50 protein-coding genes (2 of these 50 only partly in view) are annotated in these 56,631 nt (G+C 66.4%); 27 read left to right on the forward strand and 23 right to left on the reverse strand.

What is annotated here, in order from left to right; genetic code table 11:
- From OSH10_RS09870 to OSH10_RS09885, 4 genes are all read left to right on the forward strand, one after another.
- Nucleotides 1–771 carry the 3' portion of an ABC transporter substrate-binding protein gene (locus tag OSH10_RS09870; RefSeq protein ID WP_266331498.1) on the forward strand. Its footprint begins 543 nt before the window's first position, so only the last 771 of its 1,314 coding nucleotides appear in the window; the start codon falls outside the window, past its left edge; it ends in the stop codon at nucleotides 769–771.
- Between the two features lie 75 nt (nucleotides 772–846).
- Nucleotides 847–1,812 carry a carbohydrate ABC transporter permease gene (locus tag OSH10_RS09875; protein ID WP_266331499.1) on the forward strand — a complete coding sequence of 322 codons (966 nt, stop codon included), beginning with the start codon at nucleotides 847–849 and terminating at the stop codon, nucleotides 1,810–1,812.
- The gene (locus OSH10_RS09880; RefSeq protein ID WP_266331500.1) at nucleotides 1,809–2,672 is read left to right on the forward strand and encodes a carbohydrate ABC transporter permease; all 864 of its coding nucleotides are present in this window, start codon (nucleotides 1,809–1,811) and stop codon (nucleotides 2,670–2,672) included. Before OSH10_RS09875 ends, OSH10_RS09880 begins: the two co-directional genes overlap by 4 nt.
- On the forward strand, nucleotides 2,669–3,025 hold the full coding sequence (locus OSH10_RS09885; RefSeq protein ID WP_266331502.1) for an L-rhamnose mutarotase: 357 nt from the start codon (nucleotides 2,669–2,671) through the stop codon (nucleotides 3,023–3,025). The genes OSH10_RS09880 and OSH10_RS09885 overlap by 4 nt, the downstream gene beginning before the upstream one ends.
- Before the next feature lie 4 nt (nucleotides 3,026–3,029).
- Here the strand turns inward: OSH10_RS09885 and OSH10_RS09890 are convergent, their stop codons facing one another.
- The gene (locus OSH10_RS09890) at nucleotides 3,030–4,007 is read right to left on the reverse strand and encodes an IclR family transcriptional regulator (RefSeq protein ID WP_266331503.1); all 978 of its coding nucleotides are present in this window, start codon (nucleotides 4,005–4,007) and stop codon (nucleotides 3,030–3,032) included.
- 199 nt (nucleotides 4,008–4,206) lie between these two features.
- Here OSH10_RS09890 and OSH10_RS09895 point away from each other — a divergent pair, with 199 nt between their 5' ends.
- From OSH10_RS09895 to OSH10_RS09925, 7 genes are all read left to right on the forward strand, one after another.
- Entirely contained in the window at nucleotides 4,207–5,229 is a 1,023-nt protein-coding gene (locus tag OSH10_RS09895) for a succinylglutamate desuccinylase/aspartoacylase family protein (RefSeq protein WP_266331504.1), read from the forward strand.
- Entirely contained in the window at nucleotides 5,226–6,164 is a 939-nt protein-coding gene (locus OSH10_RS09900; protein ID WP_266331506.1) for a threonine ammonia-lyase, read from the forward strand. The genes OSH10_RS09895 and OSH10_RS09900 overlap by 4 nt, the downstream gene beginning before the upstream one ends.
- Before the next feature lie 178 nt (nucleotides 6,165–6,342).
- Nucleotides 6,343–7,266 carry an AraC family transcriptional regulator gene (locus tag OSH10_RS09905; protein ID WP_266331507.1) on the forward strand — a complete coding sequence of 308 codons (924 nt, stop codon included), beginning with the start codon at nucleotides 6,343–6,345 and terminating at the stop codon, nucleotides 7,264–7,266.
- Nucleotides 7,267–7,606: 340 nt separating this feature from the next.
- The gene (locus tag OSH10_RS09910) at nucleotides 7,607–8,992 is read left to right on the forward strand and encodes an extracellular solute-binding protein (protein ID WP_407660703.1); all 1,386 of its coding nucleotides are present in this window, start codon (nucleotides 7,607–7,609) and stop codon (nucleotides 8,990–8,992) included.
- Between the two features lie 133 nt (nucleotides 8,993–9,125).
- Nucleotides 9,126–10,007, forward strand: a complete 882-nt coding sequence (locus tag OSH10_RS09915; RefSeq protein WP_266331510.1) for a carbohydrate ABC transporter permease — start codon at nucleotides 9,126–9,128, stop codon at nucleotides 10,005–10,007.
- Entirely contained in the window at nucleotides 10,004–10,840 is an 837-nt protein-coding gene (locus OSH10_RS09920) for a carbohydrate ABC transporter permease (RefSeq protein ID WP_266331511.1), read from the forward strand. The genes OSH10_RS09915 and OSH10_RS09920 overlap by 4 nt, the downstream gene beginning before the upstream one ends.
- A gap of 4 nt (nucleotides 10,841–10,844) precedes the next feature.
- A complete protein-coding gene (locus tag OSH10_RS09925) occupies nucleotides 10,845–11,051 on the forward strand; it encodes a DUF2160 family membrane protein (RefSeq protein ID WP_266331512.1) in 207 nt (68 codons plus the stop codon).
- Between the two features lie 89 nt (nucleotides 11,052–11,140).
- Here OSH10_RS09925 and OSH10_RS09930 read toward each other — a convergent pair whose 3' ends face one another.
- The 4 genes from OSH10_RS09930 to OSH10_RS09945 form a co-directional block, all read right to left on the reverse strand.
- Nucleotides 11,141–12,424: a TRAP transporter large permease gene (locus OSH10_RS09930; RefSeq protein ID WP_266331513.1), complete on the reverse strand. Its 1,284-nt coding sequence runs from the start codon at nucleotides 12,422–12,424 to the stop codon at nucleotides 11,141–11,143.
- The gene (locus OSH10_RS09935) at nucleotides 12,421–12,987 is read right to left on the reverse strand and encodes a TRAP transporter small permease (protein WP_266331514.1); all 567 of its coding nucleotides are present in this window, start codon (nucleotides 12,985–12,987) and stop codon (nucleotides 12,421–12,423) included. Before OSH10_RS09935 ends, OSH10_RS09930 begins: the two co-directional genes overlap by 4 nt.
- A 72-nt stretch (nucleotides 12,988–13,059) precedes the next feature.
- On the reverse strand, nucleotides 13,060–14,016 hold the full coding sequence (locus tag OSH10_RS09940; protein ID WP_266331515.1) for a TRAP transporter substrate-binding protein: 957 nt from the start codon (nucleotides 14,014–14,016) through the stop codon (nucleotides 13,060–13,062).
- Between the two features lie 242 nt (nucleotides 14,017–14,258).
- Entirely contained in the window at nucleotides 14,259–15,578 is a 1,320-nt protein-coding gene (locus OSH10_RS09945) for an aminotransferase family protein (protein WP_266331516.1), read from the reverse strand.
- A 443-nt stretch (nucleotides 15,579–16,021) separates the two neighbouring features.
- Here OSH10_RS09945 and OSH10_RS09950 point away from each other — a divergent pair, with 443 nt between their 5' ends.
- The 8 genes from OSH10_RS09950 (at nucleotide 16,022) to OSH10_RS09985 (ending at nucleotide 24,201) form a co-directional block, all read left to right on the forward strand.
- A complete protein-coding gene (locus OSH10_RS09950) occupies nucleotides 16,022–16,696 on the forward strand; it encodes a GntR family transcriptional regulator (protein ID WP_266331517.1) in 675 nt (224 codons plus the stop codon).
- Nucleotides 16,697–16,825: 129 nt separating this feature from the next.
- Complete coding sequence (locus OSH10_RS09955; protein ID WP_266331518.1) at nucleotides 16,826–17,839, forward strand: ABC transporter substrate-binding protein; 1,014 nt, start codon at nucleotides 16,826–16,828, stop codon at nucleotides 17,837–17,839.
- Between the two features lie 45 nt (nucleotides 17,840–17,884).
- The gene (locus OSH10_RS09960) at nucleotides 17,885–19,375 is read left to right on the forward strand and encodes a sugar ABC transporter ATP-binding protein (RefSeq protein WP_266331519.1); all 1,491 of its coding nucleotides are present in this window, start codon (nucleotides 17,885–17,887) and stop codon (nucleotides 19,373–19,375) included.
- 92 nt (nucleotides 19,376–19,467) lie between these two features.
- Nucleotides 19,468–20,355 carry an ABC transporter permease gene (locus tag OSH10_RS09965; protein WP_266331781.1) on the forward strand — a complete coding sequence of 296 codons (888 nt, stop codon included), beginning with the start codon at nucleotides 19,468–19,470 and terminating at the stop codon, nucleotides 20,353–20,355.
- Nucleotides 20,352–21,299 (forward strand): ABC transporter permease, encoded by a 948-nt coding sequence (locus OSH10_RS09970; RefSeq protein WP_266331520.1) that lies wholly within the window; start codon nucleotides 20,352–20,354, stop codon nucleotides 21,297–21,299. The genes OSH10_RS09965 and OSH10_RS09970 overlap by 4 nt, the downstream gene beginning before the upstream one ends.
- Nucleotides 21,300–21,424: 125 nt before the next feature.
- Nucleotides 21,425–22,378 carry an ABC transporter substrate-binding protein gene (locus tag OSH10_RS09975; protein ID WP_266331521.1) on the forward strand — a complete coding sequence of 318 codons (954 nt, stop codon included), beginning with the start codon at nucleotides 21,425–21,427 and terminating at the stop codon, nucleotides 22,376–22,378.
- A gap of 147 nt (nucleotides 22,379–22,525) precedes the next feature.
- Complete coding sequence (locus tag OSH10_RS09980; protein ID WP_266331522.1) at nucleotides 22,526–23,407, forward strand: ABC transporter permease; 882 nt, start codon at nucleotides 22,526–22,528, stop codon at nucleotides 23,405–23,407.
- Complete coding sequence (locus OSH10_RS09985; RefSeq protein ID WP_266331523.1) at nucleotides 23,404–24,201, forward strand: ABC transporter ATP-binding protein; 798 nt, start codon at nucleotides 23,404–23,406, stop codon at nucleotides 24,199–24,201. Before OSH10_RS09980 ends, OSH10_RS09985 begins: the two co-directional genes overlap by 4 nt.
- A gap of 289 nt (nucleotides 24,202–24,490) precedes the next feature.
- Here the strand turns inward: OSH10_RS09985 and OSH10_RS09990 are convergent, their stop codons facing one another.
- From OSH10_RS09990 to OSH10_RS10000, 3 genes are all read right to left on the reverse strand, one after another.
- Nucleotides 24,491–24,637, reverse strand: a complete 147-nt coding sequence (locus OSH10_RS09990; RefSeq protein ID WP_266331524.1) for a hypothetical protein — start codon at nucleotides 24,635–24,637, stop codon at nucleotides 24,491–24,493.
- A gap of 124 nt (nucleotides 24,638–24,761) precedes the next feature.
- Nucleotides 24,762–25,808 (reverse strand): Gfo/Idh/MocA family protein, encoded by a 1,047-nt coding sequence (locus tag OSH10_RS09995; RefSeq protein WP_266331525.1) that lies wholly within the window; start codon nucleotides 25,806–25,808, stop codon nucleotides 24,762–24,764.
- 166 nt (nucleotides 25,809–25,974) lie between these two features.
- Nucleotides 25,975–26,778, reverse strand: a complete 804-nt coding sequence (locus OSH10_RS10000; protein WP_266331526.1) for a MipA/OmpV family protein — start codon at nucleotides 26,776–26,778, stop codon at nucleotides 25,975–25,977.
- A gap of 307 nt (nucleotides 26,779–27,085) precedes the next feature.
- Here OSH10_RS10000 and OSH10_RS10005 point away from each other — a divergent pair, with 307 nt between their 5' ends.
- The gene (locus OSH10_RS10005; RefSeq protein ID WP_266331527.1) at nucleotides 27,086–28,465 is read left to right on the forward strand and encodes a DUF3300 domain-containing protein; all 1,380 of its coding nucleotides are present in this window, start codon (nucleotides 27,086–27,088) and stop codon (nucleotides 28,463–28,465) included.
- A gap of 11 nt (nucleotides 28,466–28,476) precedes the next feature.
- Nucleotides 28,477–29,385 (forward strand): DUF2950 domain-containing protein, encoded by a 909-nt coding sequence (locus OSH10_RS10010; RefSeq protein ID WP_266331528.1) that lies wholly within the window; start codon nucleotides 28,477–28,479, stop codon nucleotides 29,383–29,385.
- A gap of 70 nt (nucleotides 29,386–29,455) precedes the next feature.
- On the opposite strand, the gene OSH10_RS10015 is transcribed toward OSH10_RS10010, so the two are convergent.
- The 10 genes from OSH10_RS10015 to OSH10_RS10060 all read right to left on the reverse strand — a co-directional run bounded on the left by OSH10_RS10015 (nucleotide 29,456) and on the right by OSH10_RS10060 (nucleotide 42,985).
- The gene (locus OSH10_RS10015; protein WP_266331529.1) at nucleotides 29,456–32,590 is read right to left on the reverse strand and encodes an efflux RND transporter permease subunit; all 3,135 of its coding nucleotides are present in this window, start codon (nucleotides 32,588–32,590) and stop codon (nucleotides 29,456–29,458) included.
- Nucleotides 32,591–32,594: 4 nt separating this feature from the next.
- On the reverse strand, nucleotides 32,595–33,824 hold the full coding sequence (locus OSH10_RS10020; protein ID WP_266331530.1) for an efflux RND transporter periplasmic adaptor subunit: 1,230 nt from the start codon (nucleotides 33,822–33,824) through the stop codon (nucleotides 32,595–32,597).
- Nucleotides 33,825–34,030: 206 nt separating this feature from the next.
- Nucleotides 34,031–34,462: an RbsD/FucU family protein gene (locus OSH10_RS10025; RefSeq protein ID WP_266331531.1), complete on the reverse strand. Its 432-nt coding sequence runs from the start codon at nucleotides 34,460–34,462 to the stop codon at nucleotides 34,031–34,033.
- 200 nt (nucleotides 34,463–34,662) lie between these two features.
- Entirely contained in the window at nucleotides 34,663–36,216 is a 1,554-nt protein-coding gene (locus tag OSH10_RS10030) for a UxaA family hydrolase (RefSeq protein ID WP_266331532.1), read from the reverse strand.
- A gap of 48 nt (nucleotides 36,217–36,264) precedes the next feature.
- Complete coding sequence (locus tag OSH10_RS10035) at nucleotides 36,265–37,113, reverse strand: sugar phosphate isomerase/epimerase family protein (protein WP_266331533.1); 849 nt, start codon at nucleotides 37,111–37,113, stop codon at nucleotides 36,265–36,267.
- 94 nt (nucleotides 37,114–37,207) lie between these two features.
- Entirely contained in the window at nucleotides 37,208–38,218 is a 1,011-nt protein-coding gene (locus tag OSH10_RS10040; protein WP_266331534.1) for a sugar ABC transporter substrate-binding protein, read from the reverse strand.
- A 43-nt stretch (nucleotides 38,219–38,261) separates the two neighbouring features.
- Nucleotides 38,262–39,233 (reverse strand): ABC transporter permease, encoded by a 972-nt coding sequence (locus tag OSH10_RS10045; RefSeq protein ID WP_266331535.1) that lies wholly within the window; start codon nucleotides 39,231–39,233, stop codon nucleotides 38,262–38,264.
- Complete coding sequence (locus OSH10_RS10050; protein ID WP_266331536.1) at nucleotides 39,233–40,753, reverse strand: sugar ABC transporter ATP-binding protein; 1,521 nt, start codon at nucleotides 40,751–40,753, stop codon at nucleotides 39,233–39,235. Before OSH10_RS10050 ends, OSH10_RS10045 begins: the two co-directional genes overlap by 1 nt.
- A gap of 14 nt (nucleotides 40,754–40,767) precedes the next feature.
- Entirely contained in the window at nucleotides 40,768–41,910 is a 1,143-nt protein-coding gene (locus OSH10_RS10055) for a Gfo/Idh/MocA family protein (RefSeq protein WP_266331537.1), read from the reverse strand.
- Nucleotides 41,911–41,932: 22 nt separating this feature from the next.
- Nucleotides 41,933–42,985, reverse strand: coding sequence for a TIM barrel protein (locus OSH10_RS10060; protein ID WP_266331538.1), 1,053 nt, complete (start codon nucleotides 42,983–42,985; stop codon nucleotides 41,933–41,935).
- A 537-nt stretch (nucleotides 42,986–43,522) separates the two neighbouring features.
- Between OSH10_RS10060 and OSH10_RS10065 the strand changes: the two genes are divergently transcribed.
- Nucleotides 43,523–44,209, forward strand: coding sequence for a GntR family transcriptional regulator (locus tag OSH10_RS10065; protein ID WP_407660704.1), 687 nt, complete (start codon nucleotides 43,523–43,525; stop codon nucleotides 44,207–44,209).
- Between the two features lie 51 nt (nucleotides 44,210–44,260).
- Here OSH10_RS10065 and OSH10_RS10070 read toward each other — a convergent pair whose 3' ends face one another.
- Genes OSH10_RS10070 through dsbD form a run of 3 tightly spaced genes read right to left on the reverse strand, consistent with a single transcriptional unit; the run spans nucleotide 44,261 to nucleotide 47,438 of the window.
- The gene (locus OSH10_RS10070) at nucleotides 44,261–44,923 is read right to left on the reverse strand and encodes a L,D-transpeptidase (protein WP_266331541.1); all 663 of its coding nucleotides are present in this window, start codon (nucleotides 44,921–44,923) and stop codon (nucleotides 44,261–44,263) included.
- A gap of 50 nt (nucleotides 44,924–44,973) precedes the next feature.
- Complete coding sequence (locus OSH10_RS10075; protein ID WP_266331542.1) at nucleotides 44,974–45,600, reverse strand: DsbA family protein; 627 nt, start codon at nucleotides 45,598–45,600, stop codon at nucleotides 44,974–44,976.
- Nucleotides 45,597–47,438, reverse strand: coding sequence for a protein-disulfide reductase DsbD (dsbD, locus tag OSH10_RS10080; protein ID WP_266331543.1), 1,842 nt, complete (start codon nucleotides 47,436–47,438; stop codon nucleotides 45,597–45,599). Before dsbD ends, OSH10_RS10075 begins: the two co-directional genes overlap by 4 nt.
- Before the next feature lie 99 nt (nucleotides 47,439–47,537).
- On the opposite strand from dsbD, the gene OSH10_RS10085 reads away from it, so the two are divergent.
- From OSH10_RS10085 to OSH10_RS10100, 4 genes are all read left to right on the forward strand, one after another.
- Nucleotides 47,538–48,200 carry a response regulator gene (locus tag OSH10_RS10085; RefSeq protein ID WP_266331544.1) on the forward strand — a complete coding sequence of 221 codons (663 nt, stop codon included), beginning with the start codon at nucleotides 47,538–47,540 and terminating at the stop codon, nucleotides 48,198–48,200.
- Nucleotides 48,197–49,531 (forward strand): sensor histidine kinase N-terminal domain-containing protein, encoded by a 1,335-nt coding sequence (locus tag OSH10_RS10090; RefSeq protein WP_266331546.1) that lies wholly within the window; start codon nucleotides 48,197–48,199, stop codon nucleotides 49,529–49,531. The genes OSH10_RS10085 and OSH10_RS10090 overlap by 4 nt, the downstream gene beginning before the upstream one ends.
- 103 nt (nucleotides 49,532–49,634) lie before the next feature.
- Entirely contained in the window at nucleotides 49,635–50,222 is a 588-nt protein-coding gene (locus OSH10_RS10095) for an IMPACT family protein (protein WP_266331547.1), read from the forward strand.
- 200 nt (nucleotides 50,223–50,422) lie between these two features.
- Nucleotides 50,423–51,391, forward strand: a complete 969-nt coding sequence (locus OSH10_RS10100; protein WP_266331548.1) for a crotonase/enoyl-CoA hydratase family protein — start codon at nucleotides 50,423–50,425, stop codon at nucleotides 51,389–51,391.
- A gap of 47 nt (nucleotides 51,392–51,438) precedes the next feature.
- Here OSH10_RS10100 and OSH10_RS10105 read toward each other — a convergent pair whose 3' ends face one another.
- Both OSH10_RS10105 and OSH10_RS10110 read right to left on the reverse strand, forming a co-directional pair.
- Complete coding sequence (locus OSH10_RS10105; protein WP_266331549.1) at nucleotides 51,439–53,847, reverse strand: sensor histidine kinase; 2,409 nt, start codon at nucleotides 53,845–53,847, stop codon at nucleotides 51,439–51,441.
- A gap of 76 nt (nucleotides 53,848–53,923) precedes the next feature.
- Nucleotides 53,924–56,095 carry a GGDEF/EAL domain-containing response regulator gene (locus OSH10_RS10110; RefSeq protein ID WP_266331550.1) on the reverse strand — a complete coding sequence of 724 codons (2,172 nt, stop codon included), beginning with the start codon at nucleotides 56,093–56,095 and terminating at the stop codon, nucleotides 53,924–53,926.
- 340 nt (nucleotides 56,096–56,435) lie between these two features.
- Between OSH10_RS10110 and OSH10_RS10115 the strand changes: the two genes are divergently transcribed.
- A protein-coding gene (locus OSH10_RS10115) for a DsbA family protein (RefSeq protein ID WP_266331551.1) crosses the window boundary here: on the forward strand, nucleotides 56,436–56,631 show its beginning. The gene runs 365 nt beyond the window's last position; 196 of the gene's 561 nt are visible here — the first part of the coding sequence; the start codon lies at nucleotides 56,436–56,438; its stop codon lies beyond the right edge, outside the window.

Below are 56,631 nucleotides of genomic sequence, written 5' to 3' on the forward strand. Positions count from 1 at the left end.
GCGGCGTGCGAGAAGGTGAAGGCGGTCGGCAAGACCTGCCTCGCCATCGGCCTTTCCGGCATCTTCCCGGCCTATTGGGACTTCCCGGAAATCGCGCGCAACTACCTGACCGAAGACGACATGCGCGCCATGCTCGCCGGCAAGATGCCCTGGACCGACCCGAAGATGGTCAACATCCTCAAGGGCCTGGCCTCGATCACCGAGAAGGGCTGGACCAATTCCAGCGCCCCCTCGATCACCATGCTGCCGGACGGCGCCGACATCTTCCAGAGCGGCAATGCCGCCTTTGCCGGCACCATCATCTCCGACGCCGTCAACTGGGCCGCCTTCGGCAAGGTGCTGGGCGACGAAAACCTCGGCGCCATGCGCTGGCCGACCCTTGTCGCCGACGCGCCACTGGCCAACAGCTTCTCCGGCATCGAAAGCTCGGTCTTCGGCGTCACCTCCTGGAGCGACAAGAAGGACGCCGCCTTCAAGTTCGTGAAGTTTATCGCCGGCAAGGAGAATGCCGAACTGCTGACCAAGATCGCCGGCGGCATATCGCTCAACAAGAACGTCGATCCGTCGGTCATGCCGAAGTCGCAGGCGCTCTCCCAGATCCTCGAGATCATCAAGACGCCGACGCTGCATGCCGGCGTGCTGCTCTCCGGACAGGAAGCCGACGCGCTCGCCCGCGGCTGGCAGGAGGTCGCGCTCGGCCGTCTGTCGGTCGAGGATTGGACCGGCCGCATGCAGAAGGCGCTCGAGCAGAGCCCGAGCAAGCGCCAGTAACGCTTGGCGCCCGCAACAAGGGAGGACGGTCCAGGCCGCCCTCCCCGTCTCCCCCAGCAACAGGCAGGAATTTCGATGGCTGAAACGGCCAATCTGGCGACCGCGCCGAACCGGATGGCGAAACGCGACCCACGCCGCGAAGGCGCGACGGGATCGCGGCGGGTGTTCATCCGCAAGGAGACGCTGATCGCGCTTCTGTTCGTGCTGCCCGGCCTGGCGCTGGCGATCCTGTTCAAGCTGGTGCCGCTGCTGCGCGGCATCTGGCTGAGCTTCCTGGAGACGCGCGGCTTCGAGGACCCGACCTTTGCCGGCCTCGCCAATTACCGCACCATGCTGGCCGACCCGTCGGTGCATGACTCGTTCCGCAACGCGCTGATCGCCTTCGCGACGCTGCCGGTCTGGATCGTGCTGCCGCTGGTGCTGGCCTTCCTGCTGTTCCAGAAGACGCCGGGCTGGAAGTTCTTCCGCGCCGCGTTTTTCCTCCCCTACATGATCGCGCCGATCGTCGTCGGCATCATGTTTCGCCAGATCCTGGCGCCGGATGGCCCGCTCAATGCGGTGCTGCGCGCCATCGGCCTGGCGCCACTCGCCATCGAATGGCTGAACGGCCCGACCAGCGCGCTGCTGGCGCTCACCGCCGTCGCGCTTTGGAGCTTCTTCGGCCTCGGCGTGCTCACCTATCTCTCGGGGCTATCGACCGTGTCGGAAGAGGTCGTCGAAGCCGCCAAGCTCGACGGCGCCGGCTTCTGGCGGCTGCTCTTCCACATCATCATGCCGCTGCTGAAATCGGTGATCGGCTACTGGGCGGTGCTCTGCACCTCCGGCATCCTGATCTGGATGTTCCCGCTGATCTACGCGCTGACCAAGGGCGGGCCGGGAACGGCGACCGTGCTGCCGGAATTCCTCGTTTTCACCACGACGTTCCAGTTCCTCGATCGCGGCCTCGGCGCGGCCATCGGCATGGCGCTGTTCGTGTTCGTCGCCATCGTCTCGGCCTTTGTGGTCCGCCGCATGTATGTCGAAGGAGCGCAGAAGAAATGACCGCGACCGCCGCCTCCGACAAGATGACGGTATCCTCGATGCGCATCGTTCTGACACGCTGGCTGGTCACGGCGGTGCTCGTCGTGCTCGCCGTGGTCACGCTCTACCCGCTGATCTTCACGGTGATCAATTCGCTGAAGACGCGGGCCGCCTATTCGGCCGATCCGCTCGGCTTCCTCACCGACATCACCTTCGAGAACTACCTCGAGACCTTCGAGCGCATGAAGGTCTGGCGGCTGCTTCTGAACAGCATCATCACCACGGCGGGCGGGCTGGTCCTCTCCACCGTCGCGGCGCTGTTCATCGCCTATGCCGTCACCAAGCTGAAGATGCGCGGCGGCAACTACATCTTCCTGTTCGTCATCGCCATGCTGGTGATCCCGAGCCAGGTGATCATCTATCCGCTCTACGAGACCATCCTCGATCTCGGCTTCGGCGGCACCTATCAGGGCCTGATCCTCGCCTATGCCGCCTTCGGCCTGCCGCTCGGCACCTATCTGCTATCGGCCTATTTCCGCGCCATTCCCGACGAGCTGATCGAGGCGGCGCGGCTCGACGGCGCCGGCGACATCCGCATCCTGTTCTCCATCCTGCTGCCGATCTCGACGCCGGCGATCGCCGCCCTCTCGATCCTCAACTTCGTCTGGATGTGGAACGACCTGCTGCTGCCGCTAGTGATCATGGGCGGCTCCGAAAAGAAGACGCTGATGGTCGGCGTGGCGCTGCTTTCCGGCCAGTACGACGTCTCCATCCCCCTGATCAGCGCCGGGCTGATCGTGGCGCTGGCCCCGGTCATCGTCGTCTACATGCTGTTCCAGCGCCAGATCCTGTCCGGCGCCATCGCGGGAGCCGTCCGATGAAGCGCGATCCGAAGCCGGGCGAGCCGGTGCTGTTCCTCTATCGCCTGAAGCCCGGCGCCGGCCCGGAATATGACCGCTGGCACGCCGCCGTCTGGCCGGAACTGCTGGCCGAGATCGAGGCGGCCGGCTTCGAGGACTACCAGATCTGGCGGCACGAGGAGATCGTCGTGTCGCGCCTGCGCGGCCGCGAGGGATACCGCGCGGCGGAAGCGATCATGCAGGCGAGCGCGATCCAGAAGCGCTGGACCGCGACGCTGTCGCATCTGTTCGAAAGCTACGAGACGCCAGACGGCGAGCCGCTCTGGCTCGACGAAGTGTTCCGCCTTGCCGTCCGGCCCGACCGTGACGGCTGAGCCCCTAGCCGCCGACCGGGCCGCCCGTATTGGCGAGCGGGAAGCGCGGCTCGGCCAGATGACCGCCGAACAGGGTGGTGATGCTGGCGGCCGCCTCGTACAGGATCCGCGTCGCATCCTCCATCGGCACCTTCTCGGTCGCCGAGGCGAGGAACGGCATGGTGATCACCGCCGGCGCGTGGCCCTCGGCATCGAGGATCGGGAAGCTGATGTCGGTGATCCCCTTCAGCGCCTCGCCGACGATCATCTCGTAGCCGACCGAACGCACCACCTCGACCCGCTTCCTGAGCCAGTCCATCTCGCTTTTCGGCGCGGTCTGGCCGATCGCCTCGAACAGCCATTCCTGCATCGATGGCGACTGGTAGGCGATCAGCAGGCGGCCGGACGCGGTGCGGATCGCCGGGTTCTGCGTGCCGACGCGCAGGCGGAAGCCGAGCGGCGCCGGGCTGTCGACCTGGGCGACGACGCGGATCGACAGGCCGTCGAGCACGGCCAGGTGAAAGGCCTGGTAGGCCTCGATCGAGGCGCGGTTGATCACCGGCCGCGCCACGTCGATCAGCCGGCGCATCGGCGGATAGCGGTAGGACAGGTCGTGCAGCTTGGTCGAGAGCACCAGGCTTTCCTCGCCCGGCGGGCGCTGGATGTAGCCGCGCCGCTCCAGCGCCACGACGACCCGGTACACCTCCTGCAGCGAACGGCCGAGCTGCTGCGCGATCTGGCTCGGCGTGACGCCCTCGGAAAGGCTGGCGAGCAGTTCGAGCACGTCGAGGCCCTTTTCCAGCGCCGGCGCGCTATAAGCCGGCTTCACCACCTTGCCGGCGGCCGCGGTCTTGGCGGCGCGCTTGGGCGCCGGCTTCTCGGCCTTTGCCGCCTTGGACTTGGCGGCCTTGGCGACGGGCTCGTCCGCCAGCGCGGCCGCCTGCTGTCCCGCCCCGGCTTCGCCCGCACCCTTCCCGCCGGATGGCCGCTTCGCAGTGGTCATAGCGTTTCTCCTTTGGTTCAGGTCATCGCCGGGCTGGCGCCGGCGCGCAAGATGGCATTTGCGCCAGCATGCCCTCGCCTTGTATCAAATATCAACTCTTGATATCATCAGTGATAGAAAATAGGGTTACACCATCCGCCGACCCGATCGGTTTTCCTCTCGATCTCACCCCTTTGGTCGTCCCCGCACAGAGCAGAAAATGGGCCTGAACGCTAAACAACTGGCACAATGCACCGTCGACTTCGACAAGGACGGCAAGCAGAGCGGCTATTTCAACTTGCCGCTTTCCGTTCATGACGACGCCTGGGGCGTGATCCGCGTACCGCTCGCCGTCATCAAGAACGGCGTCGGCCCGACCGTCATTCTCGAAGGCGGCAATCATGGCGACGAATATGAAGGCCCGATCGCGCTCGGCGAACTGATCCGCGATCTCGACCCCGGCAAGGTCGCCGGCCGGCTCATCTTCGTGCCCGCGATCAACCTGCCGGCCGTGCTTGCGGCCCGCCGCACCTCGCCGATCGACGATCTCAACATGAACCGGACCTTTCCGGGCGACGCTAACGGCACCGCGACGCAGCAGATCTCGGCCTTCGTCAACGACGCCCTGTTCCCGATGGGCGACGCGTTCCTGGATCTGCATTCCGGCGGCTCCTCGCTCGATTTGATGCCGAGTTCGGTGATCGAGCCGGTCGCCGATCCCGTCCAGCACGCCAAGAACGTCGCCGCCGTCACCGCCTTCGACGCGCCGCTGATCGTCGTCATCGACAATCGCGGCGACCACCGCACGGCGACCGCTTCGGCGGCCCGCGCAGGCCTTACCGTGGTCGGCACCGAGATGGCCGGCGGCGGCACCGTCTCACTCGATGCGCTCGACATCTGCCGCCGCGGCGTGCGCAACGTGCTGTCGCATCTCGGCGTGCTGCCGCCGGAAATGGCGGCGGCGCCGCGCCACGAACAGCGCCTGTTCGAACTGCCGGGCTCCGACGCCTTCGTGCTGGCCGACGATGACGGCGTGTTCGAGCCCTTCCACAGAAACGGAACGATGGTGTCGCGCGGCCAGCCGGCCGGCCGCATCCACTTCCTGTCGCATCCCGACCGCAAGCCGGCCGAACTCGCTTACGCCGCCGACGGCATCCAGTATGGTCGCCGCCAGCCCGGCCGGGTCCGTCCCGGCAATTGCTGCCTCGTCGTCGCCTCGCCCTATGGGGGTTCGCTGAAATGATTAATCTCGCCGATATCCAGGCCGCGGCCACGCGGATCGCGCCGCATATCCGCCGCACGCCGAACATCCGCGCCGATGCGCTGGCAGAGCCCGTCACCGAGGCGAACCTGTCGCTGAAGCTCGAATGCCTGCAGCCGACCGGCTCGTTCAAGGCGCGCGGCGCCACCAACAAGCTGCTGACGACGCCGAAGGAAGAACTGGCCGGTGGCGTCGTTACGGCGTCCGGCGGCAATCATGGCCTCGCCACGGCGCGCGCCGCCAAGCTCGCCGGCGTGCCGGCCACCATCTTCGTGCCCAAAAGCATCACGCCGGCCAAGGTCGACAAGCTGAAGCGCTGGGGCGCCACGGTCGAGATCATCGGCGACATCTGGAACGAGACCAACCTGCACGCGCTGGCCTTCGCCAAGGCGAACGGGGCCGCCTATTTCCATCCCTTCGCCGACCCGGCCGTCATCGCCGGCCAGGGCACCACGGCGCTGGAACTGCTGGACGAACTCCCCGACGTCGACACCGTGCTGGTGGCGATCGGCGGCGGCGGCCTGATCTCCGGCATGGGCGTCGCCATCAAGGCGCTGAAACCATCGGTCCGGATCATCGGCATCGAGCCCGTGGGCTCGCCGACGCTGAAGGCCTCGCTCGACGCCGGCCATGTCGTCCGCCTGCCGACGATCACCAGCCGCGTCGCCACCATGTCCTGCGCCGAGACGGATCCCGGCGTGTTCGAGCTGGTGCGCGACCATGTCGACGAGATCGTGCTGGTCTCCGACGAGGACATGCTCGAGGCGAGCCGCTGGCTGTGGTTCGAGATGGGGATCGCCGCCGATCTTTCCGGCGCGGCCGCCATCGCCGCGCTGCGTGCGAAGGTGCTGACCTTCCCCGCCGGCCACACGGTTGGCGCGCTGGTCTGCGGCGCCGGTCCCGACGCGCTGGTCTGAACCGACCGCCGCACGAAGACCGCTGTCGCGCAGCCCGCGATGGCGGCTTTGGCGCGGCCAATTATTTTGAGTCGAAGATTCCGTCCAATCCGGTACCATGCTCCGCGAGGAACAGGGACCGAACGGCTCAGGCGTGGCAACAACGCCGCCGCAGGTCCCCCGAGAAGGAGGGGCCGCCATGGGGTTCGAGCGCCGGTTTGCGCCCGATTTCGAGGTCATTGTCTGCGCGCCGTCGGAATCGTTCCGATGGAACGTGCACGACTATCCGCATCATCTGGCGAAGTGGCACCACCATCCCGAATATGAACTGCACCTGATCCAGGCCAGTTCGGGCAAGATGATGATCGGCGACCATGTCGGCGACTTTCAGGCGGGCTGCCTGGTTCTGACGGGCCCCGACCTGCCGCATAACTGGGTCAGCGCCAGCCAGCCCGGCGAGCGCATTCCCGATCGCGACATGCTGATCCAGTTCAGCCCGGCCTTCGCGGAGAAGGTCTCCGACCTCTGCCCGGAATTCGGCGATGTCGCGACCCTGTTCGCCGACGCGGCGCGCGGTGTCGAATTCAGCGGCGAGACGGCGGAGGCAGGTCGCCGCCTGCTGCGCGAGATCGGCGGCACGCACGGGCCGCAGCGGCTGGTGCTCTTCCTGGAACTGATGACCGTGCTGGCGCAGACCCCGCGCGAGCGCCGCATTCTTTCGCGCGCCGCGCCCAGCTTCGTCGCCCAGACGCGCTCGTCGGAGAAGCTCGAGATCGCGATCAGCCACATCCTGAAGAATTTCGCCAGCGAGATCCGCCTGTCCAAGGTCGCCGCGCTGTGCGGCATGGAATCGAGCGCCTTCTCGCGCTTCTTCAAGAAGCAGACCGGCCATACCTTCGCCCGCTACGTGAACTGTTCGCGCGTCCACGCGGCCTGCAACCTGCTGAGCCAGACCGAGAAGCCGATCACCGACATCTGCTTCGAGGTCGGCTTCAACAATGTCGCCAATTTCAACCGCCAGTTCGTCAAGATCTGCGGTCAGTCGCCCTCCACCTATCGGCGCGATTCCCGCCGCATCGGCACCATCACGCGCTTCGATCACCGGGTCGGCGCAACCGTTTGAGAGGGTTCGGCGGACCGCACAACGCCGCCCGTCCCTCCGACAAAAATGTACAGAAGCGACGGCAATCGCGCGTGGTGACGTCGTTCTCGCTCTTCTAGAGTTTGGTCCTGAAGCATGCGGTTCATCGGCAAGTCCGAGGTTTTGAGGAAAGCCCCGCCAGCTTCTTGAGGCCACACATACGGCGCGCGCCGTGCAGACCATGGCGCGCTTGAGGTCCGGTCCACGCGAATGGGCGCGAATGTCCATGCCTGTTTCACCGGGTCGCCGTCGACAATCCGAGGGAGGACGAGGAATGTCTGGTTTGAAACGTATGATGCTCGGCGCGATCGCGGCGGGCCTGATGGCCGGCGTGGCGCCGGCAAAGGCGGACTTCTGGTCCGACGCCGGCAAGGAACTGACCGGCACGACCATCCGTGGCGTCTCCGAGAGCACGCCGCCTTCCAACTACGTCAAGAACGTGCTGGCCCCTGCCTTCACCAAGGCGACCGGCATCAATGTCGAGTTCGAGGCGACGTCCTGGGACCAGATGTACGACAAGGCGATCAAGGACATGGAGGCCAATACAGGCATCTATGACTTCGTCTATATCGAGCAGGACGCCGTCTATGGCTATCTCGCCCGCGACTTCCTTGTCGACATCACCAAGTTCATCGCGGACAATCCGAAGCTGAAGGCGCCCGATTACGATCCGGCCAACTTCACCACCTTCGCCAACTACTTCAAGGGCAAGGACGGCGACCTGTTCGGCGTGCCGATGGAGGCCTTCATCAAGGTCTACCTCTACCGCAAGGACCTGTTCGAGGATCCGGCGGTCAAGGAAGCCTTCAAGGCGAAGTACAATCGCGACCTGGCGCCGGCCAAGAACCACGCCGAATATGTCGAGATCGCCGACTTCTTCACCCAGTGGGGCAAGGACAAGGGCATCGAGCTCTGGGGTTCGACGGTCCAGGCCAATACCGGCCACCCGGCCTCCTGGTATGAATATGTCGAGAGCGTCGCCCCGACCTTCGGCGTCTACAACTGGGGCATCGATGCCTCGAACAACTACGCCGCCACCGTCGAGCATGGCGGCAAGATGAACAGCCCCGAAGCCAAGAAGGCGCTGGAATTCTGGGTCGGCCTGCTGAAGGACGCCCCGCCGGAATCCACCGCATCGACCTGGGACGAGGTCGCGGCGACCTTCGGCGCCGGCCGCGCCGCGCAGGGTCTCGTCTATGGCGAGAACGCTGCCTGGATCGCCACCGACGAATCCAAGTCGAAGGTCGTGGGCAAGGTCGGCGTCGCCCTGCCGCCGGTCGAGCCCGGCGTGATGGAAGCGGCCGAAGCCGGCACCGGCTATATCGGCTACTATGATGGCGGCGCCTTCGGCATCCCGCACTCGTCGAAGAACAAGGCCGCGGCGGCCCTGTTCCTGCAGTACATCGCCCAGCCTTCGGTCCAGGCCGATTGGGCCGTGGCCGGCTCCCGCATCACGCTGCAGTCGACCTATGACGACCCGAAGGTCCAGGCGCAGGACGCCAAGACGGACGGCTACTACACGCTGATGCGCGACCAGGGCAAGCTGTTCGCCGGCGCACCGCCCTATCCGTTCCACAACCAGGTTCGCGAAGCGGTCGCCCCGATCTTCTACCAGGCGATCACCGGCGAACTGACGCCGTCCGATGCCCTCGACCAGATGGCCACGACGGCGGAAGCCGAACTGACCAAGCTCGGCTACCGCAAGTAAGCCTCCCGACGGCGGGCGGGGTTCCCCAGGGAATCTCGCCCGTTTTTTCCGGCCCGCGATTGCCTCGCTCCGCCGGAGGCGAAGCGGCCGGGTCGACGCCGGGCGCCGTCCCGTGGCAACTGGAGACAGCTTCATGCGCTCTCAATCCGTCGGCTGGCTGTTTCTCGCCCCGACCATCCTGATCCTGTTCGTCTTCGGTGTCTGGCCCTTCATCTATGTGATGGTGATCAGCTTCTTCGACTGGAACAGCTTCGCCGCCGACCCGACCATGCGCTTCAGCGGCGTGCAGAACTACCGCGCCCTCGTCTTCGACAAGGGCTTTCTCATGGCGCTGTGGAACACGCTGAAATTCGGCGTCTTCGCCGTCACCAGCCAGGTGATCCTGGGCTATCTGCTGGCGCAGCTGTTCATGAAGAACTTCCCGCTCAAGGGGCTGTTCCGCACGGTGCACACCCTGCCGCTGATGATCGCCCCCGTCGCCGTCGGCGCCACCTGGCGGCTGATGACGGTGCCCGGCCTCGGCCCGATCCCCTATTATCTCGACAAGTGGTTCGGCTATGAATTCCTGATCAGCCGCTATGTCGGCCAGGCCTTCATGACCACCGTGGTCATGGACATCTGGCACTGGACGCCGCTGGTCACGCTGACGCTGCTGGCCGCGCTGTCGTCGATGCCCAAGGAACCGTTCGAGCAGGCCCAGATCGACGGCGCCAACCGCGTCCAGACCTTCTGGTACGTGACGCTGCCGATGCTGAAGCCGGCGATCCTGTCGGCCGTCTTCATCCGCCTGATGGATGCCATGCGCACCGTCGACGAGGTCTGGATGCTGACCGGCGGCGGCCCCGGCTCGGCCACCCGCTATATCGGCCTCTACATCTGGCGCGTCGTCTTCCCGAAGACGGATTACGGCTATGGCTCGGCCATGTCGCTGATCACGCTCTACCTCACCATCGTGATGTGCTGGCTGCTCTATGCCGGTCTCGTCGCCCGCCGCGATCTGAAGAGGCCAGAATGACCCGTCCACGCCCGCTTCTGTCGATCCTGTTCTGGACCGTCTCCAGCCTGGTGACGCTGTTCCCGATCTACTGGATGTTCGTCGTCTCGGCGAAGAGCCGCGTCGAGCTGTTCGGCAAGCCGAACTTCATCATCACGACGTTCTTCTCCGAGAACTACATCAAGACCCTGACCGACCCGACCTTCCAGAAATACATGTTCAATTCGATCGTGGTCGCCACGACGAATGCGGCGCTGGTGACGACGCTGGCCCTGTTCGCCACCTATGCGCTGACGCGCTACAAGCTGACGGGCAAGGAGAACATCTTCTTCTGGACGATCACCAACCGCATGGCGCCGCCGGCGGCCTTCCTGCTGCCGCTGTTCCTGCTCTACACGCAGGTCTTCGTCGTCGGCGACTGGAAGCTGTTCGACACGCGCACCGGGCTGATCCTGCTCTATTGCGTGTTCAACCTGCCCTTCGCGATCTGGACGCTGCGCGGCGTGATCGACTCGATCCCCTCCGAACTGGACGAGGCCGCCTTTGTCGACGGCGCCAAGACCTGGCAGGTGATCTGGTACGTCATCCTGCCCCTGGCCAAGCCCGGCCTGGCCGTCACCGGCATCCTGACCTGGGTGTTCGCCTGGAACGAGTATCTGTTCGCCGCGACGCTGACGAGCGTGCATGCCCGCACCATCACCACGGGCCTGGCCGAATTCGTCACCGTCACCGGCACCAACTGGGGCCAGATGGCGGCCACCGCCATGCTGACCCTGATCCCGGCGATCGCCTTCCTGGCGCTGGTGCAGAAGCACATCGTCGCCGGTCTGACCTTCGGCGCCGTGAAGGGATGATGCGATGAGCCTCGATACGCCAGCCAAGCTCCCGGCCAAGCACGGCTTCCTGCCGATCACGACCAACCTGTTCGACCGCATCTTCATCGCGGTCGTGCTGTTCGTCGCCATCCATCTGTTCTGGATGCGCTTCGTCGAGCAGTCGCTGTCGCTCTATTTCGCGACGGCGATCTCGGTGGTGGTCGGCGCCATCGTCATCGCCCGCGGCTAGCGACCGCCGGCCCGCCCAACAAGAAGGGCCGCTCTCCTTGCCGGGAGAGCGGCCCTTCTTCGTTCGTCCACGCTGAAGCGAATGGCGGACTACTTCATGCCCATGACATGCGGCAGCCAGAGCACCGTCTGCGGCACGAAGGTGATGACCAGCAGCACGACCAGCACGATGCCGACGATCGGCAGGCTCGCCCAGACCACGTCGCGCATCGGCACCTTGGCGATCGACTGCGTGATCAGCAGGTTGAGGCCGAGCGGCGGATGGATCAGGCCGACCATCAGGTTGAGCACGATCACCAGGCCGAAATGGGTCGGGTCGATGCCGAAGCTGGTGGCGGCGGGCAGGAAGATCGGCACCAGGATGATGGTTGCCGGCGTCGAATCGAGGAACATGCCCGCGACCAGGAAGATGACGTTGACGATCAGCAGGAATTCCCAGGCCGAAAGATCCGCGCCATGCAGCAGCGCCTGGATGTCGCGCGGGATGCCGTGCACCACGACCAGATAGGCGATGAAGGACGAGACCGCGACGACCAGCATGATGTTGGCGGTCTGCAGCCCGGCCTCGGTCAGCATGCCCGGGAACAGGCGCCATTTGAATTCGCGGTGGATCACCCAGCCGACGAAGATCGCATAGAGCACCAGCACGGCGCCGAGTTCGGTGACGGTGAAGAGCCCGCCCTTGGCGCCGACGATCAGCAGGAGCGGCATGGACAGCGCCCAGGCGCTGCCCTTGAACTGCTTGCCGATCACGCCCCAGGGGCGGCGGCCGCGCGCCGGCAGATTGTGCCGCTTGGCGTAGAAGATGACGTAGGCGATCAGCGCCGAGGCGATCATCAGGCCGGGAATATAGGCGCCGATGAACAGCTTGGTGATCGAGACCTGGGCGATGACGCCGTAGATGACGAGCGGAATGCTGGGCGGGACGATCGGGCCAATCACGGCGGCGCCGGCGGTGAGCGCCGCCGCGAAGCCGCCGGAATAGCCTTCCTTGCGCATCTCCGGGATGATCAGCGCGCCGGAGGCCGAAGCATCCGCCACCGCCGAGCCGGAGATGCCGGCCAGGAAGACATTGGTGCCGACATTGACCACGCCCGACGAGCCGCGGATGCGCCCGAGCGCCGAGGAGAACAGGTCGACGACGCGGGTGGTGATGCCGCCCGAGTTCATCACCGCGGCGGCGAGGATGAAGAACGGCACCGCCAGCAGGGGGAAGGAGTCGATGCCGTTGACCATCTTCTGCGCCAGGATGAAGCCCGGCATGCCCCAGATGGCGACGATGACCAGGGCCGAGACGCCGAGCGCGATGGCGATCGGCACAGCAAGCAGGGCCAGCACCAGGAAGGTGACGGAGAGGACGCCGAGCATGATCATGATGCGGAGCTTTCGGTCGCGGCGGCGCGCGTCTCGCTGGCCGTGGCATGGGCGGCGGCCTGGGCCGCCCGGAAGGTGGCCTCCCGCTCGGCCGAAATGCGCGGCGTGAGAATGCGCTCGAGGATGAAGAACAGGCCGAGACCGGCAAAGGCGACGATCGAGCCGTAGAACCAGGCGAAGGGCAGCCCGGTGGCGGGCGCGATCTTCTGGCCGACGACGATCATCAGGTGCCGCGCATAGACGATCAGCATGACCAGGAACACCGCCGTGGCGAGATCGATGACGATGCCGAGCCGCTTGAACAGATCGGCGTTCAACCGGTCATGCAGGAAATCGATGACGATCAGTTCGCGACGGCTGATGAGCAGGGCCGAGCCGAGAAAGGTGAGCCAGATGAACAGAAGCCGAGAGATTTCGGCCATGCCCGGGGTCGCCGCGCCGATGAAATAGCGTGAGAAGACCTGGACGCAGACCAGAAGGACGATCGCGAGCAGCATCGCCCCGACCAGAAAGGTGAGCAGTCGGCGCAACAGATTGCCGGTCTGGACGAGAAGACGCGTCATCGATACCCCTCAAGGGAAGAAGAGCCCGCCGCGCGAACGCGGCGGGCTCCATGCTGCGTTACGAGCCGAGTGTTACTGGACGGCGCGGATCTTGGCGATGATCGGCTGCAGCGCCGGATCATAGGAAGCGGTCGCGGCCTTGGCCATGAACGGCGCGAGGTCCGGCTTGTGCACGATCACGCCCTCGGCGACCAGCGAGGCCAGCACGTCGGCCTGCGACTTGTCGGTATAGTCGCGATACCAGTCGGCGCTTTCGTTGGCAGCCTTGGAGAAGGCGGTGCGCAGACGCTCGTCCTGGCCCTGGTACCATTCCTCACCGCACATGAAGCCCATCGTCTCGGCCATGTGGTTGGTCATGACCAGATGCTTGGCGACTTCGTAGAAGCGCTTGTCCTTGATCGCGACCAGCGGCTGCTCGACGCCGTCGACGACGCCCTGCTGGATGGCGGTGTAGACTTCCTCGAACGGGACGGTGGCCGGATTGGCGCCGAGCGCGCGGATCGACTCGATATAGGCGGGAATGCCGGGCGCGCGGATCTTGCGGCCCTGCAGGTCGTCGAGGCTGTCGGCCGGCTTCGTCACCAGGAACTGGCGGAAGCCGTGGAAGGCCGGGCCGATGACGCGGAAGCCGGCATCCTTGGCGATCGACTCGATGATCTCCTGGCCGACCGGGCCGCGCCAGATGCGGAAGAAATGGTCCTCGTCGCGGTAGAGATAGGCGACGCCTTCGGCATTGGCCGCCGGATGGAACGAGCCGAGATCGCCGACGCTCTCATACATGCATTCGAGCACGCCGCCCTTCACCTGCTCGACCATCTCGTCGACGGTGCCCAGATGCGAACCCGGGAACAGCTCGATCGAGACGTCGCTGCCGAGATCGGCCTCGATCTTCTCCTTGAAGACCTGCATGGCCTTCGTGTCCGGGCTGTCGTCGGAGCCCGCGCCGCCAATGCGGATGGTGACGCCGGCCTGGGCCGAGACGGTGGTAATCGCTGCGACACAGACGGCCGCCAGAAGTGTCTTCAACATGCTGCATTCCCCTCAGTGGTTCTTCTTGTTCCGGCACGCCGCATTCGCGTGCTTACCGGCCCTGCTCTTCGATCCAGCGTCGTTTCCGGTCGTCAACTCTCGAAAACGATACTCGATTATTGATAGTCTGCAAGTCTCTCTCCGCGCCAGCCGCCTGCCCAATCTTCGGGCGGACGGCGCGGCGCGAGGCTATTGCCGGCTTCGGACCCGCGCCCGAAACCTATCCCGACGGGCGCGCCCCCTTAGGCGATCGAGCCGATCGTATCGTCGAGCGCATCGACCAGGATGTCGATTTCCGCCTCGCTGACGATGAAGGGCGGCGTGATCTGGATGTGGTCGCCGCCCTGGCCGAAATTGGCGCCGGGCACGCCGCCACCGATGATGACGCCGCGCTCCTTCATGCCGGAAACCAGCCGCGAGGTAAAATTCGTCTCGGCCGGGAACGGCGCGCGCGTCGCCCGGTCGGCGACGAACTCGACGCCGCCATAGAGGCCGCGGCCGCGCACCTCGCCGATGCAGGCATGGCGCTGCTGCAAGGCGTTCAAGCGGGCGTGCAGATGCTTGCCGATCTCGGCGGCGCGGGTGAACAGCCCCTCGCTGGACATGATGTTGAACACCTGCTGCCCGATGAAGCAGGAGGTCGGGTGGCCGCTATAGGTGAAGCCGTGCACGAAGCGCTTGCGGCTGTCGCGGAAGAAATCGGTGATCTTGTCGTTGATCAGAACGGCGCCGAGCGGCGCGTAGCCGCTGCCGATCGCCTTGCCGCAGGTGATCATGTCCGGCACGACGTCCCAGTCCTGGATCGCGAAGGGCCGGCCGGTGCGGCCATAGCCGGCCAGCACTTCGTCGGCGACGAACAGGATGCCGTAGCGGTCGCAGATCTCGCGGATGCGCTTGTAGTAATCGGGGCGCGGCACGAGGCCGGACGCCGTCGTGCCGACGATCGTCTCGGCGAAGAAGGCGGAGACGGTCTCCGGTCCCTCGAGGTTGATCGCGCGCTCCAGCTCGTCGGCGCAGTCCAGCGTGCAGCCGCCCCTGTCCTTGCAATAGGCGCAGCGATATTCGTAGGGCGGCGCGATGTGGATCACCGGCAGCATGTAAGGGGTGTAGGGTGCGCGCCAGCTGGTGCGGCCCGACAGGGACAGCGTCGCGATGGTCACGCCGTGATAGCTCTGCCAGCGCGAGATGATCTTCTGGCGCTGCGTGTCGCCGCGCTCCAGATGATATTGCCGGGCGAGCTTCAGCGCAGTCTCGTTGGCCTCGGAGCCGCCGGAGACGAAATAGACGGATTCGATGCCCTTCGGCGCGACCGAGAGAATCGATTTGCCGAATTCCTCCTGCCAGGGCGTTGTGAACTGGGCCGAATAGGCGAAAGGCACCTTGTCGCCGGCCGCGGCCAGCGCCTGATAGATCTCGGTGCGGCCATGGCCAATCCCGACCACGCCGGCGCTGCCCATGCCGTCGAGATAGGCCTTGCCGTCCGCATCATAGAGATAGACGCCCTCGCCGCGAACGGCGGTCGGCAGTTCGCTCGCATAGTCCCGGGAAAAGATCGACGACACCTGGCTCTCCTGCTGGGGCGTGCGCCGCGCTGGCAGCGGCGTCTCATGCGGCGTTGTTCCGGCGGCCTCGCGGCGGCGCTTGGAACGGCGCGCAAGATCCTGCGAGTTTGGAGCGGTGTCAATATCGATTATTGATAAAATGGCAAGCCGACGCGACAGGAAGTTGCTCGTTCTGCGCGCGCGCCATCCCATCATTTCGCGGTTAAGGTGTGCAGCGAGCGAACGCCCGGCCTAGTCGTGGTAGGAATATCGTTTATTGTTAGTTTTCAACGCCGGAAGGCGTAGAGATCGCAAAGAGACTGGCGGGAACGCATGAAGGCAAGGCACGGATCGGGGCAGGCGCGACGGGACATGGGTCCCGTGGCGGGGCTCGTGGCGAAACGGCCCCTCGACGGAGATTCCCTTTGCGCCCCGCTTTCCCAGTCCCGTCCAGGAGCGATCCGATGATCGGCCGCCAGAGCAAGAAAACCGTATCCGGCGACACGCATGCGAGCCTCGAGGCCGAGATCGGCGCGGCGCTGCGCACCGCCATTCTCGATGGCGAGCTGGCCCCCGGCGCCCGCCTGATCGAGCTGGAACTCGCGACCCGCTTCAATGTCAGCCAGGGCACCATTCGCGCCGCGCTGAAATTCCTGCAGGCAGAGGGTCTTGTCGAATATCGCCCGCGCCGGGGCAATTTCGTCATCACGGTCGAGAAGGCCGACATTCACGAGATCTCGGTGCTGCGCGACGCGCTGGAATCGCTGGGCGCGCGGCTCGCCGCCAAGCGGATCGACGACAACGGCCGCAGGGCGCTCGAAGCGCTGCTGCAGGCGATGCGGACGGCGGCGCAGAGCGGCAACCGCGCCCGGCTGACCGAACTCGATTTCGATTTCCACCGCACCGTGATCGAGATCTCGGGCCATCGCCGGCTGATGGACGTCTACAGCCGGCTGGAGGGCCAGACGCGGATGTTCCTGCGGCTGACCGACAAGTTCTACCAGAACCCGCTCGACATCATCGAACTGCACGAGCCGCTGGTGAACGCGATCTGCAATGGCGACGCCGAGGCCGCCTTCCAGCTCGCCAACCGGCATGCCGATGCGGATGCCGAGGACTTGATCGAAAGCATGCGCTGACCGCCCCACCTCTTCGCTCCCGGCAGACGGCGCGGCCAATGCGATTGACCGTCCATTCCGCCTATGAGAGCCTGAGTTGCGAGCCGCAAAGAGACGCGCTGAAGCGACAGGCTCCGGGAGGAATACGCCATGAAGAAATCGCCCGTACTGGCTGCGCTTGCCCTGTTGCTGATGGCCGGCGCCGCCCATGCCGACACTTCGTCGAAGAAGATCGCCTTCTCCAACAACTACGCCGGCAATTCCTGGCGCCAGGCGATGCTGAAGAGCTACGACATCATCACCAAGAAGGCGGTCGCCGACGGCATCGTCGCCGCGTCGGACGTCTTCACCACCGCCGATCAGGAAGTGCCGACCCAGGCCGCCCAGATCCAGAACCTGATCCTGCAGGGCTATGACGCCATCGTCATCAATGCCGGCTCGCCCGACGCGCTGAACGGCGCGGTCAAGCAGGCCTGCGACGCCGGCATCGTCGTCGTCTCGTTCGACGGCATCGTCACCGAGCCCTGCGCCTACCGCGTCGTCGTCGACTTCAAGGCGATGGGCAAGGAACAGGTCGCCCAGATGGCGAAGTTCCAGCCCAAGGGCGGCAACCTGCTCGAGATCCGCGGCCTCGCCGGCACCTCGATCGACGAGGAGATCCACGCCGGCATCCTCGAAGGCATCGCCGCCAATCCGCAGTTCAAGATCGTCAATTCGGTGACCGGCAACTGGGACCAGACGACGGCCCAGAAGGCCGTCGCCACCGTGCTGCCCTCGCTGCCCGAGATCGTCGGCGTGGTGGACCAGGGCGGCGACGGCTATGGCGCGGCGCAGGCCTTCGCCGCCGCCGGCAAGCCGCGCCCGACCATCATCCTGGGCAACCGCCAGGACGAACTGGCCTGGTGGAAGGAACAGAAGGCCAAGGACGGCTATCAGACCTGGTCCGCCTCGATTGCCCCGGGCGTCTCCTCGCTCGCCTTCTGGGTCGCCCAGCAGGTGCTCGATGGCCGCACGGACATCCCGCATGACCTGCTGGTGCCCTACCTCGCCTTCACCCAGGAGGACTTCGAGGCCGCCCTGCCCAACATTCCCGAGGGCGGCGTCGCGACCCATGAATACTCGCAGGCGGACGCCCTCGAAGCGATCAAGGCCAACATCAAGTAGGCCGGGATCCCGCCCTCTCCCCAGTCGGGTCGCATGCAGGTTGGAATGTCAGAGGGTAAGTCTGTCATCGTAAGGCTGGACGGCGTCGAAAGACATTTCGGCGCCGTCCGCGCCTTGGACGGGGTCGATCTCGCGGTCGAGTCCGGCTCCTGCGTCGGACTGGTCGGCCATAATGGCGCCGGCAAGTCGACGCTGATGCACATCCTGGCCGGCAGCGGCCGGGCCGACCGCGGCCGCATCGCCATCCGCGGCCACGAAGAAACCGCCTACTCGGTCGCGCGGGCGCAGAAACTCGGCATACGCTGCGTGTTCCAGGAATTGTCGCTCTGCCCCAACCTGACGGTGGCCGAGAACACCCGCATCACCCATGCCTCGCTGAAGGGGTTCGGCTGGCGCAAGCGCTCGGCCGCCCTGATCCGCGCCAAGCTGGACGAGATCTTCCCAGGCCACGGCATCGACCCGTCCGATGTCGTCGGTGACCTCGCCATTGGCCAGCGCCAGATGGTCGAGGTGGCGCGCGCCTTCACCGTCACCGACGAGCCGCTGCATCTCGTCATTCTCGACGAGCCGACCTCGTCGCTCGACGCGCATACGGCCGGCCAGTTGCTCGCCTTCGTCCGGCGCGCCGTCGACCAGGGCATCAGCTCGATCCTGATCTCGCACATGCTGGGCGAAATCCTTTCCACCTGCGACCGGGTCGTCGTCATGCGCGACGGCAAGGTCGTCGCGACCGACACGGCCGCTGCCTTCGACCGCGACCGGCTGGTCGCGACCATGGGCGGCACCAGGCATCGCGACAAGGTGGCGGCCGTCGCCCGGACGCGCGAGGAGACCGCCGTCATGGTGCGCGCCCGGCCGCGCGGCCAGGTCGCGGGGGCCGAACTCGTCGCGCACCGGGGCGAGGTCATCGGCCTTGCCGGGCTCGCCGGCCATGGCCAGACGCGGCTGCTGCTCGACATCGTCCGCGCCTCGACGGCAGCCCGGCCCGGCGTCACGGTCGGCGCGCCGGTGGCGCTTGTCGCCGGCGACCGCCAGACCGACGGCATCTTCCCGCTCTGGTCGATTGCCGAGAACATCGGCATCCGCTCGCTCGCCGGCCTCAAGCGCGGCCTTCTGCTGTCGCGGGAGCGCGAGGCGGCGCTGGCCCGCGCCTGGCAGGAAAAGATCAGCATCCGCACGCCGGATCTCGACAACAACATCCTGTCGCTGTCAGGCGGCAACCAGCAGAAGGTGCTGTTCGCCCGCGCGCTCGGCTCGGATGCCGGCATCATCCTGATGGACGATCCCATGCGCGGCGTCGACATCGGCACCAAGCTCGAGGTCTACGACCTGATCCGCGACGAAGCCCGCAAGGGCCGGACCTTCCTCTGGTACACGACCGAGATGGACGAGCTGGAAAACTGCGACCACGTTTATGTCTTCCGCAACGGCCGCATCGTCGCCGATCTCGCCCATAGCGAACTGACCGAGGAAAAGGTGATCCAGTCCTCCTTCGAGGAAGGCGCCGGCGCGGCCCTTCGGGAGCGCGCCTCGTGACCGCATCCGCTTCCGCCGAGACACTGGCCCGCACCGGCTTGCGCTCGCCGGCCTTCGCCCGCCTGCTGCGGGCTTTGCTGCCCGCGCTGTCGATGACGCTGATCCTGATCGCCATCGCCTATCTCAACCCGCGCGCCATCAGCTATTTCGGCTTCAGCCTGATGCTGAACCTGGCGATCCCGATCGCGCTCGCCACCATCGCGCAGATGTTCGTCATCACCGTCAACGAACTCGATCTCTCGATCGGCACCTTTGTCGGCTTCGTCGCCTGCGTCACCGCCACCTGGCTGCGCGACGCGCCGCTGCTGGGCGTCGTCGTGCTGCTCGGCTCGATCGGCGTCTATGCCGCGCTCGGCGCGCTGATCCATCTGCGCAACCTGCCTTCCATCGTCGTGACGCTCGGCATGAGCTTCGTCTGGCAGGGGCTGGCGATCCTGATGCTGCCGAAACCCGGCGGCAAGGCGCCCGACTGGCTGCAGGGCTTCATGAGCCTGAAGCCGCCCTTCGTGCCCTTTCCGATCATCGCCGCCCTCGTCATCGGCCTCGGCGTGCATGTCGCGCTGATGCGGACCTCCTATGGCGCGGTGCTGCGCGGCACGGGCGGCAACGCCCAGGCGATCCACCGCGCCGGCTGGTCGATCCTCAAGACCAAGGTGACGATGTTCGCGCTGACCGGCCTGTTCGGCGTGCTCTCCGGCATGGCGCTGGTCGGCATCACCACCTCGGCCGACGCCAATCTCGGCAATGGCTACACGCTGCTGGCGATCGCCGGCGTCATCCTCGGCGGCGGCGAATTCGTCGGCGGCCGCGTCTCGCCGATCGGCGCCGTGATCGGCGCGCTGACGCTGGCGCTTGCCGCCTCGCCGCTCCTCACCTTCATGCACATCCCGCCCGATTGGCAGGTAGCCGCCAATGGCGCGATCCTGATCATCGTGCTGGCCGCCCGCGCCCTGATCAGCCGCCGGGAGGGCGACCGATGACCGCCGTCAGGACCCTTCTCGCGCGCCCCTGGATCTGGTCGTTCATCGGCGCGCTGATCGTCTGGCTCGCCGCCATCCTCTTCACCGGCGGCTATGGCGCCGGCGGCATGATCACGGCCGCCCTGTCGCTCGCCGTCTTCATGGTGATCGTCGGCATCGGCCAGATGTTCGTCATCACGCTCGGCCCCGGCAATGTCGACCTGTCGCTGCCGGCCAATATCGGCCTTGCCAGCGCCGTCGCCATGAAGGTGATGGGCGGCAGCAATGCGATGATCGCCGTCGGCCTGGTGGCGGCGCTCGCGAGCGGCATGGCGGTCGGCGCCGCCAATTACCTGCTGATCCGCGTGCTGCGCATCCCGCCGATCATCGCCACCCTGTCGTCCAGCTTCATCGTGCTGTCGATCGACATCGCCTATGGCCGCGGCCTGCAGATCAAGCCGCCGCCCGCCTTTGCCGATTTCACCAACATCCAGGTCTTCGGCATCCCGATCCTCGCCATTGGCGGCGTGGTCTTCGCCTTCCTCGCCGGCATCGCCCTGCAGCGGATGATCTATGGCCGCTCGGTGCTGGCGATCGGCCAGAACATGCGCGCCGCCTGGCTCGCCGGCATCCCGGTCGAACGCATCCGCTTCTTCACCTACACGCTCTCCGGCGCGCTCGGCGGCATCAACGGCGCGCTGCTCGCCGGCTATTTCCGCGGCGCCAGCGTCGATATCGGCAACGAATATCTGCTGAGTTCGATCGCCGTGGTGGTCATCGGCGGCACGTCGGTGGCCGGCGGCAAGGCGAACGTGCCGGGGATCTGGGGCGCCTCGCTCTTCCTGGTCCTGCTCCTGACCATGCTCAACACCTTCGGCGTCAGCGCCGGCGTCCGCCTTCTCCTGACCGGGCTCATCATTGTGGGCGTCATCACGGCGGCAGGTGGGCAAAAGACGCTGCGCTAAGCCGGCGCATCGCGTCCGGCGGTATTCATGAAATCGGCATCAATGTTGACTTATGCGCCGGGGGCTGGTTTCACCTTTTGACCGAACAAACAATTTACAAATAAGCCACCAAGGGGGGCCACTTGATGAAGTTCCTGACTGCCGCCGCGATCGCGACCCTCGCTTTCGCCCAGCCTGCCCTGGCGCGCGACGTGACCGTCGATGTCACCGCCATCGTCGAGCATCCGGCGCTGGACGCTGTCCGCGACGGCGTCAAGGACGCGCTCGGCGAAGCCGGCTTCAAGGTCGGCGAGAATCTGACGTTCAACTATGAATCCGCGCAGGGCAATCCCGGCACCGCCGCGCAGATCGCGCGCCAGTTCATCGGCAACGGCCCCGACATCATCGTCCCGATCTCGACCCCGTCGGCCCAGGCCGTCGTCTCCGCCACGCGCGACATCCCGATCGTCTTCTCGGCCGTGACCGACCCGGTCGGCGCCCAGCTCGTCAAGCAGCTGCAGAAGCCGGGCGGCAACGTCACCGGCCTTTCCGACCTGTCGCCGGTGGCCGATCACGTGGCGCTGATCAAGGAAATCCTCCCGTCGGTGAAGACCATCGGCGTGCTGTTCAATCCGGGCGAGACCAATTCGGTCACGCTGGTCGAGCTGCTGAAGAAGTATGGCGCCGAGCAGGGCATCGCCGTCGTCGAGTCGGCCGCGACCCGCTCGTCGGAAGTGCAGAACGCCGCCCGCGCGCTCGCCGGCCGCGTCGACGCCATCTACGTGCCGACCGACAACACCATCGTCTCGGCGCTGGAATCGGCTGTCACCGTCGCCATCGAAAGCAAGCTGCCGCTCTTCACCGCCGACACGGATTCCGTCTCGCGCGGCGCCGTCGCGGCGCTCGGCTTCAACTATTATGACGTCGGCAAGCAGACCGGCGCGATCGTCGTCCGCATCCTGAACGGCGAGAAGCCGGGCGACATCGACATCAATGTCGCCGCCGGCACAGATCTGGTGATCAACCCTGGCGCGGCCGAGAAGGTCGGCCTGACGCTGCCGAAATCGGTCGTCGACCGCGCGACCAAGGTGATCCAGTAATCGAAGGACGGCCCGGCCCAGCGCCGGGCCTTTCTTCACCTGAGGGGAAACGGCCGGCGATCGCGCCGGCCGGATGCTCGCCGGGACACACAGACACGAGCCCGGCCCCGCGCAGAACGGGGCGGCTCCATCGGAGAGGCCGCTTTCGTGAGCCAAATTGCCTTCCTCGGCGCGGTTGAACTCGGCCTCGTCTTCTCCTTCGTGGCGATCGGCGTCTATCTCGCCTTCCGCATCCTCGACTTCCCCGACCTGACCGTCGACGGCTCGTTCCCGCTCGGCGCCGCCGTCGCCGCCGTGCTGATCATCGCCGGCTGGAACCCCTGGCTCGCCACGGCGATCGCCATGGCGGCGGGCGCCGCCGCCGGCCTCGTCACCGCCACGCTGAACGTCAAGTTCCGCATCCTCAACCTGCTCGCCTCGATCCTGACGATGATCGCGCTGTTCTCGGTCAATCTGCGCGTCATGGGCAAGCCGAACGTCGCGCTGATCAACCAGGACACGATGCTGACGCCGTTCTTCGGCCATGGCCTGTCCGAGTTCTATGTCCGGCCGCTCTTCATCGGCGTGCTCGTCATCATCGCCGTCTTCCTGGTCTGGCGCTTCCTCGCCAGCGATCTCGGCCTCGCCATGCGGGCGACCGGCGCCAATCCGCGCATGGCGCGCGCCCAGGGCGTCAACACCAGCCTGCACATCTATCTCGGCATGGCGCTTTCCAACGCGCTGGTCGCGCTGGGCGGCTCGCTGTTCGCCCAGACCAACGGCTTCGCCGACGTCACCTCGGGCGTCGGCACCATCGTCGTCGGCCTCGCCGCCGTGATCATCGGCGAGACGCTGTTCCATTCGCGCCTGATCCTCTGGGCGCTGGTCGGCTGCGTCATCGGCTCGGTGCTCTACCGCATCGCCATCCAGCTGGCGCTCTCCAGCGACATTCTCGGCCTCAAGGCGTCGGATCTGAACCTCGTCACCGCCGTGCTCGTCGCCTGCGCGCTGATCCTGCCGCGACTGCGCCGCGGGAGGGCCGCGGCATGATCGAGCTTTCCAACCTTTCCGTCATCTTCGGACGCGGCACCCCGCTCGAGAAGCAGGCGCTCTCCGGCCTCGACCTCGCGATCGAGACCGGCTCCTTCGTCACCGTCATCGGCTCGAACGGCGCCGGCAAGTCGACCATGCTCGGCGTGCTGGCCGGCGACGTCATCCCGACCTCGGGCCGCGTCGCCATCGGCGGCCGCGATGTCACCCGCATCGCCACGGCGCAGCGCGCGAAATATGTCGCCCGCGTCTTCCAGGACCCGCTGACCGGCAGTTGCGGCGCGCTGACAATCCAGGAAAACCTGGCACTCGCCGCCGCCCGCGGCAGCCGGCGCGGCTTCGGCCTCGCCATCGGCAGCAACCGCCGCGAGGAATTCCGCGCCCGCGTCGCCGAACTGAAGCTCGGCCTGGAAAACCGCATGGACGACCGAATGGACCTCCTGTCCGGCGGCCAGCGCCAGGCGCTGTCGCTGGTGATGGCGACGCTCGCCGGCAGCGAGGTGCTGCTGCTCGACGAACACACCGCGGCGCTCGATCCCGGCATGGCCGAGTTCGTCATGGAGCTGACCCAGTCGCTGGTCGAGAAGCACAAGCTGACGACGCTGATGGTCACCCACTCGATGCGCCAGGCGCTCGATTACGGCACCCGCACCGTCATGCTGCATGGCGGCAAGGTGATCCTCGACGTGGTCGGCGACAACCGCCGCAATCTGACGATCGAGGACCTGATCGAGATGTTCCGCAAGGCCCGTGGCGGCGAAACGCTGGATGACGACGCCCTGCTGGTGAGCTGATCCGGGGCCGCTGGTCGTCGACCGGACAGACGAAGCGCCCTCCCCAAAACCGGCGCTGCCGGTTTTAACCCCCCCTCAAGGGGAGGGTTCAAGGGAAGTCTGCCGCTCTCCCGGACCATGGCCGTCTCGAACCCTCCCCTTGAGGGAGGGTCGAAAATGCCCTTCGCATTTTCGGGGAGGGGGCTCGGCGAGCTGCCGCCATAGCCACCCGGCGACATGAAAGCCCGAAAACCCCGCTGGATGGATCCTCGCTTCCGCGAGGATGAGGGCGGAGACGGGACACGCGGCCTCAGCGGGCTGACCGGCCCTTGCCGGCGTCCCCGACGCAGCGAAGGCCGCTCGATGCGCCGATGCCCCAGAACAGCGAGCTGCAATTGCGGCAGGTGCCGCAGCCGCTGGGCGGGGTGGATGCCGTGCTGTTCCTGGTGGTGGCCATGCCGAAACGCTCCGCTTCAATCGATGACAATATCATCGCGGGAACAGGCAGCCCTGCCAAGAAACGGCATTCCGGACGTCGCCTGGTTCCGTGGAACAAGCGACGCCCGAATGAGCCAAAAGTGTTAAGCCGGCACCGACTCGAAGGTTTCGGGCGCGACCGGCCCGCCCGTCTCGATCGACTTGTAGGCCGCTTCGACCAAGGCGAAAGTGTTGAGGTTGTCGTGGCCCGAGGTTGCGGGCTCGCTGCCGGCGTCGAGGCTGTCCAGCCAGTGGCGCTGGGTCGAGACAACGCTGTCCTGGATCAGCAGCCAGGGCTCGCCACCCCACGATAGCGGCTTCGGCGCCGCGATTTCCGTGAAGTTGCCCTCGGGCGAGGTGACGACCAGCCGGCAATCCGCCTCGACCCGGATCGATCCCTTCGTGCCTTCGAAGTGGATCAGCGTCTGCGGGAACAGGTCGGGCGACTGGCGGCTGGCATAGCTGCATTCGGACACGCTGACCGCGCCATTGGCGTGGCGCATCATCACCGTGGCCTGGTCCTCGCCCTGGATGCCCTGCTTGATTGCCTGGTCGAGGCAATAGACGCTGGTCGCCTCGCCCATGAACACGCGCGCCACGTCCAGCACATGCACGCCGATATCGAGCAGCACGAAGCGCTCAACCTCGGCGAGATAGGGCTGGCCCTTGTAGATGTCGTAGCCGGTGCGGAAGGCGAAGCGGCCCCAGGTCGGCTCGCCCAGCACGCCCGAGCGGGCGATCTCGGCGGCGCGCAGCAGCGGGGCCTGGAAGCGGAAATTCTCGTGCACCATCAGCGGACGGCCAGCCTTGTCCATGGCCGAGACCAGCGCGCAGCAATCGGTCCAATCCGGCGCCAGCGGCTTCTGCACGATCGCCGCGACGCCATGCCGGGCGCAGGCCTCGACCAGCGCGCGATGCGACGGCGCCGTCGTGACGATGTCGACGAAATCCGGCTTCTCCGTCGTCAGCATCGTCTCGAAATCGGTATAGAAGGCCGGGATGCCGAAATCGGCCGCGGCCGCCGCCGCCTTCTCGCCATCGACATCGCAGACCGCCACGATCGTCGCGCGGTCGGCGAGCTCGGCCCAGGCGTTCAGATGATTGCGCGCAAAGAACCCGCACCCGACAAGGGCGCCCCTCCGAAGTGTCATCGTCTCTCTCCCTCGACTGAATCAGCCTGCGCCCGCGCGATTTCGCGATGCGCCGCGGCCGGTCCCGTTGGCGCGTCGGACCGGCCCGCAGCTTCCCGTCAAGTCGAGCAGCCGGCCGCGCCAACGTCAAGCGGAGGCAGACGAATTCGGCAGGGAGAGCACGCGGTCAGTCGCGAAAAAGATCGACCGAGAAGCGCTTGGAGATGCCGAGGCCGACGGTGAACTGGTTCTCGCTGCCGGCCGTCGCCACGATCGGCGAGTTCCTGGCGTCGCCGACGAAGCGGTCGTAGCCAGCATCGGCGTTCAGGAACCAGTCCGGCTTGAACTCGTAGCGCGCCGACGCCTTGAGGCCGACCGAATAGATGCCGCCGCCGGCATCATAGGCCGCGAGGTTGCCGCCGCTGGCGAGGCTCTCGGCCTCCGAGACATTGAAATAGGTGCCGGTGAAGCCGCTGGAGCCGAAATTGGCGCGCGGACCCAGCTTCAGCTCGACCTGCTGGGTCGGCCGGACGATCGCATCGGCGCCGAAGCTGCCAACCACGCCGCTGGCCTCGCCGAACGCGCCGCGAAGCTCGCCCAGCACCTCCGCGCCATAGACCGCGTCGAAGTTGAACTCGTAGCCGGCCTTGACGCCCAGCTCGTAGGTCGCGTCGAGCCCGCGCGTGCCGGCAAGGCCCGGCTCGTCATTGGGGTCGCGCTCGCCGATGATGCGGAAGGACGGGCCGAAGTTCAGCGCCGTCTTCGGGCCGCCGCCAAGCTCGAACACGCCGGGCAGCCGGAAATAGGACATGGAGACGATCGGATAGGGCGTGAACAGCAGGTCCTTCGAGCCCAGGAAGCTTGGCACCAGCTTGCCGCCGGCGCCCAGCTCGATCACCAGGTCGACATCGCCATAGGGACGCCGCTCGGCCGCGTTCGCGGACAGGACGGCAAGCGGCAGCATCAGGGAAGCGGCAGTCAGAATTCGCAACAAGGCTGGCATTCTCCGGAACGCGATACGCCGGGGCCAGTCGCAACCTCCCCACGCATTATGGTTAGCTAGATATCACGCGTGTTGCTGAAGAATTTGTTACGAGCCGCCGGGCGGCCCGTCATGGCTCCGTCGCGGCGCCTGGCCATGACGCGGGAACGGCGGCGGCGCGTGCAGGAAAGCCATTCCACGCCGCGCGGCGCGCAAGAACTGATCCAATACAGATTTCGACGGCGTAGATAAGAATTGCACATTTCCTAGCGTCATATAAGGTCGAGAAGCTTGTCCAGGATCGTCAGGTGGCGGAATGACAGCTCCATCCCAAGGTACCCGCGGGCCGACCATCGGCCTTGTCTTGTTCGCGGCGACCGCGCTGATCACCAGTTCTATCGTGGCACGGGCGCAGGACGCCCCGGCGACACAGGCGCAGTCCCCGACGGCGGCGCCTGCCGACGCGGCCCCGCCCGCTCCGGCCCAAGCCGCGCCGGACGACGCCTTCACCCAGGACGAACTGCGCAAGCTGCTCGCGCCCTTCGCGCTCTATCCCGACGCCCTGCTCGCGCAATTGCTGCCGGCCTGCGCCTATCCCGTCGACATCGTCCAGGCGGCGCGCTGGCTCGCCAAGAACAAGGCTGCCGTCGCCAAGAACGATTTCTCCGGCGTCGACGCGCAGAACTGGGACCCGACCGTCAAGGCCCTGGTGCGCTTCCCCGACATCATCGAGCGCCTCAACGACGATCTCGACATGACGACCGACCTTGGCGACGCCTTCGTCAACCAGCCCGACGACGTCGCCGCGATGATCCAGGACCTGCGCCGCGAAGCGCAGAAGGCCGGATCGCTCAAGACCACCGAGCAGCAGAAGGTCGTCGTGCAGGACCAGGGCGGCACCGATTACGTCACCATCGAGCCGTCGACGCCCGGCGTCATCTATGTGCCGACCTATGATCCGCAGACCGTCTATTACGAAAGCGGCGACACGGTCGCGGCCGGGCTGATCGGCTTTGGCGTCGGCGTCGCGGTCGGCATCGCCGTGGACAATGCCTGGGACTGGGGCCGCGGCTGGGTCTACCCGCCGCGCTGGCCGGGCTATCCCGGCTACCGGCCGGGCGGCGGAAACAACATCAACATCGGCAATGACATCGATATCGATATCGGCGGCGGCAACCGGCCCTGGCGGCCGGATGGCGACCGCTATCGGCCCGGCCAGGGCACCAAGCCGGGCCTTGCCAACCGGCCCAACGGCCCGGGCGCCGGCAATCGCCCCGGCGCCGGCAACCGGCCGGGCGTGGATCGCCCCAACGCAGGCAACCGGCCCGACATCGGCAACCGCCCGGATGCCGGCAATCGTCCCAATGCCGGCAACCGCCCCGACCGTCCCGCCGGCGCCAACAAGGCGCAGCGCCCCGGCTCCGGCGGCAAGGCGGCGGCCAAGAAACCGGCCAAGGACACAGCCTTCAGCAGTGCGAAGATGGGCGGCAAGGGATCCAAGGCGGTCTCGAACCGCGGCGCATCGAGCCGGAAATCGGTGGCCCGGCCCTCCCAACCGCGCCCGCAGGTCAATCGCGGCGGCGGACGGCCCCAGCAGATCCATCGAGGCGGGGGCGGACGGCCGCAGATGCATCGCGGCGGCGGCGGTGGTCGCCAGATGCATCGCGGTGGTGGTGGCGGGCGCGGCAGGCGCTGAGGAGAATGGTCATGCTGAAGATAGCCCTCGCGCTTGCCATGTGGATCGCCGGCGCCATGCTTCTTGCCCAGCCCGCCGCTGCCCAGCAGGTCTTCCCCACACCCGAGGCAGCCTCGACGGCGCTCGTCGACGCGGCGAAGGCGCCGGAAAAAGGCATGCTGGACAAGATCTTCGGTCCCGGCGCGCGGGAATTGATCGCCTCCGGCGACGAGGCAGTCGACAGGCAGCGGCTCTCCGATTTCCTGGATCTCGCCAGCAAGGGCAACGCCGTCACGGATGGCGAGGACGGCACCAAGGTGCTGACCTTCGGCGCCGATGCCTGGCCGTTTCCCATTCCGCTCAAGTCCTCCGGCGGCGGCTGGGCCTTCGATCTCGAGGCCGGCCGGCAGAAGATCGCCGACATGGCGATCGGCCGCAACGAACTGGTGGCGATCGGCGCCTGCGAGGACTATGTCGCGGCCCAGAACGAGTATTTCCGCGGCCTGCATGACAATGAGCCCGTGCACCAGTTTGCGCGCCGGCTCATCAGCACGCCCGGCCGGCATGACGGCCTCTACTGGGAACCGGAATCGCCGACCGATCGCAGCCCGCTCGGCGACCAGATCGCCGCCGCCTCGGTGCGAGCCGCCAAGGATTCCGACGCGCCGCGCGCCTATCACGGCTATCGCTACCATGTCCTGACGCGGCAGGGCCCGGCTGCGCCCGGCGGCGCCTATGACTATCTCGTCAAGAACCGCTTGCTGGCCGGCTTCGCGCTCGTCGCCTATCCGGAGATTTGGGGCGAGACCGGCATCATGACATTCCTGTGCGACCAGCGCGGCAAGGTCTACCAGCGCAATCTCGGCGCTTCGACCGGGGCGGTCGGCCCGAAAATCCGGAGCTTCAATCCCGGCCCGGACTGGGAGCCCGTGAAGCCCTGAACCTGGAAGCGGCGCGAAACCGGTCCGGTTGCGCGCCGCTGGTGGCTTCGCGGGCTCGTCGACGCCGGTCCTACACCGGCTTTTCGGCCGGGGCGCGTGTCTTGCGCGACATCCGCCAGGAACCGAGGCGGCGCACGGCGACATAGAACAGCGGCACGAAGAAGATGCCGATCGTGGTCGCCGCGATCATGCCGCCCATCACGCCGGTGCCGACCGCGTTCTGCGCGCCCGAGCCGGCGCCGGTGGCGATCGCCAGCGGCAGGATGCCGAAGATGAAGGCCAGCGACGTCATCAGGATCGGGCGGAGCCGCATCCGCGCGGCGTCGAGCGTCGCCTCGACCAGGCCCTTGCCGGCCGCCTGCTGGTCCTTGGCGAATTCGACGATCAGGATCGCGTTCTTCGCCGCGAGGCCGATCGTCGTCAGCAGACCGACCTTGAAATAGACGTCGTTCGACTGGCCGAACAGCTTGGCGGCGATCAGCGCGCCGAGCACGCCGATCGGCACGGAGAGCATGACCGAGAACGGGATCGACCAGCTTTCATAGAGCGCCGCCAGGCAAAGGAAGACGACGAGGATCGAGATCGCATAGAGCGCGGGCGCCTGGTTGCCCGAAAGCTGCTCCTGGTAGGAAAGCCCCGTCCACGAGGCGGTGAATCCGTCCGGCAGCCTGGCGACCATGGCCAGCATCTCGTCCATGGCCGTGCCCGAGCTGACGCCCGCCCCGGCCGAACCCTGGATGCTGACCGCCGAGATGCCGTTATAGCGATCGAGCTTCGGCGAGCCATAGGTCCAGTCCGTCGAGACGAAGCTGGAGAACGGCACCATTTCGCCGCTGGCATTGCGCACGAACCAGTCGTTCAGATTGTCCGGCTGCATGCGGAAACGCGCGTCGGCCTGCAGATAGACCGGCTTGACCTTGCCGCGATCGATGAAGTCGTTGACATAGCTGCCGGCGAAGCCGACCGAGATCGTGTCGTTGATGTCGCCGAGATCGATGCCCAGCGCCCGGGCCTTGGCCTGGTCGATATTGATCCGGAATTCGGCCTGGTCCTCCTGGCCGCCCTGACGGACGCCGCTCACCAGCGGATTTTCGCGCGCCATCGCCAGAAGCTGGTCGCGCGCCGCGGCCAGCTTCACCGGCCCGGCGCCGGCCGAATCCTGCAGATACATCTCGAAGCCGCTGGAATTGCCGAGATTGGGCAGGGCCGGCGGCGAAAGGGCGAAGACCTGGGCGTCGCGGATCCCCGAAAAGGCCGCCATGGCCCGGCCGGCGATGGCCGAGGCGGATTGGTCGGCGCGGGTACGCTGGTCGAAATCCTTCAGCTTGATGAAGGCCATGGCCGCGTTCTGGCCATTGCCGTTGAAGCCGAAGCCGAGGGCGACGAACACACTGTCGACGGAATCCTTCTCCTGCGTCAGGAAATGATCCTCGACCTGCTTCACCACTTCCAGCGTCCGGGCCCGGGTGGCCCCGACGGGAAGCTGGATCGAGGTCATCAGCACGCCCTGATCCTCTTCCGGCAGGAAGGAGGTCGGCAGCCTGTTGAACAGGACGGCGACGCCAGCGCACATCAGCAGGTAGATGAGAAAGAAGCGGATCGGCCGGCGGATGATCCCGCCGACGCCGCGCTGGTAGCGGTTTGCATTCCGGTCGAAGGTCCGGTTGAACCAGCCGAACAGGCCCTTGCGCTCGCCATGGCCGCTGGAAGGCTTCAGCATGGTGGCGCAGAGCGCCGGCGTCAGCACCAGGGCGACGAAGACCGACAGCACCATGGCCGCGACGATCGTCACCGCGAACTGGCGATAGATCACGCCGACCGAACCGCTGAAGAAGGCCATCGGCACGAACACGGCGGAGAGCACCAGCGCGATGCCGATCAGCGCGCCGGTGATCTCGCGCATCGATTTCTTGGTAGCCTCGCGCGGCGGCAGGCCGTCCTCCGCCATGACGCGCTCGACGTTCTCCACCACGACGATGGCGTCGTCGACCAGCAGGCCGATCGCCAGCACCATGGCGAACATGGTCAGCGTGTTGATCGAATAGCCCGCGAAGGAGAGCACCGCGAAGGTGCCGAGCAGCACCACCGGCACGGCGATGGTCGGGATCAGGGTGGCGCGGAAGCTCTGCAGGAACACGAACATGACGATGAAGACGAGCACCACGGCCTCGATCAGCGTCTCGACCACCTTCTCGATCGAAAGCTTGACGAAGGGCGTCGTGTCATAGGCCGTCACCACCTCGATGTTCGGCGGCAGGCCGGCCGAGAGCTTGGCGATCACCTCGGCGACCCCGGCGGCCGTATCGATCGCGTTGGCGCCGGTGGCGAGGTTGATACCGAAGCCGGCGGCGTTCTTGCCGTTGAAGCGCGAACTGGTGGTGTAGCTTTCCGAACCGATCTCGACCCGCGCGACATCGCTCAGATGGACGATCGAGCCATCGGTCGCGGTTTTCAGGATGATGTCGCGGAATTGCTCGGGCGTCTGCAGCTGGCTCTGCGCGGTGATGGTGACATTGAGCTGCTGCCCCTCGATGCTGGGCAGCGCACCGAGCTGGCCAGCAGACACCTGGCGGTTCTGCGAGGCGATCGCCGCCACGACGTCGCTCGGGATCATCTGGTATTTGGCCAGCTTGATCGGATCGAGCCAGATCCGCATCGCATAACCGGAACCGAAGACATTGACGTCGCCGACGCCACTGACGCGCTTGATCGAATCCTCGAACCGGCTGGAGAAATAGTCGCCGAGATCCTCGGACGACTGGCTGCCATCGGTCGAGACCAGGCCGCCGACCATCAGGATGCTCGAGGTCGACTTCGTCACCGTGATGCCCTGCGCCACCACAGCATCCGGCAATTGCGACTGCACCAGCTGCAGCTTGTTCTGCACCTGCACCTGCGCGATGTCGGGATCGACGCCGCTGGCGAAGGTGAGCTGGACCGAGGACTGGCCGGAAGACGTGCTGGACGCCGACATGTAGTCGAGATTCTCAAGCCCGGTCATGCCCTGCTCGATGATCTTGGTCACCGAGTTCTCGACCGTTTCGGCGCTGGCGCCGGGATAGGTGGCGGAGATGCGCACCGTGGTCGGCGCGATCTCGGGATATTGCGCGATCGGCAGGGTGTAGATGCCGAGCAGGCCGGCGAGCATGACGGCGATCGCCAGCACCCAGGCAAAGATCGGGCGGTCGATGAAGAAATCGGCCATGCGATCAGCCTCCTGCCGCAGGGGCGGGGGCGGGAGCGGCGGCCGGAGCCGGTGTCTTGGACTCGACGGCATGCGCGACGCCCGCCGCATCGATCGTGACCTCGATCGGCGTGACGGCCTGGCCGTCGCCGATCTTCTGCAGACCGTCGACGATCAGCCGGTCGCCATCCGAAATGCCCGACTCGACCAGCCAGTCCGAGCCGACCGATTGCATGGTCTTCAGCACGCGGGTCTCGACCTTGCCGTCCTTCGACACGAACATCGCCGTCGCGTCGCCCTTGGCGTTGCGGTTGACGGCGCGTTGCGGCACCAGAAAGGCGCCCTCGTCAGTGCCGAGATCGACGATGGCGCGGACATACATGCCCGGCAGCAGCATGCGCGTCGGATTTTCGAAGCTGGCGCGCATCGAGAAGGTGCCGGTGGTCTCGTTGACCGTCGCCTCGGCCGAGCGCAGCTCGCCGATCTTGTCGTAGACGAGCGTGTCGCTGAGCTTGAGCCGCACGGCGGGCGGTCCATCGCCGCGCTTCAGCCGCCCGCTTTCGATCAGGCTGCGGATGCGCAGCAGATTGGTGCTGGAATCGGTCAGGTCGACATTGATGGGGTCGATCTCGCGGATGGTGGCGAGCGCCGTGGCCTGGTTGGCCGTCACCAGCGCGCCCTCGGTCACCGTCGACGTGCTGATCAGACCGGAAATCGGCGCCACCACCTTGGTGTAGTCGAGGTTGATCTGGGCGGAGGCGAGCGCCGCCTCGGCGGCCGCGACATCGGCCTTGGACTGGGCCAGCGTCGCCTTGGCATCGTCCAGGCTCTGCGCCGTCACGGTGTTGACGCCGACCAGCTGTTTGTAGCGATCGACCTTGGCCTGGGCGCTCGGCACGGCGGCCTGCGCCTTTTCCAGCGCCGCCGCGGCGGCGTCATAGGCGGCCTGATAGGGGCGCGGATCGATCTGGTAGAGCAGGTCGCCGGCCTTGACCTGGCCACCCTCGGTAAACACCCGCTTCTGGATCAGCCCGTCGACCTGCGGCCGGATCTCCGACACCTTGGTGGCGCTGACGCGGCCGGGCAGTTCGATGGTGATCGGCACGTTCTGCGGCCGGAGCGTGACCACGCCGACCTCGACCGGTCCCGCCGGTGGCCCTCCCGGGCCCGGCCCGCTTCCCGTGGACGGGCCTGAACAGGCCGCTAGGAAGAAAGCGCCGAACAGGCTCGCCAATGCGAGGGCCGTAGGTTTCATGCGAGATGCTCCGAAGATCGCCACTGCCACGCTCATCGCGTGACTATATAGAGCCCCTCTTTCCAGTCGCTGACTATGGGCGCAACCATTATTGGGCGTCGAAACATTGCTGGCGTTTCGAAATATTGCTGCGAATTCTACCTTCGCGCGAAGGTTCTGGACGGTCACCGCCCGCGCGTCGGTCCGGCGGCGGCAAGCCGGCTTTTTCAAGCCGGCCGGACGATGCCCTTCTTGAGGATGAGATTGCCATATTGCCGGGTCTCGCCCGTCTGGACGATGGCGTAGCCGGCATTGGCGCGTTCATAGAAGGCGAAACGCTCCAGCGAGTGGACCTTGTGCTCCGGCTCGTGGCGCTGGACGATCTGCTCGAACTCGTCGACGATCGGCTCGCGCCGGTCGGGATCGCCCACCACCTGCATCGAGATTGCGGCGACATCGTCATACTGGTCGAGCGGCAGCAGCGACAGGATCGCATCGAGCACCTGCGGCGCCGTGGCGGCGTCGATCCGGATCAGCTCCGGCCCGGCACTGGTAGCGGGGTAGTTGGCGTCGACGATGGTGATCTCGTCGCCATGGCCCATGGCGCGCAGCGTCCAGAGCAGATCCGGCGAGAGGATCGGCGAAAGTCCCTTGAGCATGTCGTGTCCTTCGGTTGCGAGGTCGGGTGGAAGCCGGGATAGCCCCAGCCCGGCCCGCTCCGGCCGGTGAAGGCTGGAACGGACCGGACCGGCCCTCCCCTCGGGTCTGGAAATGCGGTGGCGCGAGGCGGCGCGCGCCTGGAGCATAGGGTTAACGGGAGGCTAACAAATCTCGCCTCCGAGAGACGGTCGAAGAGGCCCTAGAATGTCGCCCCGATCTGCCACGGCACGAATTCATTGTCGCCATAGCCGAGCAATTCCGACTTGCTCTTGTCGCCGGAAGCGACTTCGAGAATCCGGTCGAAGATCTCCTGCCCCTTGGTCTCGAGCGACTTGCCGTCGAGCACGTCGCCGCCATTGATGTCCATGTCGTCGATCATCTTGGCGTAGATCTCGGAATTGGTGGCGATCTTGATCGAGGGGGTCGGCTTGCAGCCATAGGCCGAGCCTCGCCCGGTGGTGAAGCAGAGGATGTTGGCGCCCCCCGCCACCTGGCCGGTCGCCGAGACCGGGTCGTAGCCGGGCGTATCCATGAAGACAAAGCCCTTCTCGGTCACCGGCTCGGCATAGCCATAGACGGCGGTGAGCGGAGAGGTACCGCCCTTGGCGGCGGCCCCCAGCGACTTCTCCAGAATGGTCGTAAGCCCGCCCTGCTTGTTGCCGGGCGAGGGATTGTTGTTCATCTCCATGAGGTTACGGGTGGCGTAGTCCTCCCACCAATGGATGATGTCGACCAGCTTCTCGCCGACCTCGCGCGACACGGCGCGGCGGGTGAGCAGATGCTCGGCGCCATAGATCTCGGGCGTCTCCGAAAGAATGGCGGTACCACCATTGCGCACGAGGATATCGGCGGCGACGCCGAGCGCCGGGTTGGCGGTGATGCCGGAATAGCCGTCGGATCCGCCGCATTGCAGCGCCAGCATCAGTTCGCTCGCCGGCACCGTCTCGCGCTTCACCGAATTGACGATCGGCAGCATCGCCTTGACCGCCTCGACGCCGGCATCCACCGTCTTCCTGGTGCCGCCGACTTCCTGGATGGTCATGGTGCGGAAAGTCTCGCTCTCCTCGATCTTGTAGGCATCCTTGAAGCGCGGAATCTGGAAGCCCTCGCAGCCGAGGCCGACCATGACGACGCCACCCATATTCGGGTTGGTGGCATAGCCCCAGGTCGTGCGCTTCAGCGTGTCGAAGATCACGCCGCGATAGTCGATGACGCAGCCATTGGCCTGCTTGAGCGCGACGATGCCATCGATATTCGGATAATCGTTCAGGATGCCTGATCGTTCGATCTCGGTCGCGATGAAGCCGGCGACCGTCGTCGAGCAGTTCACCGAGGTCAGGATGCCCACATAGTTGCGCGTGCCAACCTTGCCATTGGCGCGGCGAAAGCCCTGGAAGGTCGCCTGGAACGCCTTCGGCACGAATTGGGTGGGGACCACGCCCTCGCTGAAGGCGTAGTCACGCGCGAAGGCGCCATGCTCTTCGCCGATGCCGCAGTTATGCTCATGCACCCAGTCACCCGCGGCGATGTCCATCTTGGCGAAGCCGATGATCTGGCCGAATTTGCGGATCGGCTCGCCGGCGGCGATCGGCCGGATCGCGAATTTGTGCCCGCGCGGCACGCGGCGAATGATGGTGGCGCCCTGCGCCGTCACCATGCCGACATCGAGATTGCCGAGCGCCACCGCGATGTTGTCCTCGCCATGGAGGAGAAGCGTGCGCGGCTGGGCCGGAAGGGGGGCTGCCTCGTTCATGAGTTCGTTCCTATCGCGGCCACACGGGCAGCCGCCGTTGCGCGGGCCTCAGGCTGAACGCCAGCCATCGCGGATGAGCGTGAAGCCGTCGCTGTAGACTTCGGTGGCGGCCGGGAAAAGGTCGCGCCAGATCCGCGTCGCCGCCGCCAGCAGCGGCATCGAGCGTCCGAACGCCTCGATCGTGATCCAGCCGTCATAGTCGACCTGCTTCAACGCCTTGAAGGTACTTGCGAAATCGATGTGACCCTTGCCGGGTGTCCCGCGATCGTTCTCCGAGACATGCACATGCCCTAGCTGGGGCGCGATGGTTGCCACGGCGGCGATCGGGTCCTTTTCCTCGATATTGGCGTGGAAGGTGTCGTACATGCCAGCAACGTTCGGGTGAGCGACCGCGGCGAGGTAGTCGTTCAGGTCGTGCATGGTGTTGACGAAATAGCATTCGAAGCGGTTGACCGCCTCCAGCACCAGCGTGATGCCCTTGGCGCGCGCCATGTCGCCGGCGTCGCGATGGAAGGCGATGGCGCGCTGCCGTTCCTCGAAGGTCGGCGCATCGCCGGAAAAATGGCCGAGCGTCGAATGCAGAGGGCCGCCGACGACCTTGGCGCCCAGCGCGGCCGAGCAATCCAAGATCCAGGCCATATGCCGGCGGGCACCCTGCTGCTGCGCGGCATCGGCGCCGAGCGGGTTCATCTCGACGCCGGGAAACAGCGAAATCACCGTGCGCTCCAGCCCGAGCCGGTCGAGCTCGCGGCCAAGTTCGGCATAGTGCTCGGGCGTGCCTTCAAAGATCGGGATCTCGACGCCGTCATAGCCGCAGCGTTTCAGATCCTCAAGGATCGGCCAATGTCGCGGTTCGACATGCGCGGTCCAGAGCAGGAGATTGAAGCCGATCTTCATCGAGAATGTCCTGGTTCGCATCCGGCGGGTCGGCGGCGCGATGCCACCGTCCGGAAGGGGCCGGCGGACCCGAGGGTCCACCGGCCGCAACGCATCACTCGGACGGGGGGACCGGCGGAGCGGCACCCTGCGGCAGAGGCTCTTCCAGCCACTTCGCGACCATCTCCGGCTTGGCATCCCAGGGAGCGGCATCGGCCAGATTGTCCTTGGTGATCACCTGGCTCGGCGCGTAGTAGAACTGGCCCGGCTTGACCGAACCGTCGATGACACCGAGCAGCAGGCGCAGCGCATGGACGGAGGCGATCGAGGGCGGGTTGCTGCCGGTCAGGGTCATCTGGCCCTTTTCGATCAGTTCGACGCCATAGGGAGCGCCATTGTTGCCGCCGATCAGAATCTCTCCGGTCTTGCCCGCGCGCTCGATGGCGATCGCGACGCCGACGGCCATGTCGTCATTGGCGGCGTAGATCGCCTTGACGTTGGGATGGGCGGCCAGGATCTGCGAGGCCGCGTCCATGGCCTTCTGGCGGTCCCAGTCGGCGGCGAGGTCGGCAACGCTGACCGCCTTGGAGCCGGACTTGGCGATGCCGTTCTTGAACGACTGCACGAAGGCTTCCGCGTCGCCGCGGCCGAGCTTGCCGGTGATGGTGGCGTATTCGCCCTCCGGCAGCAGCTTGCCGATCGCCTCGCCGACGGGCTCGCCGAACCGGTAGAGATCGATCTGCATGATGCCGGCCGAATCCGCCAGGATCGACGGGTCATAGCCATACTGGAAGAAGATCGGCACGCCCGCCTTCTTGGCCTGGGCGATGGCGGCCTTTTCCGAGGAAAGCGACACGGCGTAGATCAGGATGCCGTCGACGCCCTTTGTGATCGCGTCCTGGACGTTGGCGAGCTCCTGGGTCGGGTCGTTGTTGGCGGAATAGGTGATCAGGTTGACGCCGAGCTTGTCGGCGGCGGCCTGGGCCGCGTTCATGCCATACTGGTAGTAGGGATCCGGACCGCCGCGCATGAAGGCGATGGTCTTTTCCGCTGCCTGCGACAGGCTCGGCGCCAGGATGGCCGTTCCCAGCGCCAGCACAGCGAGGGCTCTCCTCGTGATATTCATTGCTCGTCTCCTCCGTTGCAATGTCCCTGAAGCGGCGTGCCGGTTAGGCTTTCTTCTGCAGCAGGACCGCCGCCGTTATGATCAATCCCAGCACCGCGCTCTGGAAATTCGCGCCGACGCCGAGAAGGTTCATGCTGTTGCTCACCAGACCGAGCAGCAGGACGCCGCCCAGCGTGCCGAGCACCGTTCCCCGCCCGCCGATCAGCGGCGTGCCGCCGATGACCACGGCCGCGATGGCGCGAAGCTCGTAGCCCGTGCCCATGCTGGGCAGGCCGGAATCGAGAACGCCGGTGAGGATGACGCCGGCGACGCCGACGAAGAGGCCGCTCAGCGCGTAGAGTGCGATCTTGATGCGCCGGACCGGAATGCCGGAAAGCCGCGCCGCTTCCTCGTTACCGCCAATGGCGAAGGCGTAGCGGCCGAGCGTCGTGAAGCGCAGGATCAGGAACATCACCAGGATGGCGAGGAACATGGCGTAGACCGGCCATGGCACGCGCAGGAAATCGCCGAGGCCGAAGACGTCGAACAGCGCGCCGGTGCCGTTGATCGGGCTGCCGCCCGACATCAGGATGGCGACGCCCTGCAGGAAGGTCATCGTGCCGAGCGTGATGATGAAGGGCGTGGCGCGGTTGGTCGCCACCAGCATGCCGTTGATCGCGCCGATCACCGTGCCGGCCACCACGCCGGCGAGGATGCCAAGCGCGACCGAGCCCGTATGCATGATGGTGAGCGCCGTGGCGAGGCCGGCCACCGACAGCGCCGCGCCGACCGAAAGATCCAGCCCGCCCGCGATCAGCAGGATGGTCTGGCCCGAGGCGACAATGCCGAGCGCCGACACCTGGAACAGGATGTTCAGCAGGTTGTTCACGGACAGGAAGCGCGGATTGCCGATCGCGGTCACCACCACGATGAGCAGGAGCACGATCAGCAGCGTGTAGCGGCCGAGATCCTGTCCACGGAGCGCGCCGGGCTTTCGGGAGGCCGGCTTGGCAGCCGTTGCGGCGGGAGAAGACATCAGTTCACGCTCCGGGTGCTTTGGGTCTGGATGGCGGAGAGCAGGCGCTCGGGATCGAGCCGATCCGGCGACAGGGCCTGCTCGATGCGGCCATTCCGAAGGACGAGAATTCGATCGGCGAGCGCGATCAGTTCTTCGAGGTCCGTCGACACGAAGACGATGGTGGCGCCCTTGTTGGCGAGGCTGCGCAGATGATCATGGATCTGTCGCTGCGACTCGACGTCGACGCCCTGGGTTGGCTCCTCGAGCACGAAGAGCCGTCCATCGGCGAAGATGGCGCGGCCGAGCAGCGCCTTGCGCTGGTTGCCGCCGCTCAGAAACCGGACTTCGCGGCTCGGCGCGCGCGGATTGAGGTCGAGCCGTTCCGACATGTCGGTCGCGACGCCGGTCTCCCGCGCAAGCTTGAGCCAGCCCAGCTTGGACAGCCGCCGAAGCGCCGCGAGCGAGATGTTCTTGGCGATCGACAGGCTCATCACCAGCCCGCGCCCGCGCATGTCCTCGGGAATGAACAGCACACCGCGGGCAATCGCCTCGCGCACGGCGCGCGGTGCATAGGGTTCGCCGCCCAGCGACATACGGCCTGCGACATGGCGATGGTCGATGCCGCCGATCACGGCGGCCAGCGCATTGGCGCCGCCGCCGATCAGCCCGGTCAGCCCGACGATCTCTCCCCTGCCGACCTCGAGCGAGACATTGTCGAGACCGCCCGCGTTGGAAACCCCGTCCATCACCAGGAACGGTTCCGTCTTGGGCCGGACGCTGCGATGCGTCTCGACCGCGTCGAGCGTCCGCCCGACGATCATCGAGATCAGCCCGTCCTTGTCAGCGCTGCCGCCCTCGACCAGCGCGACCTTACGCCCGTTGCGCAGCACGGTGATGCGATCGGAGATCGCCAGCACCTCGTCGAGGTGATGCGAGACATAGACGACGGCCATGCCCTGTCTGGCGAGGTCGCGGATCAGCCGGAACAGGAACTCGGCCTGCGCCTTGTTCAGCGCCGCCGTCGGCTCGTCGAGCAGCAGAACATGCGCCTTTTCGCGCACGGCCTTGGCGATCGCCACCTGCTGTCGATCGGCGATGTCGAGGTCGCCGAGCCGCTGGTTGACGGGCAGATCGAGCCCGAGCCGGGCCAGAAGCTCCGTCGCCCGCGTCGCCATCGCCTTGTCGTCGAGGATGCCGAAAGCCTTGCGCGGCTCGGCGCCGAGGAAAATGTTGGCGGCGACCGAGAGATCGAGATGCAGTTCCGGGTTCTGGTAGACGATGGCGATGCCGGCCGCGCGGCCCTCGGCCGGATTGAGCGCCTTGAAGGCGGTGCCGCCGACGATGATCTGGCCGCTGTCGGGCGGCTGCGCGCCCGACAGGATCTTCATGAAGGTCGACTTGCCGGCGCCGTTCTTGCCGACCAGGCCATGCACCTCGCCGCGCGCGACCTCGAAGTCGACGTCATCCAGCGCGCGCTGACCCAGAAAGCTCTTGGTCACGCCCTGTACCTGGATCGCGAGCGGTGTATCGGGGGTCATGGCCGTGATGCCGCTCAGCCCTGGACCGCTTCCCAGCGGCCCGACTTCGCCGAGGCCAGCACGGCGTCGGTGACGTAGTCGGTGCGGAGCGCCTCGCGGAAGGTCGGCGCGGCAGGCGTGCCGGAGGTGAGGCCGGCGAGGAAATCGGCGGCCTGATGGATGAAGGAGTGCTCGTAGCCGATCTGCAGGCCCGGCACCCACCACTGGCTCATATAGGGATGGTCGCCATCGGTGATGTGGATCGAGCGCCAACCGCGCAGATGCCCTTCGTCGCTGTAGTCGAAGTAGGACAGCCGGTGCAGGTCGTGCAGGTCCCAGGCAATCGAGCCCTTCTCGCCATTGATCTCCAGCGTGTAGAGCGCCTTGTGGCCGCGGGCATAGCGGGTCGCCTCGAAGGTCGCGAGCGAGCCGTTGTGGAAACGGGCGAGGAAAGCGCTGGCGTCGTCGATCTTGACCTCTTCGACCTTGCCGCTGACGGCATGCGAGCGCTGCTTGACGAAGGTTTCCGTCGCCGCCGTCACGCTGTCGATGCCGCCGTTCAGCCAGATCGCGGTATCGATGCAGTGCGCGAGCAGGTCGCCGGTGACGCCGCTGCCGGCGACGCTGGCGTCCAGCCGCCAGGTGCCCATGCCGCCCTGCGGCACATCGGCCGAGATCGTCCAGTCCTGCAGGAATTTGGCGCGATAATGGAAGATGCGGCCGAGCCGACCCTCGTCGATCATCTGCTTGGCGAGCGTCACCGCCGGCACGCGGCGATAATTGTACCAGACCATGTTGGCGACGCCGGCCGCCTCGACGGCCTCGACCATCTTTTCCGCCTCGGCAGCGTTGCGGCCGAGCGGCTTCTCGCACATCACCATCTTGCCGGCCTGTGCCGCCGCGATGGCGATCTCGGCATGGGTATCGTTGGGGCTGGCAATATCGATCAGGTCGATATCCTTGCGCTCGATCAGCCTGCGCCAGTCGCTTTCGGAGCTCTCATAGCCCCAGTTCTCGGCGAAATCAGCGGCGCCCTTGGCATTGCGCGTGGCGATCGCCTTCAGGACGGGCTCGTATTCGCTGTTGAAGAACTGACCGACCTGGCGGAAGGCGTTGGAATGGGTGCGGCCCATGAAGCCGGCGCCGACCAGGCCGATATTCAGCTTTTTCTTGGTCATTTTCTTGAGATCCCCGAAACCGTTATTCGCGCCAGCCATGCGCGTCGCGCACCTTGATCATCGCGCCCAGAACGTCGTTCCAGGTCTGCTGGGCCGTCATCACGGAGTTCGGGAACATGCAGCCGTCCCAGGCGATGTGGCGCATCTTCTTGGTGAGGTTGCCCTGGTCGTCGCGCAGCCAGTAGCCGGCATGCTTCGTGACATCGAGCTTGCCGTTGGGGTCGGTGACCTGGACGTGGCGGCCGGTCTTCTCGTGATCGCCGGAGCCGAAAACGGTGCCGTCGTTCTGGGCGACGTGGAAATCATAGGTCCAGGGGCGCAGCGCGTCGGCGACTTGTCTGTAGGCCGCGTCGAGGACCGAGCGGTCCTGCCAGTCATAGCCCTCGGGAAGCAGGCGATCCTGCTCGGCGTTGTAGCCCAGCGTGAACAGCATCGAATGCGCCATGTCGGCCTGGTAGCCGACGACGCCCGGCATGTTGACCGCTTCGAGCAGGCGGACATTCTCGCGCCAGGACTGCATGCCGCCCCAGCAGATCTCGCCCTCGGCGACGAGGAATTCGCCATGATCCTGCGCCGCCTTGCCGGCTTCGCGGAACGTCTCGGCGATGATTTTGGTGTTGCCGACGGGATCCCTGTCCCAGTCGCCGACGCCGGTCGAGGAATCGATCCGGATGCCGCCGGTCGTGCGGATGCCCAGTTCGCGCATCTGCTCGCCGATCGCGGCGGCCTTGCGCACCTGCGAGACGAAGCGCTTGCGCTCCTCGGCCGAGCCCATCGCCGAACCGCCGCCGGCGCCAGCCCAGATCGGCGCCACGAACGAGCCGACCTTCAGGCCATAGCCCGCAATGTGGTCAACCATGCGCTTGACCTGATCCTTGTCGCTGTCGATCGACAGGTGCGGATCGGCCAGCCAGAGATCGATGCCGTCGAACTTCTGTCCGTCGACTTCCGCCTTGGCGGTCAGTTCCAGCAGCGTGTCCAGCGGAATGACCGGTTCGCCCCCCTCGCCGCCCTTGCCGACGACGCCCGGCCACGCGGCGTTGTGCAGCTTCGGATAGTTGTTCGGATCCGCCATGTGCTCTTCCTCCCTTTCGGACCCGCCCACTCGGCGGCGATGGTCCACCTGCATGCGGGGGAAGCAACGCGGTCGCCGTGCAGGCGCACCTCTCCGCCGGCAGCCCCATCAGGCTCCGTTCAGATTGCGCCACGCCGCGAGGGTCTCCTCCCCTGCGCGCCCCGACCGCTACCTCTCTTGGCCGGAACGCAACGGAACTCTCTGTTATATTAGTGTAACGTGTCAAGCGGGCTTCAACGCATGGTTGGACACCAGGGGGAGGATTGGAATTCCTGAGTTCTATTTTCTGGTTTTTTCTGTCATATCGTTGATAACGATCGACTTCTCGCCGCTTCCTACTGCTGGCGCGGGACGGCGGCCCCTCCAACCGATAGCCGGATGCGCTTGCGGGTCGACGGCGGAGTAATATAACAGTAAAGCAGGCGGGGTCGTTCGGGCGCCAGGGCGCCGCTCCGGCCCGAAGGACGGCACCCGTTCGGCCGACTGCCGCCAGCGAATTCTGGGAGAGGATCCAAGCGGGTGGCCGACGCGGCATTACTGCAATTGCAGCTGGTCAACCTCGACCGCAAATCGCCGCTGCGCGACCAGATCTATCAGGTCGTCCGCACGCTGATCATCATCGGGCAATTGCGGCCCGGCCAGTCCGTCAACGAGGTCGAGATCGCCGAGCAACTGGGTGTGTCGCGCACCCCGGTCCGCGAAGCGGTGAAGCGGCTGAGCGACGAGGGCTTGATCAACGTCTACGCCCAGACCGGCACCTTCGTCGCCGCGCTATCGCGCGACGCCATCGAGGAAGCCTATGTCATCCGCAATGCGCTCGAGGTCGAGAGCGTGCGGCGGGCGGCGTCCAAGATCAGCCCGTTCCATCTCGAGGAGCTGGAAGACATTGTCGGCCAGCACCAGACCGCGATCGGCCGCAAGCGCTACACGGAGGCCATCCGGCTCGACGACCAGTTCCACCGCTACATCGCCGAGATCAACAATCTCTCGATGCTGTGGCGGGCCGTCGATATCTCGAAGGCGCAGATGGATCGCGGCCGCTATCTGGCGCTGCCCAAGCCGGGCCTGGGCGAGACGACGATTGCCCAGCACCAGGCGATCCTGACGGCGCTCGCCGCGCGCGACGCGCAGCAGGCCATGGAAGCGATGCGGGTGCATCTCGACACCTCGCTGCGCAACACGCTGAGCCTGCTCGGCGACATGCTGGATCCGCCGGAAAGCTAGGGCGTTCCGAAAAGACAGACGGGGCCCCTCTACGGGAGGGGCCCCTTCGGCTTAGAGCACCACGACCTTCGAGCCGTCGGGAACCCGGCCGTAGAGATCGATGACGTCCTGGTTCATCATCCGGATGCAGCCCGAAGAGACGGCCTCGCCGATCGACCAGGGCTGGTTGGTGCCGTGGATGCGATAGAGCGTGTCCTTGCCGCCCTGGAACAGATAGAGCGCGCGGGCGCCAAGCGGATTTTCCGGACCGCCTTCCATGCCGCCGGCCCATTGCTGGTTGATCTCCGGCGAACGGGCAATCATGTCCTGCGTCGGGGTCCAGCGCGGCCACTGTCGCTTGTACTGGACATTGGCGGTGCCGGAGAACTCCAACCCGGCCTTGCCGACGCCGACGCCATAGCGCATCGCCTTGCCGCCTTCCTGGACCAGGTAGAGGTAGCGATCATGCGGATCGACGATGATGGTGCCCGGCGGCTGGTCGGTCGAATAGTCGACCTGCGTGCGGATGTTGCGCTGCTTCAACTTGTCGAGCGGCACGGCCGGGATCGGGAATTTCTCCGTCTCGATCGCCGCGTAATGGCGCGCCACCTGCGGATCGACCGCGGGCGTCAGCGGGGCGGCGAAATCGCGTCCTGTCGAGGCGCAGGCGGCGAGCGCCAGCGGCAGCAGGATGGCGACCGTCATCCGCCGTAAGAAGGGAAGGCTTAAGGACATGCTTGGGGGGTTCCGTTGTCGTCACGAAGAAGGGGATGGGAGGGACGGGATCAGTTGGCGGCCTGCCGCCGGCGCGCTTCGGCGACCGCTTCCTTGAAGCCGTCATAGTCGAGCGTCGAGGCCCGGAACGGACCGATCAGGTAGGTGGGCGTGCCGTTCATGCCGAGGCCTTCGGCCTGGGCGAGGTTGCGCTGCATCAGCGCCGAGATCTTCGGCCCATGCGCGGTGAGATCCGCCTGCAGCCGCTTCATGTCGACGCCCGAGGCCTGGATCGCCTCCAGCATCGTGTCGCCGGTGACGCCCCGGCCCGAAATGCCCATCAGCGCGTGATGCGCCGTCTCGTATTTGCCCTGATAGTTGGCCGCCAGCGCGAACTGCGCGCCCTGGACGGAGGATTCGGTCAGGATCGGCCAGTCCTTGTAGACCAGGCGGATCTTGCCGTCCTCCTTGACAACGCGCGCCAGGTCGGCCGCCGACGTCTTGCAGTAGGGGCAGTTGTAATCGAAGAAGGCAACGATGGTGACGTCGCCCCTGGGGTTTCCGCCTGTCGGCGCCTCGGGATCGTTCAGGACCGCGTTGACATCGACGCCCTTGGCGATGGCCGGCAAGCCGTCGAGAACGATCGCGGAAGAGGCAAGAAGGCTCGCGGCGGTTCCGAGGAAAAAGCGGCGGTTCATGAAGGGCTCCATTCTGGAAAAATGCTGTCCGTGGGCGCTTGGCTACCGGTAGACACGGCGTGCTCAAGCCGCTGGGCAAAGTCGTTGCCGGCAATCGCGCCGATCATGCGGGATCCGGCCAGTTCCGAGCCGGCGGCGTTGAGCAGGAACATCGTCGGCGGCCCGACGACGCCGAAGCGCTGCATGAGCCGGCGGCTGTCTTCACCGTTCCGGGTCACATCGGCCTTGATGAAAGTGACGCCGGAAAGCGGGGCTGCAAGACCGGGCTCCGCCAGAACGCGGTCGTTTGATTTGCATACGGTGCACCAGTCTGCGGTAAACGAGACGAGAATGGGGCGCCCCTCGGCCTTGGCGGCGGCCAAGGCCTGATCCAGCGCCGCTTCCGAGCGAACGGTCAGCGTCTGTGGCACAACGGCCACAACAGGCCCCGCCCCGCCGAGGAAAGCGAGCGGGCGCAGCGGATCCGTGCCGCCGCCCGCAAAGCCAACGATCAGCGCCGCGCCATAGATGGCAAGCGCCAGCCCGGCTGTCTTTTCCAGCCTGCGCACCCACCCCGTCGCAGCCGTCAAGCCGTCGAAGGCGCCGAGGAACACGGCGACGCCCAGCGCCCCGGCGCCCCAGACCGGCAATGCGAATTCCTCCGGCAGCGCACGCAGCAGCAGGACGGCGGCAAGGCCGAGGAAAACCACGCCGAAGGCCTGCTTGACCCGCATCAGCCAGGGACCGGATTTCGGAAGCACCCGGCTGCCGAAGGTGCCGAAGACGATCAGCGGCAATCCCATGCCGAGGCCGAGCGCGAACAGCGCGGCCGCGCCGCGCAGGCCGTCGCCCGTCTGCGCCACATAGAGAAGGGCGGCAGCCAGCGGCGGCGTCACGCAGGGACCCACGATCAGGGCCGAGCCGAAGCCGAGCCCGGCGGCGCCCGCGACCGATCCGGCCCGCGTCCCGTTCCGGCGGGCGATCCAGCCGGCCCAGCGCGCCGGTACCTGCAGTTCGAACAGGCCGAACATCGACAAGGCGAGAATGACGAAAACCGCCGCCATCAATCCCAAAGCCCAGGGGGCTTGCAGCACCACCTGCAAGTTCTGGCCCGACCAGGCGGCGGCGAGGCCGAGGACGCCATAGGCCAGCGCCATGGCGCCTACATAGACGGTCGAGAGGACAAAACCGCGTCGGGCGGACAGGTTTTCCCCGGCGCGCGCCAGCATGCCGGACAGGATCGGGATCATCGGGAAGACGCATGGCGTGAGAGATAGAAGCAGCCCGAATCCGAGGAAGCTCGCCAGCGTCAGCGCCAGGCTGCCGGTCATCAGCGAACTTGCCGGCGGCGTGGGCAGGCCCGTCCCGGCCGGCGCGACGGCAGCTACCGACGCGGTCTGCGTTCTAAAACCAAGCCCCGTCTCGACATCCGTCAGCGCCAGCGTTGCGAGATCGAGCGCCTTGGTGACCGGCGGATAGCAGATGCTGTCCTCCGCGCACCCTTGATAGGTGACCCGCACCACGCCGCTGCGCGGGGCGGAGGTTTCAAGAGGGATGGAGACGCGATCGCGATAGATCTCGCTCGGGCCGAAGTTCGGATCATCCTTGCTTTCGCCGGGAGGCGCGGTGATGGCGACCGGCCTGTCACCGCCGGCGACCGAGATCCTGTCGCGATAGAGATAGTAGCCGGGCTCGATCTGCCATTCGAGCCGCAGCGGGCCGCCCGCATCCCGATGGGCGGCAAGACGAAACGCAGCATCCATAGGCAAGGGCGTCTGCGCCCTCGCCACGGCGCCCAGCAGCGTGGCGAGAACGCCAAGCGCCAGGATCATGCGATACAGGAAGAACTTGCCCGACATTGCGACTCCGTCCGGAATGGAGGCGCACCATCGGATGACCACCTTAAGCCAGCCTTAAGTCTAGCGGAGAATAGAGAAGCGGAAGCAAAGGATCCTCGCATGCGCGTTCTCGTCGTCGAAGACGACCCCATCCTGTCGGACGGCCTGAAGGTTGGCCTGGCGCTCGGCCTCGTCACGGTCGATTGCGTGGCGACCTGCGCCGACGCGCGCGCCGCGCTCGCCAGCGCGCAGTTCGACGCCATCGTGCTCGACCTGATGCTGCCGGACGGGTCCGGCCTCGACGTGCTGCGGGAAATGCGCCGGGCGGGCGACCACACACCGGTGCTCCTGCTGACCGCGCAGGACGAGACCCCGGATCGCATCCGCGGCCTCGACAGCGGCGCCGACGACTATATCGGCAAGCCCTTCGATCTGGACGAACTCGCCGCGCGGGTGCGGGCGGCGGCACGGCGCCACGCCGGGCGCGCCGCGCCCCTGCTGCAGACAGGCTCGATTTCGCTCGATCCGTCGACGCTCTCCGTCACGGTCGCCGGCGAGCCGATATCCCTGTCGCGGCGGGAATTCTCGGTGCTGGCGGCGCTGATGGAACGGCCGGGCACGATCCGCTCGCGGGGTGAGATCGAGGAACGGCTCTATGGCTGGCAGGAGGAGGTCGACAGCAACGCGGTCGAGGTCCACATCCACAACCTGCGCAACAAGATCGGCCGCGCCGCCATCGAGACCGTGCGCGGCCTCGGCTATCGCATGGGGTCGGCGCCATGACCTCGCTGCGCCGCCGCCTGTTCTTCATCCTGGTGGCCGCGACCGGCCTGATCTGGCTGAGCGCCGGAGCCTGGATCTATATCGGCAGCCGCTCGGAACTCGAACATGTGCTCGACACCCGGCTGCAGGAAGCGGCGAAGATGGTGCATTCGCTCGTCGACGCCCACACCATGCCGGCGTCGGTGAATGCCCTCAATGCCGCGCTTCCGGCGGAAGTACACGGCTATGAGCGCCAGCTCTCCTGCCAGATCTGGTCGCTGGACGGCCATCTCGTCGCCCGGTCGAGCGGCGCGCCGGCGGCCCAGCTCGCCGAGAACGTCGATGGCTATTCGGACAGGGTGGTCGATGGCGAACCCTGGCGCGTCTATACGATCCAGGATCCGGTCAAGCGCGTGCGCGTCATGGTCGGCGACCGCATCGGCCTGCGCCACAAGCTGGTCAACGACCTGATCGTCGGGCTGCTGGCGCCGGCGCTGCTGGTGCTGCCGCTCTTCGGCCTGCTGACCTGGGCAAGCCTCGGGCGCGGCCTGCGGCCACTTCGCAGCATGGCCGCGGAACTGCAGGGACGGGATGCCGAGGACATGCGCCCGCTCGATGCGAGCCGGCTGCCGGCCGAGGTTCAGCCGCTCGCCCACGCGCTCAACGCATTGTTCGACAAGGTCGAAGCGGCCCGCCGGCACGAGCGCGAGATCACGGCCTTCGCGGCGCATGAACTGCGCACGCCACTCGCCGGGCTCAAGACGCAGGCGCAGGTGGCGCGGGCGGCTGCCGATCCGGCGGTGCGGGATCGCGCCCTGTCGCAGATCCTCGTCTCCGTCGACCGGACGACCCGGCTCGTCCGTCAGCTGCTGGTGCTCACCCGGCTGGAAGCCGAGGGGGTCCATCCCTGCAACGGGACCCACGCGGCAGGCGAGCTGCTGGCGGAAATCGTCGCGACGGCGCCGCCGCTCCCCGACATCGTCCGGGTCGAGATCGATCCTGCGCTCGCCGAGGTCCATCTGCCCGGTCCGCGCGAAACCTGGATGCTGGCCCTGCGAAACGTGCATGAAAACGCCATCCACCACATGCCGGAAGGCGGCCTCGTCCGCTGGTGCGCGGCACCGGACGGGCGGGGCGTGATGGCCATCGACCAGGGCCCGGGCATCCCCGAGGAGGAACTGGCCCTGGTGACGCAGCGCTTCTATCGCGGCCGCCACAAGAGCACGTCGGGAACCGGCCTCGGCCTTACCATCGTCGCCATCGCCGCCCGCCGGCTCGGCGTCGAACTGGTGCTGAGCAACCGGCAGGACCGCACCGGCCTGCAGGCGGCCTTCATCCTGCCACGCCGGTGAAACGGAACGCCGCGGGGGGCTGTCGCGGCGAAACCGCCGCGGCGCCCTTGATCTTCGGCGCCGGGCTTTGCATGGAAGCCTCGGCGAGGTACGAGCGGCAGCCATGTTCACCCTTCTGAAATCCGAAACCTTCCGGCAGGAAATCAAGAAGAGCCGCTTTCTCGCGGTGGCGGGGCCTGTATCCGACGAGGCGGACGCGAAGGCGTTCATCGCGGCGAATTCCGACCCGGCCGCGAACCACAATTGCTGGGCCTGGAAGATCGGGCAGCAATACCGCTTCAGCGATGATGGCGAACCGAGCAGCACGGCCGGCAAGCCGATCCTGCAGGCGATCGAAGGGCAGTCGCTCGACGGCGTCGCCGTCGTGGTGACGCGGTGGTTCGGCGGGATCCTGCTCGGCGGCGGCGGTTTGATCCGCGCCTATGGCGGCACGGCGGCGGCGTGCCTGCGCGGGGCGGAGAAGCAGCCGCTGGTCGTGACGCAGGAAGCGACGATCCTTTGCGGCTTCGGCGACCTGGCGCTGTTGCAGGCGCGGCTGGCAACATGGCCCACCACGCGCGTGACGGCGCAGACCTACACCGCGACGGGCGGCGAACTGGTCGTCGCGATCCAGCAGGACGACGTCGAGGCCGTGCGCCAGCTGGTTGCCGACCTCACCAGCGGCCGCGCCACCATGCGCCTCGCCGATTAGGACGGACGCGCTTCCGTCGGTGCCGGGAAAGCGTCAGACCCCCGACGTTCAGGCATGCAGCACGACCTGACGTAAACTTCAGCAACAAACGCACGCCAGAGTCTGCTCGCATCGACCTTCTTGAGCGTAATGTATTGGTGGCGGTCCTGCGGCATCCTCCCCCGCGACGGCCCAAACATTTACGCAAAAGGAGACTGACCATGACTTCCCTTCGCATGAACCACGAACCCATCGCCTTCGCCAACCCGAACGCCGGCTCGGCGATCCAGACGGCAGCCGAGGCCGCCCGCGCGATCCACGATATCGGCTATGACAACCTTCATCTCGACATCGACACGGTCAACGCCACCTGCTGGTGCTACATGGAGCCGGTCGGCAAACCCTCCTACACGCACGAGCTGATGGGCGACATCAGCCGGATGCAGAAGGCGATCACGCAGACCTTCGCCAATCTTTCCGGACCGGAAGCGACCCCGTTCGGCTGGTTCGTCATGGCCTCGGGCGTTCCGGGAATCTACAATCTGGGCGGCGATCTCGGCCATTTCGCCCAGCGCATCCGCAGCCGCGACCTGAAGGCGATGCGCCACTACGGCCATGTCGCCGTCGAAGCCATCCACCGCAACGCCGTCGCGTTCGACGCGCCGGTCGTGACGATGGCGCTCGTCCAGGGCGACGCGCTGGGCGGCGGCTTCGAGCATGCCCTGTCCTTCGACCTGATCGTGGCCGAGCGCAGCGCCAAGATGGGCCTGCCGGAAATCCTGTTCAACATGTTCCCCGGCATGGGCGCCTACAGCTTCCTGTCGCGGCGCATGTCGCGCGACAAGGCGGAAGCGCTGATCCTGTCGGGCCGCATCCACACCGCCGAAGAATTGTATGAGATGGGCGTGGTGGATGTGCTGGCCGAGGACGGCCAGGGCCAGGCGGCGGTGCTGGATTACATTGCCCGCCACAACCGCAAGCACAACGCCCATCAGGCCCTGTACCGGGCCCGTCGGCGCGTCAACCCGGTCACGCTCTCCGAACTGATCGACGTGGTCGACATCTGGGCGGAAGCAGCGCTGAACCTGACCGAGGCCGACCTGCGCAAGATGGATCGGCTCTGCTCGGCGCAGAACCGCCGTCTCGCAAGCCTGCAGCCGGACATGCCCGTGCTTGTGGCTGCCGAATAGGCCCGATTGGCGATGCGCCCGCGGGCGCATCGCCAGCCGCCCGACGGCTATCCCAGACCCGCCTCGCGCGCCGAATAGGCGCGCATGGCCTTTTGCGTGCGCCTCAGCTCCGCCTTGGCCTGCCGCGTGAATTCCGCCGCGCCCGCGCGCAGTTCATCGCCGCGCAGCTTGCGCCAGGGAGCGCAGATGGCGCCAAGCGCCACCGCGCCCATATTGGCAGAACTGCTCTGCAGCGCATGATCATCGCTGCGGAACGCCTCCAGATCGCCGCGGCTGGCGCTCTGGATCAGCCTGTCCAGCATGATCTCGGCATCCGCCAGATAATCCTCCATCAGCTCGACCACGAATTCCGCGTTGCCGAGCCGCTGCAAGCGCTCGATCGCCCGATCGTCCAGGCTGGGCAAGACGGCATTGCGCACCAGAGTGAGCCGGGGTTCCGCGCGGACGGCCTTGTCCGGCCCGTCGCCGGTGATCCGGTCGATGGCGGCGAGCAGCGCCGAAGGCTCGACCGGCTTGATCAGGCAGTCGTCCATGCCGGCATCGCGCCAGCGGCTGTCGTTCATCGCGGTCGCATCGGCGGTCAACCCGACGATGGGCAGCCGCCGGTCGCCGGTCGCCATGACCCGGTAGAGCTTGGTCGCCTCCAGCCCGTCCGTATCGGGCATGTTGAAGTCCATCAGCACGATGTCGATCTGGTCCGCCTTCTCCTCCAGCAGGTCGAGTGCCTGGTCGCCGGTCTCGGCCAGCAGGACGGAATGGCCCGCCGCCTCGAGGATGCGGGAGAAGACGCGTTGATTGATGCGGTTGTCGTCCGCCAGAAGAATGCGGCGCGGACGGCTCGGCCGGATCGGGCGCGGCGTCGCGGCGGCGACTTCCGCCGGCGCCGGCGCGTTCAGACGGCTGGCGACCATCAGGGCGCGGCGCAGCTCGGTCGGTGTGGGCCGCTCCGACAGCAGGCTCGAGCAGCGCTGCCGGGTCGCCAGCGGCGGCAACCCCGGCGGCACCCATGGCTGGATCAGCACGCCCTTCGAGGACCCCGTCACGCCGGTATTAGGCAGGGGCAAATTCTTGCTGTCCGGCTCGAACAGCAGACGGATCGCATTGGCCGCCTCGGGCGGAAACATCCGAGCCGGTCCCTGGCGCGGATCCGCCAGGATCGGCGTCACGCCGAGCGAGGACAGCGTGCCGATCAGGTCCTGCAGGGGCGCAGCGTCCCGGCAGACCAGCACGACGCCGCGCTCCCGCCACGGTTCTTCCGCTGACAGGCCCTCATCGACCGGCGTCGCCGCGACGATGTCGAAGCGGAAGGTGCTCCCCTCGCCCAGGGCACTTTCGACCGAGATCGAACCGCCCAGCAATTCCACCAGTCGCCGTGCGATCGCCAGCCCGAGCCCCGTGCCGCCGAACCGGTTCATGATGCTGGCATTGGCCTGGGTGAAATCCTCGAAGATCCGGTCCTGGTCCTTCGGCGCGATGCCGATGCCGGTATCCGTTACCTCCATCGTCAGCCGGAAACGGCCGTCCTCTTCCGGCTGGCCGTCGACGGCGATGGTCACGCCCCCCTCGCGGGTGAACTTCACGGCGTTGCCGACCAGATTGACGAGGATCTCGTGCAGGTGCTGGCGGCTGCCGAACAGCCGCAGCGGGGTGCGCGGCGTGACATAGATGTCGAAGGTCAGGCCGCGCTCGCGCACTTGCGCCTCGACCAGGCGGCGCGCATCGACGAGCAGGGCGATCAGGTCGATCTCGCCATTCGATACCGGCATCCGGCCGGCCTCGATGCGCGACAGGTCGAGCAGGCTGTTGATCAGCGACTGCAGCGAGCGGGTCGCGACATCGACGGTCTCGACCATGTCGCGCTGTTCGGCGACGAGCGGGCTGGCCCGCAGCAAACCCGTCATGCCGACAATGGCGGTGAGCGGGGTACGCAGTTCATGGCTGACGCTGGCGAGGAACAGGCTCTTGGCCTGGCTCGCCTCCTCGGCCGCCTGGGTCGCCAGCGACAGCTTGCGGATCAGCGTGCCGGCATAGGCCGGAAGGATGACCAGGCCGGCCAGAAGACCGACCGAAAGGTGCCAGCGCTGCGCCCAGAACGGGGTGGTCAGAACCACCACGCCGAAACAAAGGGTTGCAACGGGAATGGCGGTCGCGAGCGCGGACAGGCCGAAGCGGAAGCCATTGCCGAAGATGACCCAGAGATAGATGGGAAAGAACAGCGCCGCGACTTCGCCGCCCAGATGCAATTGCCAGGAGAGGAAGCCGCAATCCATCACTAGCGCGAAGAAGCGCCGCGCGCGCGACACGCCGGGATAGAGCAGGATGTGGCCGAGCACGCCCAGGGCGAGCGGGATGTAGAGCGCCATGACATCGAGCGCGTAGCCGATGTCGTCGCTGCTCCGGTTCACCAGCAGAACAATGACGATGATGGTGGCGAAGACGAGCCGGTTGTAGCTCATCTCATGCTCGCTGTCGGGCCGGTTCCGCAGCCGCGCAGCCATCCAGCGAAGGGGGAGAGTGAGCGCCTGAACGACTCTATCCGGCGCGCGCATGCTCATTCTCCGTCGCCTCCTGCGAGGGTCCGGGGGCCGTCTGGCCATGCTGCATCACCCAGGTGACGAAAGCATCGGCCGGAATCGGTCCGCTGAAATGGTATCCCTGTACTTCGTCGCATCCTTCAAGCCGCAGAAGCTGCAATTGAGCCTCGGTTTCGACGCCCTCGGCAAGCACCTGCAGATGCAGGATATGCCCGAGATCGATGATGGTGCGCACGATCGCGAGCGCGCTCGGATCGCTGCCGAGATCCTGGACGAAGGAGCGGTCGATCTTCAGGCGATGCAGCGGGAAGCTGCGCAGATAGCTCAGCGACGAATAGCCGGTGCCGAAATCATCGACGGAGAGCGTGACGCCGAGCGACCGCAGCACATGCATCTGCTTGACGATATGCTCGTCATGGCCGAGCAGGATGCCTTCGGTCAGCTCCAGCTCCAGCAGCGTCGGCCGCATGCCACTCGCCCGCAACGCATCCTTGACCAGGGTTTCGACGCCCTGGCGGCGGAACTGGATCGGCGACATGTTGACGGCGATACGCAAATCGCCGAGCCCTTCCGCCTCCCAGACCGCCCCCTGGCGGCAAGCCTCGTTCAGAACCCACTCATTGATCGGCAGGATGAGGCCGGTTTCCTCGGCAAGGCCCAGGAAAGCTCCTGGCGCGAGCAGGCCACGCTCGGGATGCCGCCAGCGCAGCAGCGCCTCGGCGCCGACGACCTTGCCATAGCGAAGGTCGATCTGCGGCTGGTAGAACAGGACGAATTCCCGGCGCGACAGCGCGCCGCGCAACTCGGTCTCGAGATGCGCCGTCTGGCTGGCGCGCGGCCGCATGTCCGCCGCGAAGAACCGCCATGTGCCGCCGCCCAGCGACTTGGCCAGATACATGGCCTGGTCCGAATTCTTCAGGAGCTCGTCCGGATCGGTCCCGTCCAGCGGCGCCAGGGTGACACCGATGCTGGCGCCGATATTGAGCGCGAGCGGACTGTCCTCCTTGCTGTTGAGCAGGTCGAGGATCGACTGGGCCAGCCGGCCGGCATCCTCCGGCCCGTCAATGCCGGGCTGAAGGATCGCGAATTCGTCGCCGCCAAGTCGAGCGACCGTGTGCCCCTCGTCGACCAGCGCGGACAGCGCCGCCGCGACACGCTGCAACAGTTCGTCGCCGCTGTGATGGCCATGCGCGTCGTTGACCGCCTTGAAGCGATCCAGATCGATGAAGTGCAGGGCAAAGATCTGGTCGCCGCGCCGGCCGCGCGCCAGTTCGCGCCGCAGCCGGTCCCGCAGCATCAATCGGTTGGGCAGTCCGGTCAGCGCGTCATGATTGGCGATATGCAGCAGCCGGCGCTCGGCATGGCGCTGCTCCGTGATGTCGATCGAGGTTGAAAGCACGCTCGCGATCTCGCCCGAACTGTCATAGAGCGGCGCCTTGCTGGTCAGGTAGATGCGCGGCTCGCCGTCGGGCGACAGCACTTCCTCCTGGCGCGGGGAGATGGCGCGGCCCGTCTTGAGCACGAGTTGGTCGAGCCGCCGGCTGATGTGAGCCCGGTCCTCGCCCAGCAGCGCCTCGATCGGTTTTCCCACGAGATCGCCAGGCGCCTTGCCGAAAAAGGCGGCCTGATGCGCATTGACGAAGACGCAGCGACCGTCCCGGTCCGTGGCGTTGATCATCGCCGGCACGGTGTCGATGACCTGGGCCAGCGCCTCGCGGCTTTCGCGCAGCAGCCGCTCCTTCGCGTTCAGGCTGATCTCCAGCAGGTCGGCGCGCTTTGAGATCACGAGCTGCTGGCTCCGCAGCTTGAGCAGGTTCTTGGCCCGGGCGAGAAATTCGACATGGTCGACCGGGCTGAGCAGAAAGTCCGTCGCTCCCGCCTCCAGCGCCTCGACCCGGAACTGCTGGTCGCTATAGGCGGTGATGACGATGATCGGCACATCCCAGTTGCGCACGTCGGCGCGGACGGCTGCGGTCAGGTCGGCGCCCGACATCGTCGGCATCTTGTAGTCGGTGATGATCAGATCGGCGGTGTTCTCCGCCAGCCATTCGAGAGCCTTCCGCGGATTTCCGAAGGTGCGGATATCCAGCTCGGTATCCAGCTGACGCGCCAGCTTCGAATAGATGCGCTGATTGGTCGAACTATCGTCGACGATGAGGATCTTGGGCATCAGTGCTGGCGCCATGGACACACAAAAAGCCTCTTGCGATAGCGTTGGCACGCTGAACTGGGATGACCGTATAGCATTGAAAGTTGCTTGGAAGCGGCCAGAGGGCATCGGGTCGAGCTTGATTCATTTGTTTACGCTGCCCCACTGACAAGTGGTAGCGCAGGCTGGACGATCCGGCCAACTTTCATCGCTTCGCCGGCTCGTCGGGCCACGACACGGCCATGCCCAAAACATGTGGACAAGAGTCAGCCGACGCGCGCGCTCCGGCCGGAAGGCGCTCTACCCTCTAAGGGAACCGTGCCCGTCCCGATCCCATTGCCCTCGCATAAAGGAAAAAGCCATGACAGCGACCGCCTGGCACGCCGATCCCTTGGTATGGGGAACCGGCCCGCGTCGGTTCGAGGTGTTTCTCGAACCCACCTGCCCCTATTCGGTTCGAACCTTCAACAAGCTCGACGCTCTTCTCGCGGAGGCCGGGGAAGACAGGATCACCATCGCCATCCGCCTGCAGTCACAGCCCTGGCATCTCTATTCCG

The organism is Kaistia defluvii (assembly GCF_026343955.1).
Taxonomy (GTDB): domain Bacteria; phylum Pseudomonadota; class Alphaproteobacteria; order Rhizobiales; family Kaistiaceae; genus Kaistia; species Kaistia defluvii.

What these genes read in the sequence shown, in the direction of transcription:
- OSH10_RS09965 (WP_266331781.1), top strand. Translation starts at nt 19,468, where the DNA reads ATGACGCTGATCCTGATCGCCATCGCCTATCTCAACCCGCGCGCCATC.
- OSH10_RS09915 (WP_266331510.1), top strand. Translation starts at nt 9,126, where the DNA reads ATGCGCTCTCAATCCGTCGGCTGGCTGTTTCTCGCCCCGACCATCCTG.
- OSH10_RS09895 (WP_266331504.1), top strand. Translation starts at nt 4,207, where the DNA reads ATGGGCCTGAACGCTAAACAACTGGCACAATGCACCGTCGACTTCGAC.
- OSH10_RS10020 (WP_266331530.1), bottom strand. Translation starts at nt 33,824, where the DNA reads ATGAAACCTACGGCCCTCGCATTGGCGAGCCTGTTCGGCGCTTTCTTC.
- OSH10_RS10070 (WP_266331541.1), bottom strand. Translation starts at nt 44,923, where the DNA reads ATGTCCTTAAGCCTTCCCTTCTTACGGCGGATGACGGTCGCCATCCTG.
- OSH10_RS09990 (WP_266331524.1), bottom strand. Translation starts at nt 24,637, where the DNA reads ATGGCCACCACCAGGAACAGCACGGCATCCACCCCGCCCAGCGGCTGC.
- OSH10_RS09950 (WP_266331517.1), top strand. Translation starts at nt 16,022, where the DNA reads ATGATCGGCCGCCAGAGCAAGAAAACCGTATCCGGCGACACGCATGCG.
- OSH10_RS09985 (WP_266331523.1), top strand. Translation starts at nt 23,404, where the DNA reads ATGATCGAGCTTTCCAACCTTTCCGTCATCTTCGGACGCGGCACCCCG.
- OSH10_RS10010 (WP_266331528.1), top strand. Translation starts at nt 28,477, where the DNA reads ATGCTGAAGATAGCCCTCGCGCTTGCCATGTGGATCGCCGGCGCCATG.
- OSH10_RS10090 (WP_266331546.1), top strand. Translation starts at nt 48,197, where the DNA reads ATGACCTCGCTGCGCCGCCGCCTGTTCTTCATCCTGGTGGCCGCGACC.
- OSH10_RS09880 (WP_266331500.1), top strand. Translation starts at nt 1,809, where the DNA reads ATGACCGCGACCGCCGCCTCCGACAAGATGACGGTATCCTCGATGCGC.
- OSH10_RS09900 (WP_266331506.1), top strand. Translation starts at nt 5,226, where the DNA reads ATGATTAATCTCGCCGATATCCAGGCCGCGGCCACGCGGATCGCGCCG.
- OSH10_RS10015 (WP_266331529.1), bottom strand. Translation starts at nt 32,590, where the DNA reads ATGGCCGATTTCTTCATCGACCGCCCGATCTTTGCCTGGGTGCTGGCG.
- OSH10_RS09905 (WP_266331507.1), top strand. Translation starts at nt 6,343, where the DNA reads ATGGGGTTCGAGCGCCGGTTTGCGCCCGATTTCGAGGTCATTGTCTGC.
- OSH10_RS10105 (WP_266331549.1), bottom strand. Translation starts at nt 53,847, where the DNA reads ATGAGCTACAACCGGCTCGTCTTCGCCACCATCATCGTCATTGTTCTG.
- OSH10_RS10035 (WP_266331533.1), bottom strand. Translation starts at nt 37,113, where the DNA reads ATGAAGATCGGCTTCAATCTCCTGCTCTGGACCGCGCATGTCGAACCG.
- OSH10_RS10085 (WP_266331544.1), top strand. Translation starts at nt 47,538, where the DNA reads ATGCGCGTTCTCGTCGTCGAAGACGACCCCATCCTGTCGGACGGCCTG.
- OSH10_RS10030 (WP_266331532.1), bottom strand. Translation starts at nt 36,216, where the DNA reads ATGAACGAGGCAGCCCCCCTTCCGGCCCAGCCGCGCACGCTTCTCCTC.
- OSH10_RS09875 (WP_266331499.1), top strand. Translation starts at nt 847, where the DNA reads ATGGCTGAAACGGCCAATCTGGCGACCGCGCCGAACCGGATGGCGAAA.
- OSH10_RS09920 (WP_266331511.1), top strand. Translation starts at nt 10,004, where the DNA reads ATGACCCGTCCACGCCCGCTTCTGTCGATCCTGTTCTGGACCGTCTCC.
- OSH10_RS10110 (WP_266331550.1), bottom strand. Translation starts at nt 56,095, where the DNA reads ATGCCCAAGATCCTCATCGTCGACGATAGTTCGACCAATCAGCGCATC.
- OSH10_RS10040 (WP_266331534.1), bottom strand. Translation starts at nt 38,218, where the DNA reads ATGAATATCACGAGGAGAGCCCTCGCTGTGCTGGCGCTGGGAACGGCC.
- OSH10_RS09955 (WP_266331518.1), top strand. Translation starts at nt 16,826, where the DNA reads ATGAAGAAATCGCCCGTACTGGCTGCGCTTGCCCTGTTGCTGATGGCC.
- OSH10_RS09935 (WP_266331514.1), bottom strand. Translation starts at nt 12,987, where the DNA reads ATGACGCGTCTTCTCGTCCAGACCGGCAATCTGTTGCGCCGACTGCTC.
- OSH10_RS09940 (WP_266331515.1), bottom strand. Translation starts at nt 14,016, where the DNA reads ATGTTGAAGACACTTCTGGCGGCCGTCTGTGTCGCAGCGATTACCACC.
- OSH10_RS09995 (WP_266331525.1), bottom strand. Translation starts at nt 25,808, where the DNA reads ATGACACTTCGGAGGGGCGCCCTTGTCGGGTGCGGGTTCTTTGCGCGC.
- OSH10_RS10050 (WP_266331536.1), bottom strand. Translation starts at nt 40,753, where the DNA reads ATGACCCCCGATACACCGCTCGCGATCCAGGTACAGGGCGTGACCAAG.
- OSH10_RS09910 (WP_407660703.1), top strand. Translation starts at nt 7,607, where the DNA reads ATGGCCGGCGTGGCGCCGGCAAAGGCGGACTTCTGGTCCGACGCCGGC.
- OSH10_RS09975 (WP_266331521.1), top strand. Translation starts at nt 21,425, where the DNA reads ATGAAGTTCCTGACTGCCGCCGCGATCGCGACCCTCGCTTTCGCCCAG.
- OSH10_RS10095 (WP_266331547.1), top strand. Translation starts at nt 49,635, where the DNA reads ATGTTCACCCTTCTGAAATCCGAAACCTTCCGGCAGGAAATCAAGAAG.
- OSH10_RS09890 (WP_266331503.1), bottom strand. Translation starts at nt 4,007, where the DNA reads ATGACCACTGCGAAGCGGCCATCCGGCGGGAAGGGTGCGGGCGAAGCC.
- OSH10_RS10060 (WP_266331538.1), bottom strand. Translation starts at nt 42,985, where the DNA reads ATGGCGGATCCGAACAACTATCCGAAGCTGCACAACGCCGCGTGGCCG.
- OSH10_RS09970 (WP_266331520.1), top strand. Translation starts at nt 20,352, where the DNA reads ATGACCGCCGTCAGGACCCTTCTCGCGCGCCCCTGGATCTGGTCGTTC.
- OSH10_RS09960 (WP_266331519.1), top strand. Translation starts at nt 17,885, where the DNA reads ATGTCAGAGGGTAAGTCTGTCATCGTAAGGCTGGACGGCGTCGAAAGA.
- OSH10_RS09930 (WP_266331513.1), bottom strand. Translation starts at nt 12,424, where the DNA reads ATGATCATGCTCGGCGTCCTCTCCGTCACCTTCCTGGTGCTGGCCCTG.
- dsbD (WP_266331543.1), bottom strand. Translation starts at nt 47,438, where the DNA reads ATGTCGGGCAAGTTCTTCCTGTATCGCATGATCCTGGCGCTTGGCGTT.
- OSH10_RS10100 (WP_266331548.1), top strand. Translation starts at nt 50,423, where the DNA reads ATGACTTCCCTTCGCATGAACCACGAACCCATCGCCTTCGCCAACCCG.
- OSH10_RS10025 (WP_266331531.1), bottom strand. Translation starts at nt 34,462, where the DNA reads ATGCTCAAGGGACTTTCGCCGATCCTCTCGCCGGATCTGCTCTGGACG.
- OSH10_RS10005 (WP_266331527.1), top strand. Translation starts at nt 27,086, where the DNA reads ATGACAGCTCCATCCCAAGGTACCCGCGGGCCGACCATCGGCCTTGTC.
- OSH10_RS09925 (WP_266331512.1), top strand. Translation starts at nt 10,845, where the DNA reads ATGAGCCTCGATACGCCAGCCAAGCTCCCGGCCAAGCACGGCTTCCTG.
- OSH10_RS10075 (WP_266331542.1), bottom strand. Translation starts at nt 45,600, where the DNA reads ATGAACCGCCGCTTTTTCCTCGGAACCGCCGCGAGCCTTCTTGCCTCT.
- OSH10_RS09885 (WP_266331502.1), top strand. Translation starts at nt 2,669, where the DNA reads ATGAAGCGCGATCCGAAGCCGGGCGAGCCGGTGCTGTTCCTCTATCGC.
- OSH10_RS10045 (WP_266331535.1), bottom strand. Translation starts at nt 39,233, where the DNA reads ATGTCTTCTCCCGCCGCAACGGCTGCCAAGCCGGCCTCCCGAAAGCCC.
- OSH10_RS10055 (WP_266331537.1), bottom strand. Translation starts at nt 41,910, where the DNA reads ATGACCAAGAAAAAGCTGAATATCGGCCTGGTCGGCGCCGGCTTCATG.